The organism is Photobacterium obscurum, from assembly GCF_026191635.1.
Classification (GTDB): domain Bacteria; phylum Pseudomonadota; class Gammaproteobacteria; order Enterobacterales; family Vibrionaceae; genus Photobacterium; species Photobacterium obscurum.
In genome coordinates this window covers 230,687-288,357 of sequence record NZ_JAKRRW010000003.1, presented here as the reverse complement: position 1 = coordinate 288,357, position 57,671 = coordinate 230,687, and the positions used below count along the sequence as shown (strand labels likewise).

At 44.5% G+C, this 57,671-nt stretch carries 50 protein-coding genes (2 of these 50 running past the window's edge); 8 read left to right on the top strand and 42 right to left on the bottom strand.

Annotated features, from left to right (window positions below):
- The 4 genes from MD588_RS05485 to galE all read right to left on the bottom strand — a co-directional run.
- Positions 1-788, bottom strand: partial view of a nitroreductase family protein gene (locus MD588_RS05485; RefSeq protein ID WP_265695935.1) — the 5' portion only. It extends 256 nt beyond the left edge of the window; the window shows 788 of its 1,044 coding nt (coding positions 1-788); its start codon is at positions 786-788; its stop codon lies beyond the left edge, outside the window.
- Positions 764-1,987, bottom strand: a complete 1,224-nt coding sequence (locus tag MD588_RS05480) for a lipopolysaccharide biosynthesis protein (RefSeq protein ID WP_265695934.1) — start codon at positions 1,985-1,987, stop codon at positions 764-766. Before MD588_RS05480 ends, MD588_RS05485 begins: the two co-directional genes overlap by 25 nt.
- The gene (locus MD588_RS05475) at positions 1,987-3,078 is read right to left on the bottom strand and encodes a polysaccharide pyruvyl transferase family protein (protein ID WP_265695933.1); all 1,092 of its coding nucleotides are present in this window, start codon (positions 3,076-3,078) and stop codon (positions 1,987-1,989) included. Before MD588_RS05475 ends, MD588_RS05480 begins: the two co-directional genes overlap by 1 nt.
- Positions 3,079-3,978: 900 nt before the next feature.
- Positions 3,979-4,995 (bottom strand): UDP-glucose 4-epimerase GalE, encoded by a 1,017-nt coding sequence (gene galE / locus MD588_RS05470; RefSeq protein ID WP_265695932.1) that lies wholly within the window; start codon positions 4,993-4,995, stop codon positions 3,979-3,981.
- Positions 4,996-5,350: 355 nt separating this feature from the next.
- Between galE and MD588_RS05465 the strand changes: the two genes are divergently transcribed.
- Positions 5,351-6,508 (top strand): Arm DNA-binding domain-containing protein, encoded by a 1,158-nt coding sequence (locus MD588_RS05465; RefSeq protein WP_265695931.1) that lies wholly within the window; start codon positions 5,351-5,353, stop codon positions 6,506-6,508.
- Positions 6,505-7,140 (top strand): RING finger protein, encoded by a 636-nt coding sequence (locus MD588_RS05460; protein WP_265695930.1) that lies wholly within the window; start codon positions 6,505-6,507, stop codon positions 7,138-7,140. Before MD588_RS05465 ends, MD588_RS05460 begins: the two co-directional genes overlap by 4 nt.
- Before the next feature lie 235 nt (positions 7,141-7,375).
- Here MD588_RS05460 and MD588_RS05455 read toward each other — a convergent pair whose 3' ends face one another.
- The 24 genes from MD588_RS05455 to MD588_RS05340 form a co-directional block, all read right to left on the bottom strand.
- Positions 7,376-8,530, bottom strand: coding sequence for a hypothetical protein (locus MD588_RS05455; protein WP_265695929.1), 1,155 nt, complete (start codon positions 8,528-8,530; stop codon positions 7,376-7,378).
- A 77-nt stretch (positions 8,531-8,607) separates the two neighbouring features.
- Positions 8,608-11,478 carry a tyrosine-type recombinase/integrase gene (locus tag MD588_RS05450; protein ID WP_265695928.1) on the bottom strand — a complete coding sequence of 957 codons (2,871 nt, stop codon included), beginning with the start codon at positions 11,476-11,478 and terminating at the stop codon, positions 8,608-8,610.
- Between the two features lie 110 nt (positions 11,479-11,588).
- Positions 11,589-13,952, bottom strand: a complete 2,364-nt coding sequence (locus tag MD588_RS05445; protein ID WP_265695927.1) for a hypothetical protein — start codon at positions 13,950-13,952, stop codon at positions 11,589-11,591.
- 8 nt (positions 13,953-13,960) lie between these two features.
- Entirely contained in the window at positions 13,961-14,524 is a 564-nt protein-coding gene (locus MD588_RS05440; RefSeq protein WP_265695926.1) for a hypothetical protein, read from the bottom strand.
- A gap of 205 nt (positions 14,525-14,729) precedes the next feature.
- Positions 14,730-16,076 (bottom strand): phosphoglucosamine mutase, encoded by a 1,347-nt coding sequence (gene glmM / locus MD588_RS05435; RefSeq protein WP_407676544.1) that lies wholly within the window; start codon positions 16,074-16,076, stop codon positions 14,730-14,732.
- A gap of 134 nt (positions 16,077-16,210) precedes the next feature.
- Entirely contained in the window at positions 16,211-17,587 is a 1,377-nt protein-coding gene (glmU, locus tag MD588_RS05430) for a bifunctional UDP-N-acetylglucosamine diphosphorylase/glucosamine-1-phosphate N-acetyltransferase GlmU (protein ID WP_265695925.1), read from the bottom strand.
- Positions 17,588-17,707: 120 nt separating this feature from the next.
- Positions 17,708-19,651, bottom strand: coding sequence for a polysaccharide biosynthesis protein (locus tag MD588_RS05425; RefSeq protein ID WP_265695923.1), 1,944 nt, complete (start codon positions 19,649-19,651; stop codon positions 17,708-17,710).
- 68 nt (positions 19,652-19,719) lie between these two features.
- Positions 19,720-20,637 carry a UTP--glucose-1-phosphate uridylyltransferase GalU gene (gene galU / locus MD588_RS05420; protein ID WP_265695922.1) on the bottom strand — a complete coding sequence of 306 codons (918 nt, stop codon included), beginning with the start codon at positions 20,635-20,637 and terminating at the stop codon, positions 19,720-19,722.
- 285 nt (positions 20,638-20,922) lie between these two features.
- Positions 20,923-22,089 (bottom strand): nucleotide sugar dehydrogenase, encoded by a 1,167-nt coding sequence (locus MD588_RS05415; RefSeq protein ID WP_265695920.1) that lies wholly within the window; start codon positions 22,087-22,089, stop codon positions 20,923-20,925.
- A gap of 58 nt (positions 22,090-22,147) precedes the next feature.
- Positions 22,148-23,323: a DegT/DnrJ/EryC1/StrS family aminotransferase gene (locus MD588_RS05410; protein WP_265695918.1), complete on the bottom strand. Its 1,176-nt coding sequence runs from the start codon at positions 23,321-23,323 to the stop codon at positions 22,148-22,150.
- Positions 23,310-23,990, bottom strand: coding sequence for a sugar transferase (locus MD588_RS05405; protein WP_265695917.1), 681 nt, complete (start codon positions 23,988-23,990; stop codon positions 23,310-23,312). Before MD588_RS05405 ends, MD588_RS05410 begins: the two co-directional genes overlap by 14 nt.
- A 9-nt stretch (positions 23,991-23,999) precedes the next feature.
- The gene (locus MD588_RS05400; protein WP_265695916.1) at positions 24,000-24,755 is read right to left on the bottom strand and encodes a glycosyltransferase family 2 protein; all 756 of its coding nucleotides are present in this window, start codon (positions 24,753-24,755) and stop codon (positions 24,000-24,002) included.
- Between the two features lie 716 nt (positions 24,756-25,471).
- Positions 25,472-26,671, bottom strand: coding sequence for a hypothetical protein (locus MD588_RS05395; RefSeq protein WP_265695915.1), 1,200 nt, complete (start codon positions 26,669-26,671; stop codon positions 25,472-25,474).
- Between the two features lie 319 nt (positions 26,672-26,990).
- Positions 26,991-28,223 carry a hypothetical protein gene (locus MD588_RS05390; protein WP_265695914.1) on the bottom strand — a complete coding sequence of 411 codons (1,233 nt, stop codon included), beginning with the start codon at positions 28,221-28,223 and terminating at the stop codon, positions 26,991-26,993.
- A 24-nt stretch (positions 28,224-28,247) separates the two neighbouring features.
- Positions 28,248-29,348, bottom strand: a complete 1,101-nt coding sequence (locus tag MD588_RS05385) for a polysaccharide pyruvyl transferase family protein (RefSeq protein ID WP_265695913.1) — start codon at positions 29,346-29,348, stop codon at positions 28,248-28,250.
- Positions 29,349-29,382: 34 nt separating this feature from the next.
- Entirely contained in the window at positions 29,383-30,660 is a 1,278-nt protein-coding gene (locus tag MD588_RS05380) for a lipopolysaccharide biosynthesis protein (RefSeq protein ID WP_265695912.1), read from the bottom strand.
- A gap of 169 nt (positions 30,661-30,829) precedes the next feature.
- Positions 30,830-31,888, bottom strand: a complete 1,059-nt coding sequence (pseI, locus tag MD588_RS05375) for a pseudaminic acid synthase (protein ID WP_265695911.1) — start codon at positions 31,886-31,888, stop codon at positions 30,830-30,832.
- Between the two features lie 17 nt (positions 31,889-31,905).
- The gene (gene pseG / locus MD588_RS05370) at positions 31,906-33,453 is read right to left on the bottom strand and encodes a UDP-2,4-diacetamido-2,4,6-trideoxy-beta-L-altropyranose hydrolase (protein WP_265695910.1); all 1,548 of its coding nucleotides are present in this window, start codon (positions 33,451-33,453) and stop codon (positions 31,906-31,908) included.
- Positions 33,450-34,148 carry a pseudaminic acid cytidylyltransferase gene (pseF, locus tag MD588_RS05365; protein WP_265695909.1) on the bottom strand — a complete coding sequence of 233 codons (699 nt, stop codon included), beginning with the start codon at positions 34,146-34,148 and terminating at the stop codon, positions 33,450-33,452. The genes pseG and pseF overlap by 4 nt, the downstream gene beginning before the upstream one ends.
- Positions 34,148-35,311, bottom strand: a complete 1,164-nt coding sequence (pseC, locus tag MD588_RS05360) for a UDP-4-amino-4,6-dideoxy-N-acetyl-beta-L-altrosamine transaminase (RefSeq protein WP_265695908.1) — start codon at positions 35,309-35,311, stop codon at positions 34,148-34,150. The genes pseF and pseC overlap by 1 nt, the downstream gene beginning before the upstream one ends.
- A 9-nt stretch (positions 35,312-35,320) precedes the next feature.
- Entirely contained in the window at positions 35,321-36,334 is a 1,014-nt protein-coding gene (gene pseB, locus MD588_RS05355; protein WP_265695907.1) for a UDP-N-acetylglucosamine 4,6-dehydratase (inverting), read from the bottom strand.
- A 219-nt stretch (positions 36,335-36,553) separates the two neighbouring features.
- Positions 36,554-38,713: a polysaccharide biosynthesis tyrosine autokinase gene (locus tag MD588_RS05350; RefSeq protein ID WP_265695906.1), complete on the bottom strand. Its 2,160-nt coding sequence runs from the start codon at positions 38,711-38,713 to the stop codon at positions 36,554-36,556.
- Between the two features lie 86 nt (positions 38,714-38,799).
- Positions 38,800-39,228: an arsenate reductase/protein-tyrosine-phosphatase family protein gene (locus MD588_RS05345; protein ID WP_265695905.1), complete on the bottom strand. Its 429-nt coding sequence runs from the start codon at positions 39,226-39,228 to the stop codon at positions 38,800-38,802.
- A gap of 2 nt (positions 39,229-39,230) precedes the next feature.
- Entirely contained in the window at positions 39,231-40,367 is a 1,137-nt protein-coding gene (locus MD588_RS05340; RefSeq protein WP_265695904.1) for a polysaccharide export protein, read from the bottom strand.
- A 776-nt stretch (positions 40,368-41,143) separates the two neighbouring features.
- On the opposite strand from MD588_RS05340, the gene MD588_RS05335 reads away from it, so the two are divergent.
- The 4 genes from MD588_RS05335 to MD588_RS05320 all read left to right on the top strand — a co-directional run bounded on the left by MD588_RS05335 (position 41,144) and on the right by MD588_RS05320 (position 45,373).
- The gene (locus tag MD588_RS05335) at positions 41,144-41,455 is read left to right on the top strand and encodes a hypothetical protein (protein ID WP_265695903.1); all 312 of its coding nucleotides are present in this window, start codon (positions 41,144-41,146) and stop codon (positions 41,453-41,455) included.
- Between the two features lie 148 nt (positions 41,456-41,603).
- Positions 41,604-42,326 carry a YjbF family lipoprotein gene (locus MD588_RS05330; protein ID WP_265695902.1) on the top strand — a complete coding sequence of 241 codons (723 nt, stop codon included), beginning with the start codon at positions 41,604-41,606 and terminating at the stop codon, positions 42,324-42,326.
- A 186-nt stretch (positions 42,327-42,512) separates the two neighbouring features.
- Complete coding sequence (locus MD588_RS05325) at positions 42,513-43,196, top strand: capsule biosynthesis GfcC family protein (RefSeq protein WP_265695901.1); 684 nt, start codon at positions 42,513-42,515, stop codon at positions 43,194-43,196.
- Positions 43,196-45,373, top strand: a complete 2,178-nt coding sequence (locus MD588_RS05320) for a YjbH domain-containing protein (RefSeq protein ID WP_265696103.1) — start codon at positions 43,196-43,198, stop codon at positions 45,371-45,373. Before MD588_RS05325 ends, MD588_RS05320 begins: the two co-directional genes overlap by 1 nt.
- A 1,011-nt stretch (positions 45,374-46,384) precedes the next feature.
- Here the strand turns inward: MD588_RS05320 and MD588_RS05315 are convergent.
- The 12 genes from MD588_RS05315 to ccmA all read right to left on the bottom strand — a co-directional run bounded on the left by MD588_RS05315 (position 46,385) and on the right by ccmA (position 55,781).
- Positions 46,385-46,651 (bottom strand): YfcL family protein, encoded by a 267-nt coding sequence (locus tag MD588_RS05315; RefSeq protein ID WP_265695900.1) that lies wholly within the window; start codon positions 46,649-46,651, stop codon positions 46,385-46,387.
- A 73-nt stretch (positions 46,652-46,724) separates the two neighbouring features.
- Entirely contained in the window at positions 46,725-47,276 is a 552-nt protein-coding gene (locus tag MD588_RS05310) for an elongation factor P hydroxylase (RefSeq protein WP_265695899.1), read from the bottom strand.
- 92 nt (positions 47,277-47,368) lie between these two features.
- Positions 47,369-48,205 carry an MlaA family lipoprotein gene (locus tag MD588_RS05305; RefSeq protein ID WP_265695897.1) on the bottom strand — a complete coding sequence of 279 codons (837 nt, stop codon included), beginning with the start codon at positions 48,203-48,205 and terminating at the stop codon, positions 47,369-47,371.
- A 348-nt stretch (positions 48,206-48,553) separates the two neighbouring features.
- On the bottom strand, positions 48,554-49,780 hold the full coding sequence (gene ccmI, locus MD588_RS05300; RefSeq protein ID WP_265695896.1) for a c-type cytochrome biogenesis protein CcmI: 1,227 nt from the start codon (positions 49,778-49,780) through the stop codon (positions 48,554-48,556).
- Entirely contained in the window at positions 49,780-50,286 is a 507-nt protein-coding gene (locus tag MD588_RS05295) for a cytochrome c-type biogenesis protein (protein WP_407676543.1), read from the bottom strand. The genes ccmI and MD588_RS05295 overlap by 1 nt, the downstream gene beginning before the upstream one ends.
- Positions 50,283-50,837 (bottom strand): DsbE family thiol:disulfide interchange protein, encoded by a 555-nt coding sequence (locus MD588_RS05290; protein ID WP_265695895.1) that lies wholly within the window; start codon positions 50,835-50,837, stop codon positions 50,283-50,285. The genes MD588_RS05295 and MD588_RS05290 overlap by 4 nt, the downstream gene beginning before the upstream one ends.
- Positions 50,837-52,822, bottom strand: coding sequence for a heme lyase CcmF/NrfE family subunit (locus tag MD588_RS05285; protein WP_265695894.1), 1,986 nt, complete (start codon positions 52,820-52,822; stop codon positions 50,837-50,839). The genes MD588_RS05290 and MD588_RS05285 overlap by 1 nt, the downstream gene beginning before the upstream one ends.
- Positions 52,819-53,304, bottom strand: coding sequence for a cytochrome c maturation protein CcmE (gene ccmE, locus MD588_RS05280; RefSeq protein WP_265695893.1), 486 nt, complete (start codon positions 53,302-53,304; stop codon positions 52,819-52,821). The genes MD588_RS05285 and ccmE overlap by 4 nt, the downstream gene beginning before the upstream one ends.
- Complete coding sequence (gene ccmD / locus MD588_RS05275; protein WP_265695892.1) at positions 53,301-53,507, bottom strand: heme exporter protein CcmD; 207 nt, start codon at positions 53,505-53,507, stop codon at positions 53,301-53,303. The genes ccmE and ccmD overlap by 4 nt, the downstream gene beginning before the upstream one ends.
- A gap of 7 nt (positions 53,508-53,514) precedes the next feature.
- Positions 53,515-54,246 carry a heme ABC transporter permease gene (locus MD588_RS05270; RefSeq protein WP_265695891.1) on the bottom strand — a complete coding sequence of 244 codons (732 nt, stop codon included), beginning with the start codon at positions 54,244-54,246 and terminating at the stop codon, positions 53,515-53,517.
- Between the two features lie 209 nt (positions 54,247-54,455).
- Positions 54,456-55,124, bottom strand: coding sequence for a heme exporter protein CcmB (gene ccmB / locus MD588_RS05265; protein WP_265695890.1), 669 nt, complete (start codon positions 55,122-55,124; stop codon positions 54,456-54,458).
- Positions 55,125-55,130: 6 nt separating this feature from the next.
- The gene (ccmA, locus tag MD588_RS05260) at positions 55,131-55,781 is read right to left on the bottom strand and encodes a cytochrome c biogenesis heme-transporting ATPase CcmA (protein WP_265695889.1); all 651 of its coding nucleotides are present in this window, start codon (positions 55,779-55,781) and stop codon (positions 55,131-55,133) included.
- A 285-nt stretch (positions 55,782-56,066) separates the two neighbouring features.
- On the opposite strand from ccmA, the gene MD588_RS05255 reads away from it, so the two are divergent.
- Both MD588_RS05255 and MD588_RS05250 read left to right on the top strand, forming a co-directional pair.
- Positions 56,067-56,780 (top strand): hypothetical protein, encoded by a 714-nt coding sequence (locus MD588_RS05255; protein WP_265695888.1) that lies wholly within the window; start codon positions 56,067-56,069, stop codon positions 56,778-56,780.
- Between the two features lie 74 nt (positions 56,781-56,854).
- Positions 56,855-57,148 (top strand): EscU/YscU/HrcU family type III secretion system export apparatus switch protein, encoded by a 294-nt coding sequence (locus MD588_RS05250; protein WP_265695887.1) that lies wholly within the window; start codon positions 56,855-56,857, stop codon positions 57,146-57,148.
- A 9-nt stretch (positions 57,149-57,157) separates the two neighbouring features.
- Here the strand turns inward: MD588_RS05250 and MD588_RS05245 are convergent, their stop codons facing one another.
- On the bottom strand, positions 57,158-57,592 hold the full coding sequence (locus MD588_RS05245; RefSeq protein WP_265695886.1) for a DUF2802 domain-containing protein: 435 nt from the start codon (positions 57,590-57,592) through the stop codon (positions 57,158-57,160).
- Positions 57,592-57,671 carry the 3' end of a chemotaxis protein CheW gene (locus MD588_RS05240; protein WP_265695884.1) on the bottom strand. 415 nt of this gene lie beyond the right edge of the window, so only the last 80 of its 495 coding nucleotides appear in the window; the start codon falls outside the window, past its right edge; its stop codon occupies positions 57,592-57,594. Before MD588_RS05240 ends, MD588_RS05245 begins: the two co-directional genes overlap by 1 nt.

Below are 57,671 nucleotides of genomic sequence, written 5' to 3'. Positions count from 1 at the left end.
TCCGTGTAGACTAAATGACGATCACGAGTGAACCTAAATGAGCTCGCATGACCCACTACAACAGCAAGTGCTGGAATATTCTCTAGAAAGCCCTTAGTGCCAGGAGCTAAACCACCGATAAAATCAATGTCTTCTCTCGTGTCTAGAAAATGAAGACTAAAAGGCTGTCGGTTACATGCGGTTGGAGCAAGCTTTGCAATATCAACAGCTGCCTGAACTTCAGATAAATCAACTTTCTGTTCAGTAAAGTATCGTACACTACTCCTCGCATGGTACAGTTCTGATAATACAGAAAACTTCGGATTCTGTTTTTCAATTTCTAGGCGAGATTTATCAATATCAAACTCATTCGTTTTCAAATCAGTCAGGATATCAATACATTCTTGTACTTTATTCTGATCATAAGAAAACGATTTATACTCAGTTAAAGTATTAATCGACCAATCAACTTCGTTTTTATCAACAAAAGGAAACTTGTCGAGTGATTTCACTTCGCGATATAATTCAGTCAGCAAATCTTTTCCGAATTGATCTTTTCTATATTTATGGAAAAGTCCTTTCTCAATACGGTGAACACAGCGTCTCAAATTCGCATTCGAGTAGTCATTTTGATATCTAGAGGTCAGTGCCTCGTAGCGCCCCTTTAACGTATATTCGTACTCACGATCGAAGCTTGGTTCAAACAAGAAGAACAATCGGCTCAAAAATCGATTTTTCGAACATAGCAATACCATTTGTAGCCTAACAAATCGTATTGCATTCATTAATTTAATCTTAAATTTAGACACTTTCTATACTCTTTAAATGTATTCCAACCACAAATGACTGGTGAGAAAAATGATGTAAGCACATAGATTAGATAACAAACCAATGCCCCAATAATTCCTTCAGGCGAAATTAGAACATAGGCTAAATATGCAAATAAAAATGCACTTAAATAGCTAATTAGCGACCAATGCAGTTTTCCGTTTAGCACAATCTCACGACTCAATGAAATTCTTAGCATAAAGAAAAATGATGACAGCATAGATATTAAGTAAAGAGTATAATCAGTACTTAATTTAAGATATATGCCTACATATGCCCATGTAAGAATCAAGACTGCGAAAGATATTAATGATGAAATTTTCACCATATCGTTAATATATTGCTTCTTCAAACGTTCAACTTTGGACTTTTCACAGGCAAGAACTTTAGAAAAGTACCGCATTGATATAGCATTAGGTACAAATGAAAAGGCTTCAATAACTCTAATAAAAATAAAGTAAGTATTAGCACTTGCTAACCCAATCTGTGAGCTAAGGATAATAAAGCTTCCCCTAGTCCACGATAATTGGATAATACCTGATAACCATACCCAGGAGCTTGTAGTCAAAAATGACCACAACACCTTAACATCTTCATAATTACACAGCCACTTACCTTTCCAATGTAATGAAGATTGTGGATTAAAGAGCATTACCAGGAATACGACTAGCCACTCTATATACAAAGAGTAATAAAAATAATGGCTATCAATAGATAGTAAATACCACTTGATTACAAATGCTGGAATATAAACGGAAATCTTTAGGATTGAAATAAATCTTACAGTTTTGTATCCATCAGACTCAGAAATATAATCAACGAAATTCAAAGATGCGCATAGTGAGATAAACATTAACTGTTCAAAATCGAGTTCAGTAAAAATGTTTAATCGATAACCTATAAAACAGATTATATTAATAAGAACGACTTTCTTAATCAGTAAAAAAACCGCAAATCTCAATGACCGGTCACCATTATGATCCCGAAGGAACTTTGATAATGCGGCATTTGCTCCAAATGATATCATGGCTACGATAATTGCCGACCAAGAAAGCAACTGATAGATATAGTTAGTTTCTTCTTTAGGCAAGTAAAATTGAACAAGCATCACAATTAAGAACTGTGATGCTGCTGTTACAATCTTACTAAATACGACAGAATTTAGTAATGATCTGATCATTAATTTTTATCGCTTGCTAATTCAAAGACCTCTTTCCACATAGCATTGACATCTTCTTGTACCATTTTAAGTTTATTTGCATATGCTTCTGATGAGAAAATACTCGTGTAGTCTTCTGAAGTAACAAAATCAAAAATATCATCAGCTTTATCAAACTTACTCGGAGCATTCAAATCAAATAAAGCCATTGCTTCATCATATTTAAATGACCAGCCAACCGCAATACATGGAACCTGTGATGAAAGTGAACTTATCAAACCATGGTAACGAGAAGTTACAACAAATTTAGCATTCGCGATAATAGATTTCGCATCAAGGCCAGTCTGAGGCTCGATATACTCAACATTAATATTGTTAGCTTCTAATGCACGAATAATTTTTTCAGATATCTTTTTATCTTTGATACCTTCATGATTCAAAATTGTAATGCTACGACCTGCCAAATGCAGTTTCTCACATAATTTGGTGAGCACATCAACATAGCTATCCCCTTCCCTTTTCTCTACCTGGAAGTTAGGAATAATAATTACATCTCTTTCTTCTTCGATTTTTGGCGCTTTTAGACAGAAAGTAATATCAGGCACTACCTTTATTTTTTTGCCTGTTGCTTCTTCAAAATACTTAGCACCAGTTTTCTCACGGGCGTAAATTAATTCACATTTTTTTGCGATCTCTTTAGCAACCCACTGTGCTTCACTCGTCGTGAACGGGCCAAGGCTTTGAGGTAAGATAACTTTACTACAAGCTGATGAGTCTTGTAGAAGGCGGTTCTTTGCTAGAGAAACCGTCCATGGATCACCATATGCGTAACCTGAAGCATCCAAGATCAAATTCACTTCACTAGGTTTGATAAAGCCAAGTCGGGAACGAACATAATTTGGAAGTAAGTTAAACGGTGCTAAGCAGTTAAAGCCGCGGTAGCCAATCCTCATTTTTGAATAGAGCGGATATGCAACTTTGTAGTCATAGGAACTATATGGTTCCGTACATACTTTGTAATTTTTATCACGCAACCGGGCCATTGATGCATTAAGCAACAACTCTGCACCTTTATTAGGAAACCCGATACCTTTAACTTCAGCAACTAACATATATAATCCAATTTAATCCCAGTCCGGTGGATAAGCAAAAAAACCGACCACAAACCTACTTCAAAACTGTGGCGACTACATCCGCCAATTTATAGCTATTGAAACAATCAACACCCAGTTCAACTTTTCATCAAACTACACTATTGGTGCAATAAATGAACAATTTCAGCATTGCATTAAAGCACGCTACCGCCCTGAGGTTAACCGCCCCCTCAAAGCGTACATCATTTAAGTGGTTGAATTTCATCTATTTTCATTAAGACTCCGCTCAACAAAAATTATATTAGCGAATTTTAACACTTTTATCTGGCTTTGTTGACTAAATCACTTTGAACTTTTCTGATAGCACCACCTTTAATGCATAAGTACACATATCAATTTAGTAGCATTATTTCTTGTATAAATAACAGCTTTGAAAAGTCCGACGATTAATGGAGAGTTACGCTTTATGAAGGGCCAATATCGTTGATGTCATAACTGTTCCCCCCCCCCTTTTGCATCCTCCTTTTTTCATTTTTCCTATCATTTTAGTTCAACCGCCTAAGCTGATTCTTACAGAAATAAACCAACAGCCTGGGCTATTAACCACTGGCAAGACCCACCGTAAGCAATTGAAAGACAAGAGGTAATGAGGAACAACAATTCCAATGAGCCAATTTCACTGCTCATTGAGACAAAGCGGGTTTTAAGGTAGGACAAAACTAAGCTGAGTTTTGATGTTGCATTTTGTCAACATTACTGCCCAATAAAATTGGCAACTTGACAGAATTTGAAGGCTTCACAGCGCGTCAATTTGAGCGACACAAGAATGACTATAGATGCTTTTTCAGAAGCGACGGTTGGCTCATGCAACGTTTCTTTGCTATGCCCAACAACATCGCTTCTGTTTTCATCGCCAGTTTATTTCGACGGGTAGCCAGTTGGATTTTGTGACTGCCAGCGCCAGGTATCTGTCGTCATATCGGCAAGGGTATGTGTTGCTTCCCACTGCAGCTCAGACTTTGCCTTGGCCGGATCGGCCCAGCACTCTGCAATATCCCCAGCACGGCGTGGGGCAATTTTGTACTCAACATTAACGCCCGATGACTTGGAAAACGCTTCTACCATCTGTAAGACGCTATAGCCATTCCCCGTTCCCAGGTTATAGATATGCAGACCCGCGGTTTTGCCTTTATGATTCAGCGCCGCAAGGTGGCCATCCGCCAAGTCAACCACATGAATATAATCACGAACACCTGTCCCATCCACGGTCGGATAGTCATTACCAAATACCGACAGGAACTCACGACGACCCACCGCCACCTGAGAAATGAACGGCATCAGGTTATTGGGGATCCCTTGCGGATCTTCGCCCAGCTCACCGGATTTGTGCGAGCCAACCGGATTAAAGTAACGCAGGATCGTAATACTCATCTCAGGGTGAGCTTTCTGAATGTCCGTCAGACACTCTTCCACCATCAGCTTGCTACGCCCATACGGGTTCGTTGCACTGGTTGGAAAATCTTCACGAATAGGCACAGACGCCGGATCGCCGTAGACGGTTGCCGACGAGCTGAAAATAAGGCTGTTTACCTCGGCCGCACGCATCGCTTCCACCAAGACTAACGTACCATGAACGTTGTTATCGTAATACTTCAGCGGTTGCTCGACCGATTCGCCGACCGCTTTCAGCCCGGCAAAGTGGATCACCGAATCAATGCTCTGCTCTGCAAACACCTGATCGAGGAATGCACGGTCTCGAATATCACCTTTGTAGAAGACAGGCCGCACATCCGTCAGCTTTTCAATGCGATCGAGCACAGTTTCCTTACTGTTATACAGGTTATCAATAATAATCGGTGTCATACCGGCTTCAATCATTTGAACGCAGGTATGGCTACCGATATAACCCATTCCGCCAGTGACAAGTACCTTCATGTTTCTCCCCAAAGATTACAAACTAAGACTAACTCTTGGCAGGTCGTTTTACCTGCCCGCATCCGCTACCCACTCTACGGCCATGGCTGAAACTCGTGCTTAACGCAGAATAGTTAAGCACCGAACAAGACAAGCACGCCAAAAACACCACCACAAAAAAACTGGATAAATACACAGCACTTTACTATGGTAAATAGGCCAAGCAATAGAAAGCTTGATGCATAATACAGCTGGGCCAGGGTGGCGGCAACCACCCTGGCCCGTATCGGCTGTCCTCGCCCTTAGAAGCAACTCCCAGCCGACGGGAACAGTATACGTGAGCCTGTCGGTAAAACCTATTCTATGGAGATATCCGATGGCGAAATTGCGTATCCGCCCCAACGGGGTGATCCAGTATGACGTGTGTGTCTATGGCGTCCGGTTCCGCGAAACCTCCGGCCTGCCCGCAACCCCGACCAACCTCAAGAAAACCAAGGCCGTCCTCAAGCGCCTTAATGCCGAGCTGGCGCTGGGCACCTTTGACTACAAAGAGTTCTTTCCCGACAGCAAGAAGGTCGAGAAGTTCGAGCTGCTGAAACGGGCCAAGAATCCCGCCCTCACCACCCCGTACTTTGATACGTTCAGCAAAGACTGGCTGGCCCGCCAGTCCCACCAATGGAAAAACAGCTATCGCATCAATGTGGTCAGTATCATGAACAACTACCTGTTACCGGCCTTCGGCAACAAAATCATCGATACAATCACCCTCAAGGACGTCCAGACCCTGCGCAGTGACCTGTGCAACCTGACAAAAGACAGTGGCAAGCGCAAACTGAGCAATAAACGGGTTAACATCATTCTGGTGCCGCTGATCAGCATCTTACATATGGCGGCCGACGAATATGATTTCCCCTACCCGCTGGCGCGTCTCAAGCCGCTACGCGAAGAGCCCAGCGATCCCAACCCGATGACCCAAGAAGAGGTGGCCCGCTTTCTTGCCACGGTCGAACCGCAATGGCGCGACTATTATTTGGTCCGCTTCCATACCGGCATGCGCAGCTGCGAAGTCCATGGTCTGATGAAGGACTGTGTCGATTTTACCCATGGCCTCATCCGTGTCCGTCGCAACTGGGTGAACGGTGACCTGACCGATGTCAAAACCCCCAAATCCAACCGTGAAATCGTCATGACGCCCACCGTTGAAGCGGCACTGCGCCGTGCGGTCGAGAATTCGCGCAGTGAGTTTGTCTTTACCCATCCCAAAGGCTGTCCGCTCGATACCCGTTACGTGAACAAGCACCTGTGGTATCCGACGCTCAAAAATGCAAAGCTAGCCAAGCGACGTCCCTATGAGACCCGCCATACCGCTGCCGTGCTCCATCTCGCGGCGCATGAAAATCCGCTCTATGTCTCACGCCTGCTCGGTCACAGCAGTACCCGGATGCTGTATGAAGTGTACGCACCGTACGTCATCAACGCCGCCCGCCAGGACGGCAGTGCCTTTGAAGCGATGATGAGGGAGGGGAACGCATGACGGATTTTATTAGCCTGCGCGCCTTGAGCCATCACCTGCAGGCTGACAACGGGGATCCCGCTTCATTGGTGCACCTTGTCGCACTCGGTGCCCAGTCTGGTGAACTGCTCCACCGCCTCAAAGCCAGTGGGGAGCCTCTCGGTTCCCTCCCCTCTCCCCGGTTGCAATGCGAACTGAGTCTCTATGCCCAGCAGCGATTTTCAGTGCTGTCGCAGTCGACACACCGCTATCCACTACTCAACGCTGTCCGCCAGTGGCGCTTTACCCGTCCCTGTTGGGAGCCGATTTTAGGGACATCGCTTCTTTCTACCTGCCCCGAGCTGCCCTTGCTGGTGTACTACCTGGATGTATCGGATCATCTTCTCAACCACTCGCCCACCTCCATTGAGGAGCGATGGCAACAACACCTCAATCGCACGGTCTCATTTATGGCCGTGCAGGTACTGATTGAATCGGGGATGTGGGACGAGATCTATATCAGCCGTGATGGCGTGATGGCGCTTGACCACCAAGCGAAAGGACGGTTATTGCTCAGCGAAACACAGCAAGACATCAATCAACGGGAATACGCCCAGGAGTGGCGGCAGTTGAGTCCTCACTTTATCCTGCAGACAATGGTCGATAGTCTGTAAAACTTCACGCCCCGTATAGGCAGGCACCTCAAAGGGGCCTGCCTAGCGTTCAAAAAAGGGCACACGGTGTTTGGTTCACGATAATCAGACAAAAACAAACAACAAAACTCATCATCACCGAAAACAAACTATCCGGACATTGAGCCACGATAGCGAGGATGACTGAGCCACTATACCCCAGGGATTGGCAGAGTCCCCCTGTCATATGCAATCACATCGAGGTCAATACGTTACGTCAAAAATTGACCCTCGGCGGCCGACATGCCATCACAAAACGTATCGTTTTCGCTTCATCACAAAATAACAAAGCTTGCTGGGGAGAGAGAAATATCCAGCGTGACTTCATCGGCAAGGTGTTCAGTACAAGCTGCAGACTTCCAAGATTGCAGCAAATATCCAGTTCTGGGGCTAGGGGATGAATCGTTTGAATGGTCAGGGCCGCCCCGACATGATCCTGATTCATTTTGAGCATAAACTCATCGTGCAGATTGGGATGTGTCTTATTATGCGTCATCAGATGCAGCTCCTCTTTTTCCACATGATCAGCAATGGCTATTCGCGGTAGCCGGTTGAGCAATATGGATGTCTGCAGTTCACATCCGGTATCAACAAAGCCTGCTTCAAGCTGCTTTTCGAGGGTTTGACCGTCCCTCGTCACTGTCGCCAACTTAATCCATAGTGCCCAGCCAGGACGTTCAATCAATAAGCCATTGCCCAACAGCGTCACAGCGACCTCACCCGCACAGCGCGTCAATAGCGACACCACTTTAACGGCGAGCTTACAAGCCAATGCTATTGTCGACGAGATAAACGGTTCCGGCTGCGATCGGACCGAACACCAGGGTTGGGTGATGGCCACGAAATCCGCCAACACCTGTCCCTGAATCGACACTTGTCCGGGGGTAAAATACAACTGAAGGGTTAGATCTTGTTTATAATTCTGCGGACTGAGATCGATATACTTCTCGACGATTTTCAAATGACGTCCCAGATCCGCCGCCACGAGTTTGACCGAGAGGGCTTTATTGATACAGAGCATCTCAAAATTCCGACTATACTCATCAGCAACAACCTCTAACCAGTATTTCGCACCGTCCTTCCCCGCTGAATAATCACCCAACAAATCAGCAAACTCGGTTGACTGAAGATAGATTTTCCCACCCGAAATCGTCATCGCGACTGGCCGTTCATGCTGCAACTGCTTGAGGATCTTGGTTAGTCCCAAGGCTTTGATTTTATAACGCATGACCTGGGTGGCGGGGTTGTCCAGTAACGGCCAGTAATAACATAACTGAAGCCCGGTTTCAGCCCCCATGCTACTAGTCACCGACAACTTCATACTGCCTGGTTCCACCGTCAGCATAACAAACGGATGAGTAGGTTCCGTCACCGTTTGGCTCAGAAAATGCAGTAAACCCTCATCCCACTCTGGGGCTAACGTCAGTGTGATTGCCATTATTTCTTCCCCTAATCATGCTCATTTTGCCCACTCGGCAACAACAGCCCCGGTTTTAATGACGGGGAAATCTGAGGCAATGAGCGACAGTAGTCCTCATACGCCATCACCAGATCCAAAATCGCCGGCATCGCGCTCCACAACGGCCAGGCAAAACGATACGGTTTCACGGCAGCACTGACACGTTTTCTCTCGCTCGATATCCACTCTACCTGGTAACCGTGGCGTTCAATCACCCGCCGCCACGTACGCGCCGTTGCACTCTGCCTATCGTGACCGCTGATGGCCATGGTCAGCCCCTGCAACCCCAACAGCCGATAGCCATACAACACGCGGTTCAGGTTCCGAATCGCCGTAATGGGCTCTCCTCGACGGTAACAATGGTACAACGTCGATAATCCGCGCAATGCCAAGCGAGTCCTAAAGGGCCAGGCGCCTTCAAGGGATTGGCACAACCGCAGCCAAGCCGGCTGATGACGGGCCGTTACCGTCAACAAGGGCAACGCTTTCTCATACTGTTGCAACCAAGCCAGAAAACACGGCAACAAATCACGATCGGCCGAGCCTTGGCAGGCATTGCGAACTTCAAGAGCAAATAGACTAAAGGACAAGACGGTATTCTTCGCGACCGGAACAGGCGGCTTATCGATAACGGTAAATCGTCGGCATCCCACCAGCCGTTTCACCGCGATACTCAGCAAGGCGTCCGGAACAATCTCCCCGACTTTGTTATCACTTTGTGGGAGAGCCCTACGATTATCCTCGATATAATGAGGCTCAGTGAAACGGGGCTCGGAGCCCGCGGTTCGACACGCATCAACCTCACGGGTTGGCAGGTTTACAAAGACTTGTTTTTGCAGCTCAAATGAATAATTGGAACTCGCTATCCATTGTCGCACATCGCGTTTGACCAGTCGGCATGGCGTGGCACTCAACTGCAGCACCAGCCAGTCGAGCAAGTGCAGGTAAATCGTCAGGGTCGTCGCCGGCCCGGCATGCCCTAACCGCTCGCTGACCCACTCCAGGACCGGGAAATACAACGAAACCGGCGAGCCCAGTGCCGCCAACATCGCCCGTATCCCGCCTAGCTGGGCGGATTCAAACAGGGCATGCCGGAGAAAATACGGCCGGGATACCGGGTGATAATCAAAGGCCAGCATACTCAGCATTACGGTCCAGTTGTTGGCGCAGCTGTGACGCAGGCTATGGGTCACCAGTGTCGTATCATTCATCGCCTCGCGGAGAAAGTTGATAAACTGCGTTTCAAGGCTGGCATAGTGCCAGTCATCAAACAACGGGGCCGGTTTGGCGGCATGCCGGATCCATTGCGCATCGCACTGGGCGCTCAACGCTTTGACCACTGAGGGCGGCAACAGCGCCAGCGGAATCTTACGCACCGCATGCGGTGTCTTGCGGCGCTTGTCGGGTGTAATATAGAGTATTCCGGTATCAAAACTGATCGCCTGACACTGCAGCGACAGTGCTTCATCTTCACGCAGGCCCGCGTAATAACACAGCTGCATAAACAGGACAATCTGTTGCTCGAAGCGGCCTTTTCCCCGCGCAAAGCGCAGGCACACCTCGTCAAAATCGGCCGGTGCCAGATAATTGGCCCGCACCCTCCCCTGCGCACTCAACACCGTCAACTCTTCCAAATCCAGCGTGGGCATACCCGGATGGCGCTGGCAAAACTGCAAAAAGCGCAGCACGGTATACTGCGATTCGGCCTGTTCAAACGAGGCTAGCCCTGACTGGCAGCAGGCCGTAAAGGCCTCAGCCGGTAGCGCAAAGACCGCCTCCTCTGGCCAGGCCGTTTTAATAAAGCGGGTCAGGCTCGAATGGTAAGTCAGCAAGGTACTGGCGGCCAGTTTCGCTTTCCATGCTGAACCGTGGGTAAACAACGCAACAAGCCAGCGGACGGCCAGCAGGCTGGCTCGTGACATGGGCTGTTGGGCCAAAGCCATAAGCTGTTGCTGGGCCTGTCGATAACTCCGTCGCTGGCGGCGATCTTGCGGATTGACCCGCTGGTACTCTGACAAGCATGCCCGCAGTTGGCGATGCAGCTCCGCATCCTGAAGGAATGTCGCCCTCCCCTCGGTGGCAGGCAAGGGCATGATTGGCAGACCATGGCTTTTCGGGGCGGACACCGGTAAACAATGTCCGGTAAAGCTGCGGATCATCACCGGATCCGGTAACGGTGTGTAACTGGCCCAGATCCCACGCAAACCGATACTGCGTGCGAGCAAGCCGATATCCCTGACCAGCTCGCTGATCCGAATGCCAGCTAACTGTTTCCCCTCCCAGGGGACCACGTAGCATTGGGTTACCTGCTCCAGCCAAGCGGTGATACATGCCTCGGGGTGGCGCTTGAGCGTCGCCCAGATAGGCTGGGGAGACAAATAGCTCAGCAGGGCACTACCAACCGGCCCCAGCCAAATACGGGTCGCTTCATCGGGTAAATACAAGCTTAATGCGGCTGGAGACTGAAATCCCACCCACTCTGAGACCGGTACCTGGCACATCGCCTTGAGGATCGCCAGCGACTCCACCCCGCTTTCCCACGCTACCACTAACAACCACCGCCCGCACGTCGCCGCATCCGCTTGCTGCGCGTCATGGCCCACAAATCCATTACTCACGGGCGGGCGCAATAAATCCGCGGTTAATCGCTCCACCCACCCCACGGGCAGGTGATATTGTGCCACGGTCGGCGTATCCGGCGGCAAAGGTCGCCATACCTCAGGCTGACGCAATGATGGACTGTTCAGCACCTGTTGCTCCCACAGCAATAGCAGCACCTGATGGTAAGCGGTCAGAGCATCCCGGGTCGTAGCCGTGCGGTACAACTTACCCGCCACTCGGGCCAGGGCACTGTCGGGCAAGGGCGCCGCGCCCAGGGTTTTCGGGGCGTGTTGCGTCAACCATGCCAGGGCGTCAGGGATCGCTTCACGCACCCTCCGAGGCTCGAGCGCCAAACGCGATTCAAAATAGGCTAACCAGTCACGCATCGGCCCTCCTCCCCCCGCCTATCCCCTGTCACCGAGGTTCCCAACAACCAAGCCAGCGCCGTTTCGGCCTGGCGATCATAGGCGGCAAACTTTGCCACCATGGGCGCCAATTGCTGTTGCTGATGAGCGGCAGCCTGGGTGAGCGAAAGCAGCGAGTACTGCCCAATCGGACTTTGCCCGCGCAGAAAATGGTTCATCAACAGGTTAAGGTCAGTTTGTGCAAAATGACCTTCGGGTCGGGACTGGTTGGCCTCGAGCCACAAGGAGGCACTGAGGTGGCGAAAACCGCCGGGCACCATATCCCCGACATACGTTTCAAGCAGTCGTTGCACCGTACTGCGTTCGAGCGGCTGCCATTGCTGGCCATCAAACACACTCAGTCCAACCGGTTCCTGGAGCCGCTCAAGCGGCAACGCGCGCTGCTGCCAGCTATGGTACAGCCCGAGCAACCGCGTCAACACCGGATCGGCCACCAATACCCGGCGCTCATCATGGTGGTGGCTCCGCTTGTCCTGCACGGTCAGCAGCCCGGCCTTGAACGCAATATGATCCAACGTCGGATAGGGCTGATTCACAGGTCTGAGCGCCAGGGTCATGGCAGCACGCAGATGAAGATAGAGCGCCACACGTTCACTCCACACCTGCCGCTGTCGAGAGTCGATTAACGCATGAGGTGAAGGACGTTGCTGCAGCGGTTGCAAGATGGCAGAGAAGATCGGGGCTAAGAGCTCCTGGCGCAACGTCAACGCCGATCCCACCTGATCATGGTAACTCGGCATCCCCCACGTCACGCTGACGTGCGTTTCACTGCTCGAATTCAGTGCCTCCGTCGCGCCCAGCTCAGCCAAAAAGGCCTGCCAACAGCGCCGCACCTGATGGCTGGCAGCGGCGGCTTCTTGATTGACGTAATGTGACTGAACACAGGCTTTGCCGGTCAGTAGGGCCAGCGCCGTATCCGGCACCTGCTCGCGCGCAAAGTGGAGAAACGTCTGATGCAAACCGGTAGGACTAAGGTGGAAAGGTACCTGCGGCTGTACGGCCTTGATGTGAGCCTTAAGCCACTGACGGTATTGCGTTGGTGAAATCGACAACGCCTCGGCCAAGGGAAGACCATGACGCTGGGAGCTAGGCAGATCGCGTAATACGAGGTTAAACACACTTTGCAGTGGCCAGGGCAGCGAGAGAGACCAGCTCGGCCTCTGGGTATAATACCGCTTATCGCCAGCAGCAGGCCGCGTGCCCTTAACGAGATCCGCGGGCAACTGCAAGACCACATTGCACCCTTCGCGTGTATCAAATTCATAATGGAGCGACAGTGTCGGCGGCTCACTCTGCGATTTGCTGCGACGGTTATGCAGCGGGATTTCACGACAGGGGTGACCCAACAGGGCAAGCCAGAACAACAGCCAATACTTGCGCTCCGTTTTGGCGATGGCTAACCACTCCCCATCCAATAGTGGTGGGCACGCCAAGGTAAGAAAGACCCGACACTCGCCAGGAGTCAAGACGGCCTGACTGGCGGGCAGCGCTTTATTCGCCCGGCCGATCGCCCGCGCCATGCCGCTACTTTGCTGGGCAAACTGTCGTTTGGCAGCCTGATCACTCAGCGGCTGATTGGCGCTCAGCGTCAACCAGCTTTCGCCCGCATTACCGTCCTGATCACTGGTGGTCTTGACCGTCGCCGTCAGCACGGCATTCTCCACCCGCGTGGTGGTATGGACATTGGCCGCCTGGTACAGGGGACGTCGTCGGGCATGTGAATGGCGGCGTTTTACATACGGTGCTAACGGCGCAAGATAGGGATGCTCAGTGAGCGCTTGGGCCAAGGCATGCTGGCTACCTTGCGTCAGCATCCCCAGCTCAATAAAAGGAACATCCGCTGGGTACGCGGCGCGCAGCCGGTCAAACGCCAGATAGGCCTCGTACACATCAGGCCCCATCGCATGGTACACCCGCACCAGTAACCACAACCAACCGTTCTGCTTCTTTTGCTCTTCATTCCCCATAAGCAGCAGGCTACAAAATAGCGGGTAATGTGTCAGGTAGGCATGAAGCTGGCGACGGTGTTGGGGAAGCGGCGAAGACGTGGCGGTTTCAAGGGGGAGCAGCGTCTCAAGCTGCAAAGCCAACCGCTCACGCTGGCATCGGTAATAGGTATTGGCCTCGGGTTCAAAGGCACAGCAGCAATGATGAAACTGCTGATAGAGTACGATCGCGTGCGAGGCATACGGACAGTCCGGGGGAAGTCGAAACAGCGACCACAGCAAGGCACTCTCAGGGGTATCGGTATAGATACCGTCAAGGGGAAGGTCGCGACACTCGGTAGCATCATGGAGGCTAGGATACATACGCCACCTTATTCGTCGGGAATATGGGCAATCAAAGCCGTCAAATCAACTGGTGACGGTGAAGCCACCAGCTCCTCTTCGCCAGCGTGCCAGCGTGATTTAACCTTCTGGTGATGTTTATACAACGTCGTACGCTCACATCCCAGTAAACGACACAGGTCCTTCTGGGCAAAAATCGGTGGGTAGCCGAAAGCCTGTTGCCATTCCACCTCAAGTCCCCCTAAATCCAGGCAATGATGGCTATGAAGCAAGTCAATCCATTGGGCCGACGCACTTTGCTGCTGGATTTGTGCCAAGCTCTTTGCCCTTCCCTTCACCACGATTGGCAGTCTTTGCTCAGGGTAATACAGGGCCAGGACGGCTAACTCCGCGAGGTGTCGGACGGGATAATAATGACGGTGAAATGTCAGCACAGGGACGGGCGTGATAGCCTCAAGCAGACGTGACAGGAACACATCGGGCGCGGAGCGGAAAGCAAACATCAGACGGGCAACCTGCACCTCATCACGCAATGGTGACGGCGATAATACCAGTTTGCGAACAGGCAGTGTTTTGATCACCCATTTGTCCATCGCTGCCCCTTAATCCCAATATCGTGATTAAGAGATACGCCAATACTCAATCGGTAGCAATGCGAATGCGGAAATCTGTGACTTTTCGCGCAAAAGCTTGCCTGTCACTCAAAGAAATCGAAATGAATAATATGAAAATTTGCCCCTGAAAACGAAAAAAGCGGTGCCTTCGAGAGAAGACACCGCTTTTTGATTTTAACTTGTTTTAAGCCGCTTTCACCGCTTCAGCAATATGGTTTGCCCACTCGACCGCCAGATCGGCAGATTCGGCTTCCGCCATCACCCGGATAAGAGGCTCGGTGCCTGATTTACGCAGCAAGATACGCCCTCTTGGCGTTTCGGTGCCCACTTCCATCGCCTTTTCGGCATTGGCAACCGCACGCTTAACCAAATCAGATTCAAGTGGTTTAGAATCGCCACTAAAGCGAACATTGACCAGGATCTGTGGCATCATTGGCATGTCACCCACCAGCTCATCCAGCGTTTGACCGCTACGCTGGACAACGGCTAAGACTTGCAGGGCTGCCACAATGGCATCACCGGTTGTCACCAGTTTGCGACAAATCACATGACCGGAGTTTTCACCGCCCAACAGCCAATCGCGTTCTAACAATTGCTCCATTACGTAACGGTCACCCACATTAGCACGGACAAAAGGGATTCCCAGTTTGCCCAAGGCAACTTCCAGTCCCATGTTAGACATCAAGGTGCCGACAACACCGCCTTTTAGCTGGCCGTCAATCAACGCTTGCTTAGCCAGCACATAAAGGAGCTGATCGCCATCGGCAACATTACCCTGACTGTCCACCATCATGATTCGGTCACTATCACCATCCAGTGCAATGCCCAAATCGGCTTTTTCTTCAACAACGGTCTGTTGCAGCAGCGCCATCGAGGTCGCGCCGCACTTGTCATTGATATTCACGCCATTGGGCTGATTACCAATCGCGACAACCTCGGCACCGAGTTCACTAAAGACCGCGGGCGCAATATGGTAGGCCGCACCATTTGCACTATCAACCACCAGCTTCAAGCCGGCCAGCGACAACGATGATGGGAATGTTCCTTTACAGAACTCGATGTAGCGACCAGCCGCATCATCCATCCGTGAGGCTTTACCAAGCAAATGTGACTCAACACATTCAATGTCTTTATCCAGCTCTGCCTCAATGGCCAACTCAACCTCATCAGGGAGTTTTTCGCCGGATGCCGAGAAGAACTTGATACCGTTATCGTAGTACGGGTTGTGAGACGCACTGATCACAATCCCCGCTTCTGCGCGGAATGTTTTGGTCAGGTAAGCCACCGCCGGTGTCGGGATAGGTCCGGTTAAGACCGCATTGATCCCCGCCGCGGATAGACCGGCTTCCAATGCCGATTCCAGCATGTAGCCTGAAATACGGGTATCTTTACCGATAATCACTTTTTTTGTTCCAAGGCGAGACAATACACGTCCCGCCGCCCAGCCAAGCTTTAGGGCAAAATCTGGTGTAATTGGGTAGTCACCTACCTTTCCACGTACACCATCAGTGCCAAAGTATTTTCTAGTCATAGTTATTATCTATATTGAATGTGGAATGTTGAATTCTGTTACTAAAAGAGAGTCAGGAGTCACAGGTGAGAAGAGCCTACATAGCCGTTTTATACTCGGTGAAAGTCAAACGTTCTCACTCTTTGCATTACAAATTAGGCTAACTTCTTTTTTAATTGTTTTTGTGGCCTTTGCCAATTGGTAATTGCGCGAGGTTTGACGCGAGTAATGACCAGCTCATTTTCACCCACATCTTTATTAATAGTTGCACCGGCACCAATGGTCGCCCCTTGAGCAATATTTACAGGCGCAATCAACTGGGTGTCTGAGCCAACAAACACATCATCACCAATCGTAGTCTTAAACTTATTGGCACCATCGTAATTACAAGTGATAGTACCTGCACCGATGTTTGTGCGATTACCGATTTCTGAATCACCAAGATAAGTGAGATGATTCGCTTTAGATCCACTGCCTAAGCGGGTGTTTTTCGTTTCAACAAAGTTGCCAACATGGGCATTATCTAATAGCTCGGTTCCCGGGCGCAAACGACTAAACGGCCCGACGGTACAGTCAGCACCAACAATCGCATTATCAATCACGCTGTAAGGGCGGATCAGCGAATTATCAGCCACCACACAGTCCTTTAGCACCGAACCAGCGCCGACTATGACATTATTACCCAGTGTTACCTTGCCTTCGATAATGACATTGATGTCGATTTCAACATCTTGACCACACTGCAATTCACCACGCAAATCAAAACGGCTAGGGTCACGCAGCATGATGCCTTTTTCCAACAACTTTTCAGCTTTCATTTGCTGATAGGCACGTTCCAGCCTGGCCAGTTGAACACGGTTGTTAACCCCTTCAACTTCAATGGTATTCATTGGATGGACAGCTTCAATAGCACGGCCTTCATTGTGGGCTATTGCAATAATATCCGTTAAATAATACTCCCCTTGAGCATTATCATTACTAAGCAGGGAGAGCCAACGCTTCAGGTCACCACCATTGGCCACTAGCACCCCAGTATTAACCTCATTGATCAACTTTTGTTCTTCAGAAGCATCCTTCTGCTCGACAATCGCAACAACCGGGCCATTTTTGCGGATAATACGCCCATACCCTATTGGGTCTTCGAGCAATACCGTTAAAAGGGCAATACCACCTGTTGGCTGCGCTTCAAGCAGGTTCTCAATGGTCTTCTGACTGATCAGTGGTACATCACCATAAGTGACCAACACTTTTTCGTCATCGGCAAGATGTGCTGCGGCCTGGTCAACAGCATGACCCGTCCCTAACTGTTCGGCCTGTAGCACCCAATTTACGGACTCACTGGCAAGTGCTTGTTGCATTTGTTCGCCACCGTGGCCATACACTAAATGAATATGGTTAGAGCTTAGTGATAGACATGTATCAATGACATGTTTCACCATCGGCTTACCCGCCATGGTGTGTAGCACTTTGGGTAGATTCGAGTACATACGCGTACCCTTTCCGGCCGCAAGAATGACCGTACTAAAATTCATGACAAAATACCTGTTTGAGATGAAATATAAAAAAGCCCATCACGTCGGTGACGTAATGGGCAAATAAAATTCAATTCGGTGGGGTTGTTACTGTTTTAGAAAGACCGAGCCTTATTCACATTAAGCAGTATGAGCTTCTTGCTTAGCTGCGATCTCTATTACATTTTCTTCGTCATGCTTGGCATGCCAAACTAAATCACTGATGCCATCGGTTGGATTAAAGCCAGTAGGTGCTTTCAGCAAACCAGCTCGAATGCGTGTATGGTCAAAGTCATGACATGCCTCATCAAGCTCGTTGATAATCACATTCAGTTCGTCCCATGTGAGGCTCACTTCTTGCGCAGTCATAATGCGTTCATGACTGGTTTCTCCAACATTGTCACCAATCAGTAGCTCTTCATACAACTTTTCGCCAGGACGCAAACCTGTGAACTCGATAGCGATGTCACCATGCGGGTTAGCTTCACTCTTCACATCCAACCCAGACAGGTTGATCAGGTTCTTAGCCAAGTCAGCAATACGGACTGATTCACCCATATCGAGCACAAAGACATCACCACCTTTGCCCATAGCACCAGCCTGAATAACCAGTTGAGCGGCTTCCGGGATGGTCATAAAGAAGCGAGTAATGTCTTTATGAGTAACAGTTACCGGGCCACCTTGAAGAATTTGCTTTTTGAACAAAGGAATCACAGAGCCTGAAGAACCCAGTACATTACCAAAACGAACCATGCAGAAACGGGTACCCGTATTCTTCTTCGCTAGTGCCTGTAGTACCAGTTCTGCCATCCGCTTGGTCGTACCCATAATATTGGTTGGACGCACAGCCTTATCAGTCGAAATAAGAACAAAGGTATCAACTTTGGCTTTAATCGCAGCTTGTGCCGTATACATAGTGCCGAAAACGTTATTACGTACGCCTTCTACCACATTATACTCTACCAATGGGACATGTTTATAAGCAGCAGCGTGATAAAGCGTTTCAACCTTAAAGGCTTCCATCACCGCCTGAAGACGATTCATACGCTGAACGGAACCTAATAAAGGTACAATTTCAACATCTAAACCATTTTCCGTCGCTAAACCAGTTAGTTCTTTATCAATGGCATACAGGCCATATTCAGATAGTTCAAACAACAGCAGTTTTGCTGGGCGCTGCATTAAAATCTGACGACAGAGCTCCGAGCCGATAGAGCCACCAGCGCCTGTTACCATCACAACTTTTCCAGCTGTATCTGCACTCATCAGCTCAGGTCGCGGGTCTACCGGATCACGACCAAGCAAATCTTCGATAGGTACATCACGCAGTTCATCAATTCTTGCATCACCATTAACGATATCTTCCATGCTTGGTACCGTCAGCACTTCAACCGTTAAATTAGCCAGCTTATCCAAAATAACCTTTCGCTCTGAACGGCTTGCCCGAGGCAAAGCCAGCAGCACTTTGTCACACTTAAGGCTATGAATTAAATAATCAACCTTGTTAGATGGAAGTACTTTTAAGCCAAGAATATAGGTACCAAACAAGCTGCGGTCATTATCAACAAAGCCAACAGGTAGATAATCCTGGCTTTGACGAAGTGCAATACAAAGTTGGCGCCCAGTAGAGCCTGCACCATAAATCAGCACACGTTTTTTAGTACTTGCTCTTTTACTAAAAACAAGCGTACGCATAATTAAGCGCGAGCCACCGGCTAACAGCGCCAAAAAGGCGCCATATATAACAGGAACTGTCCGTGGTATGGTATCATCAAGATAAAATCCAGATACGGACAGAGCCACTGCAGAAATTGCCGCACCGGTACTCACAACTAACAATGCATGAAAACTGAGATATCGTAATATGGCACGATAAAGACCCAACTTTACAAATGAAGTTATGGTGACAATGGTCAATATGGCATAAGTTTGCCAAATCTCAACACTGGCCATTGATTCAAAGTTACCATAACGAACACCGAACGCGCCCCAAAAAGCAATCGCAATAAAAAGCGTGTCAATAAACATGCTTATAATGCGCTTTTTAGGCCGAGAGAAATTCAGAAAATCTTCTGAAGATATCATTTACCTACCCACCTGTTTTAATTTTTAATTTTTAATTTTTAATTTTTATGAAGAAAACTTAGTTCTAATCAACTCACCGCTTTTAAAGGGTTAATCGTTGAACTTTCATTAAGGAAATTAGCAAAATCAACTCCAAATTCACTATGACGAAGACCGTAATCAACAAAAGCCTTCATGTACCCGAGTTTATCGCCACAATCGTGGGCTTTACCAGTCATATGAAAAGCTTCAACAGTCTCTTCCACCATCAACATATCAATCGCATCAGTCAACTGTATTTCCTCACCAGCACCTGGAGGTGTAACGGCTAGTTTATCCCAAATATTTGAAGAGAGCACGTAGCGACCAACAACAGCTAAATTTGACGGTGCATCCTCAAGCGCAGGCTTTTCGATCATTGCCGTCATCACATGAGACTCACCACCAGTAAGGGCAGCACCACCACAATCTACAATTCCATACTTAGAAACATCTTGTTCCAACACTGGTTCGACCATAATTTGGCTAGCATGAGTTTTCTCAAAACGTTGAACCATAGCAGCCAAGTTTTCAGTTCGTTGGTTAGCTGTAAACTCATCCAATATCACATCAGGCAATACGACAACAAAAGGTGAATCACCAACCAATGGTTTGGCACATAAAACCGCGTGGCCAAGGCCTTTTGCATGCCCCTGGCGAACATGCATTATTGTCACATCCGGTGGACAGATAGACTGCACTTCATCAAGCAACTGCCTTTTTACACGTTTTTCGAGGGTTGCTTCAAGTTCATAAGACGTATCAAAGTGGTTCTCGATGGCATTTTTTGAAGAGTGCGTGACCAACACTATTTCCTTAATGCCTGCTGCAACACACTCGTTAACAATATATTGAATAAGTGGTTTATCAACTATAGGCAACATCTCTTTGGGGATAGCCTTTGTCGCTGGCAACATACGCGTACCTAGCCCTGCCACAGGAATGACGGCTTTTGTTATTTTTTTCATACAAGTCCTTAATCAAAACTGCCACCTTGTCGCCGTAATTTAATAGATACGACAAAGTGATTATAAATCCTCAGCAGATAGCAGATATAACTCCAATCAGCAAGACCCGCAAGTATTACAAAAAAATATAAATACTATCTGTTGTTACGTTACCAAGACAACGACATGTCCCTAAGCTGGCTCAGGCAATACACCTACAAATGCATTAGGGTGAAAAACGGGCCAATGCAAGCCAGCTACAGTTTTCTAATAAACAAACTCTTAGCAAAACATAATTACCAAAAGTTAGTCACTACCGAATAAATCACGGGTGTACACTTTTTCTGCTACATCTTCAAGTTCAATAGCCATACGGTTAGAAACAATGACATCGGACATCGCTTTAAATTGTTTAATATCAGAGATAACGATGGAGTTGAAAAACTCTTTATCGTTTAATACAGGCTCGTAGACTACGACTTCAATGCCCTTGGCCTTAAGACGTTTCATAATGCCCTGAATAGAAGACGCACGAAAATTATCAGAGCCTGACTTCATGATAAGACGATAAATACCCACACACTTGGGTCTACGCTTCAAGATTGAATCAGCAACGAAATCTTTCCGAGTTGTATTAGCATCAACAATTGCGCTAATAAGGCAGTTGGGTACATCCTGATAGTTTGCACGAAGTTGCTTGGTATCTTTAGGTAGGCAGTACCCACCATAGCCAAATGACGGGTTGTTATAGTGAGATCCGATACGCGGATCTAAACCAACACCCTCTATAATTTGACGCGCATCTAAACCATGCGATTCAGCATAAGAATCTAACTCATTAAAATATGCAACTCGCATTGCAAGATAGGTGTTAGAAAATAATTTAACAGCTTCTGCTTCAGTAGAATTAGTAAGCAGAACTTCAATATTTTTCTTAATTGCCCCTTCAATAAGTAAATCCGCGAAAACTTTAGCACGAACGCTATTTTCACCAACAATAATCCGAGACGGGTGAAGGTTGTCATATAAAGCTCTCCCTTCACGGAGAAACTCAGGTGAAAATATTACATTTTCACATCCAAGCTCTTCTTTAATCCGTTGTGTATAACCAACCGGCACTGTTGACTTGATAACCATAACCGCATCAGGATTAATGTTCATGACATCCTTGATTACAGCTTCAACTGACGAAGTATTAAAGTTATTAGTTTCTACGTCATAATCAGTAGGCGTTGCAATAACAACAAACTCAGCATTTGTATAAGCTGATTCCTTATCAAGTGTTGCAATCAAGTTTAACGATTTATTTTTAAGATAATCTTCAATTTCAGCATCAACGATAGGTGAAATACGATCGTTCAACATATTAACTTTATCTTCAATAATATCAACTGCAACCACTTCGTTATGTTGAGCTAATAGTACTGCGTTTGACAGGCCAACATAGCCTGTACCAGCAATGGCAATTTTCATAGTTTGCATTCACTTTATTGTCTAAGCCTCAAAAAAGCTGATGGCTTTGTATCAATTATTATTTTGATGCTAAAGAAAAGACAGCTTCAGCCACTTTACATGTTTTAGCTATCTCTTCATCCGTCAAAGTAGGGTGAACTAAAAACATCAAACTTGTTTCACCCAATTCAACTGCATTTTGGAGTCTTTTGGCAGGACGCCAAGGCGTATTATCAAATGCCTTTTCTAAATAAACCTCGGAACAACTACCCTGAAAACAAGGAACTCCATGATCAACAATAGCTTCAACAATCCTATCTCTAGACCAACCTTCCTTTAGCTGTTCAGGCCGGATAAATACATAGTGCTTATATGCGGCATGCTCAACATCAGCTGGTACATCTGAGGTACGAATAAGGCAACAATCCGATACTGCTTTATCAATAAGTTTCGCATTAGCCTGACGTTTCGCTGTCCACTCAGGCATCCGCTTTAGTTGAATACGGCCAATAGCTGCCTGCATCTCAGTCATACGCCAATTGGTACCAAAGCTTTCGTGTAACCACCTAAATCCCGGCGGATGCTGACGTTCATAAATCGCTTCATAGCTTTTACCGTGATCTTTGTAACTCCACATCTTAGACCAGAGTGCTTTATCATTGGTTGTCACCATGCCACCTTCTCCGCCTGTGGTCATAATCTTATCTTGACAGAATGACCAAGCACCGATATGACCGATTGTACCAACACTACGCCCCTTGTACTTAGCACCATGTGCCTGAGCACAATCTTCAATAACATAGAAACCATACTTCTCAGACAAAGCCATTATATCATCCATGTTTGCAGGCCTACCCGCTAGATGAACAACAATTACAGCCTTAGTTTTCGGAGTTAAAACCGCTTCTATCGATTCAGCAGTAATATTCTGGGTGTTTAAGTCTACATCCGCGAAAACCGGATTCGCACCAGCAGTAACGATTGAAGAAGCAGAAGCCAAAAATGTACGAGGCGTTGTAATCACATCATCATCATCACTAATACCCAATGCCTTTAAAGCAATATCAAGTGCTAGCGTACCATTACCTAATGCTATGGCGTATTCACAACCAACCCATGCAGCAAACTCTTTTTCAAATTCACGACATTCCTGTCCTGTCCAGTAATTTACTTTATTTGACATAAGTACACTACGAACAGCGTTACCTTCCTCTTCAGAAAAAGAAGGCCAAGGGGAAAACTTAGTTTTTAACATTATACTTATCCAACATATTTGCGCATTCTTCAGGTGTTTTAATCGGTTCTATAGACTTTGAAAAAATAGTTAGACCACAAGCTGTCTGTAGAATGCAATCAACGTCTTGTTTAAATGAAAATGTACTGAAATACTGCTTGTTTAAAATAACCTTCAATGGGAAAATTATTTCAGAATTAAAAGTTTCAGGATTGCTAACTTTATTTAAAATATCTTCTTCGTATCTAAAGTAAATTGTTGCTAAACCAGTAATCCCTGGACGAAGTTGTAAAACGACTCTATCATCACCCTCTAGTATGTCAGCAAAACCAGGAACATCCGGCCGAGGTCCGACAAAGCTCATTTGACCAAAAAGCACATTAATTAATTGAGGAAGTTCATCAACTTTTGTCTTTCTTAAAAAAAGACCAACTCTAGTAATTCTATTTTCATTCAATGCTGTAACTGAACTATGAGAACAATTAGAATCTTTCATTGTTTTAAGTTTGAAAACTTTAAACTTTTTACCGTACAACCCAATTCGTTCTTGAATGAAAAAACCATTAGAGCGCGTACTATAACTTGCTAAAATCCAGCCAATAATTAAAATTGGCGAAAGAACTAACAAACCTATTAGAGAAAGTGAAAAATCAAGCAATCTCTTTAATATATTTTGAGTAGCGGTCAAAACACTTCCTTAAATTCTTTTAATTGTTGCATTGATAGCGTAATTTAGAAATAGCCAAGAAGATTTAAAAAAGTTAATTTCAAGATAGTCACGATATACCTTCCAGACATCTTTTGCAGCCTTAAATTTATTTGCTGTATTAGACGTTGAAACCAAGCGATATCTTGATAAAATTTCATCTATACCATATGCAAGAACATTATTATCTTGCATAATATCAATCCATAAAGCCATATCATGACTACTTTTCAAGTTTGGCATTATAAAGTCTTTTACTTTTTCTCGATCAATAATAACAGTCAAACAACCAATTATGGTGTTCTTCATATAATCATGTGCAGAAATAGATTCAGGCACTCGAATAGTTTTATTGAGATCGTTCCCACCTTGATCAATAAGATCATAAGATGTATAAGAAAAAGCAATATCTTTCGCTTTCATAAAAGCAATTTGCTTAGCTAATTTATCAGGCATCCAGAGATCATCAGCATCTAAGAATGCGATAAACTTACCTTTCGCATGCTTTAATGCAACATTTCGAGCTTCAGCCGCACCAACATTTTCAGCTAGTCGAATCAACTTAAATCGAGCATCTGGTAAAATCGAGCTAATGAAATCCGCACTTCCATCAGGAGAGCAATCATCGACGATAAGCATTTCAAAATTATCATATGACTGTGAAGCAACACTGTCTATTGTTTCCTGTATAAATCTTTTTGATTTATAGGATGGTGTAATAATTGAAATCAAATGCTGTTTATTCATAATGTCAATACCATAATAAAATTATTCTTTATCATTAAAAATGACCATCAAATTTTAGTACACAAAAATATTATTTCGAAATAGTTCGTTCTTAATTTAAAAAATGAACTTTTAAAAGGGAAACGACCACATCATAATTAATTTGAAAAAAGTTAGAGATATAACTATATACTAAATCAATGTCACAGAAAGCTCACTCTTAAACATAGCTTATGAAACCGTAATAACATTGTAATGTTAAGGATCCACTTCGTTACGTTACACTAAATTTACACTCCTAAACGTTTATCAATCATTAATATATTCAAATATAAATGACTGAACCTTAATAATAATACTCGAGCAACCTCTATTGCTATCAACTAATTTTCACCAAAGATCTTAATATTGAACTTTCACTAAATCCATATGGATTTATCATCACTCACATACTCAATATAAGCTATATCTTTGAACATTAAATGCAATAAATTAAGAATTGTAATTTCGATACTTTTTCTATCTATATTTTTCTAACTAATAATAACTAAATTTACAATATGGAAAGCAATAGCATATTGATAGCGCTTTTTACTTAATACCTATATTAATTTACAGGCTTGAGTAGTGACTGTTACAACTTTAAAATAGTGAATAATTGCAACATAAAATTATGATGCTGAATAAAATCGCATGGAAATTGCTACAAGTGGATTTTATATTTTTAGCACCCAATATCACAACCTTTTGCTTAACTTGTTAATTATAATAGTATTCTTTGAAACCAAGTTAAAAGCATGAATGACGTGCAAATATAAAATCAAATCAGTAAATTGGCCAAAAAATGCAACCGTGTCTAAAGAATACCGAAATATAAGTAACGTGAAAAGAATAAAGTAAAACAAGTCAAAGAAAGCAAAAACCACTAGACAAAATAAAATCATTGCAATATAAAATAAAAGAATGTAGCCAAACTTCATATTGACTGATATAAATGAATTATGTGGATTTCCTTCAAAAAGCATTACAGTTGGCATATCTGAAAGTTTCACACCAAATAAAAGGGTTTTCAAATCTAACATTCCGAGAAACTCCGCGTTCATTGAGCTTCTTGGTGATTCAACCCCCTTAGAAAAGTTGGTCTCCATCAATGATAATTCTAACGAATGATAAAATACCAACACAAATAGGGATATCACAATGAATATGATAAAGCCTTTCTTTAAACTACCATGAAATAGGGCTAATAGTAACACCGCCAAAGATATTGCAATTCCACTTCTTCCAAAAAGTAAAACACAAAAAACAACAAGTGCAAAAAGCCTTATATATTTTATTTTTTGAGAATAAAGTTTACATGAAAACAAATATGCAGCCATTGAGAAAATGGCGTAAAAGCTAACAACATTTCTGCTTAAACCTGCAAATATATCATTAGCATAAATATAAAAAGGGGCGCCTGACTGAAGACTAATTATATAATGGACTGTCAAAAATAAAGTGAAAAATGACAAATTAAAATTAGAAACCTTATAAAACAAATCAGGTTTAGAATACAGATAACAGCTTAATGAAAATCCAAAAATCAATGAAGAATATTGATATATTAATACGGGCATTGTCGTTGCATTATTGCTAAATATTACAACTGGAATATACAATATAGCCGAAAAAACAGACAACATTATAATGTATTTGTTCCTACTAATTCCAAATAATAAACATGAAAAAAGTACATAAATAGCCGTAAGTAATGCAAATTTCAATTCAGCTGATTCCAACTGATTCGAAATAACAAATAGTGTTAGTAGTAGGGATATACCCAAAAACTCAACAATTAACTTTCTGTTAACAATGGCAGACAAATTTACACCCAAAAAAACAAATTCATTTAACCGGCATGATGTACCATCATTTGAAGATTCATCATAAAGCACCAATGATACCCGATATGTAGAAACTTACAAACTGAATTCCCTCTAGTGAGAAGAAGTAAGTGAACATAGTTCCTATATCAATAAAAAGTAATTAAATGTACACCGGGAGTACGTTGACAATCCCTAGCAATCATACAATAGGATGGCCACGTTGTATCAAGCATTTAATGAACTTAGTGTATTATGCTAAATACTAAGTCAGAGTAAATGATTAAATAGCCTCCCGGCATATAATTATAGGAGTTAAACAGTATAAGATATTTTATCTTTATTAAGTTCTCATTCTTATTTACGAGAAGATAAACACACTAGATTAACGCTATAGCTTCAAAACCTTCATTATTCTCTCTGATGGGTATTGACAACAGATTAGTTCAGGATCGACTGAATTATATATTGAAGAAACTTCGATAGAGCTATCATCAATTTGACCTAAATAAGAAAGTAGTAAATTAAGGTCACAAAAAACATTTACTATTCCATTTTTCTTAAATGAATAATAATCCTCAGTCCCAAACCAACCTTCGTAAGAAATGCTCTTACAACCAGCTATAGATGCATCTAGGAATACTGATGAATTCCCAGCAAAACAAAATTTATACTTGGAGAGACTCGAAATTGAAGACCCTTTTGTTTCATTTTTAAGGCCCATACTTTCCAATTTTTTTGCTAAGTGAACCCGACGGTCTGCAGGGTGCAATCTAAAGCCGACTATTTGTAAGCCTACTTTTTCAAGTATTTTCCCACACAATGAAACTATAAACTCTTCCGAGTCTAATCTATTAAAACATAATATGGTATTCAGCTTATCTTCTGGTTTAGTAAGCGAGATTTCACCTTCAAATCTTAAGCAACCTACTTTATAAACCTTAGTATATTTCTGTCGTTCATAAACGCTTTCAGAATACTCTCCATCCAAAAATGCATAGTCAAACTCTAATTTTGGGAAAGTTTTGCTGACATTAGCATGTTGAATATACACTGTTTCAATACCATTTAGTCTACATACTGAGTTGGCGACTCTAGTCCAAACTGTATGGTCATTACTAAAAAAGACATATTTAGTACGAGAGCCTTTAAAACTAAAACCATATAAACAAAAAAGACCGTATGTATGGATATATCTATCAAACCTACATCTCATCATTTTCCTTTGATAGGATGATGATGTCTTTAAGTATCTATATATATAGATAGGCAAAAAAAACAAGGATATAAAATATGAGAAAAACTCTGCGTTAGAAAAAAACTTATAGTCAGAGTATGAACCATGATAAATAAATTTCGTTTCGTCAATTTTTTTATTAAGCTTCTCTAGCGGAATAAACTGATTTTTAGAACCTGCAAAAAAAACCACTTTATTCGTATGCTTACAACAATTAAATTGCAAAAAAACTAATGACTTCAATAAATTATAAAAGTACCTTGCAAGCCCTTCAAGCAAACCGAACTTGCCTGAGTTTAGCCTTTCGACTTGCTTTATTTCTTCAGATGAAAGGTCGAAATTGTAATCAACAATATTCAACTTAAATAATGTATAAAAGAAATTCATACTTCCTCATGAATACAATAGTTACTAAGGCAATTGCTTAATAGATTCAGTTAATTTTGTTGAGAAACCGCATATTTGTTCCTCTAATTTATTAAACTTAATAAAACCATAATTACTATCATTCTTTATCAATGCAATCATCTCCTCAACTTCCACCGTAGATGCTTTGCAAGTGTTAAAGCCAAAAAATTTCAACATCACCCTATCAGCAAGGTTTAATAATTTAAATCTAGAACTTGGCAAATAGTTTGGTACTGATATCTTTTTTTCTAACGTCAATCCATAATCACACCCTCTTCCATCTTGCTCTAATAGATAGGAATAAACTCTGCGCTTTAGAGCTGAAACGTGTGCATGAACTCTATAACCTACATGTAAATCTGCATTATCATAGATCCGCAGACCTTCATATCTATTTTCGTATATTTTACTTACTTTAAGTCCTTCTCTTATAGCATAAGCTTCAATGGTAGGCTCATTACCATGTAGAGCTACTGTTATTTCCGCTGTTGGATAGAGCTCTCTCATACCTTTTACTAGACTATCAAATGAATTAAGATACATTTTTGCTCTATGGGGGTCTGATATAACGATCTTCTTAATGATTTTATTTGGCTCAAATTTCTTAGCCCCATAAGTTTCATCGAAAAACGCCACATCACCAGAAAAGTGTGTATTATTCATATTAATGCGTTCACAAAATGCTTGTGTTAAGTAACCTCGCGTTGTGAAAAATAGGCACTTTTTATCTAGCTTTTCTAGTAGTAACAACGTTTCCTTTGAGAAGTCTTCATAAGCCGATTCTTTTGACTTAGTTACATCTAAAGATGTACCAGCAGCAATTACTGCAACAGGCGTATTTAATTCTATGATTTTATCTAGATAAGGGTACTCTTTACAATGCATTGATTTTCTTATAGCTAAGCAAGCAAAAATTATTGCATCTGCATTGTTAAGTTCTTCTTTTATTTCGTCCCAATCCTGTTCCCGCCAGACAGTTGAAATACTGATTTCATCTCCTTTGACAAATTTCAGTAAATTAACTAAAGCTGTTGTAATAAGCTGATCACCAATGTTTTTTGAACCAGTTTCTGGGTATGTACTAACAATAACGTATTTTTTCACAAATCTTCCTAACTTATTAACAGTCGTATCGATATTATTTTACAGTTGAAAAGGAAAGCCATGGCATTGAATAGCTTTTACTAGCAAACCACCATGTCGTTATAAATCTAAATAACATTGAAATTACAAATGATAAAGCAACCCCTTGAAAACCATAAGAGTCAATTAAGTGTATTGATAGTAATACATTAATTAATCCAGAACTTATCGTAATAGAGGATAAAACACCTGTATTCTTTTTATAGAGTATATAATTAGTCATCATTAGATACATACCGTTGAATGCTTGTCCAACACAGAGTATTCCAACGACTTGTGCAGCAGCTAAATATTCATCCCCTGCAACAATACCTATAAAGTGTGGTGCGACATAATATCCAACAATACATAAAAAGCTCAATACACACATATATATATATGTAAACTTAACGATTTGAGCTAGTTCGTTTACCAGATTTCTTTTTAAACGCTCAAATAGCCAAGGTACAAATGCTTTATTTATTGCATCAAAACATATTGTAAATACCCCACATAATTGAACAGCCACCATATAAATACCAGCTTGTTCCATTCCTAATTTTGAATTGATAACAATTCTGTCGACTGAACTTAAAAGAAATATTCCAGACACATGAGGTATAAGATAGACGCCATAATTAATTGCTTCTTTGATGTATCTCTTATTCCACGTAAAAAATATAATTAACTTTTCACGCTTTAAAAAATACAATGAAAGTAGAGCAAATATTATTGATGAAATGGCAATTCCAGCAATCCTTCCCTCCGCTCCATAGTAAAGAGAAAACACTAAAAAAAGCGATATTAATAAATTTGTCAAACTATATGAAACCTGGAAAGCACCATATCGTTTTGCTTTTTTTCTAACTTGCCACTGCATAAGTCTCATCTGCAATAAGAATAATGCAGCAGATGATATTACCGCTAGAATTATCCAATCAAGACTAAGACCTATCCACCTTACTAAATATTCTGAAAATAATACAACAATAGACAATATTACGCATAAGCTGAATAATAAAATTTGAAAACAAGCGCCAAGATATTTTTTGTATTCAGCTTCTTGCATTTCCTTGCTATAAAACTTTCTTACAGCAGAACCATTAACACTGAACCCAACAAAAGCAGATAGCGCACTTATTGTCACCTGAAAAATAGCAACTTGGCCATACTCTGCTGGTGTTAGACTTCTTGTTAAAATAGGCAAAAGAATAAATGGAATTGCAGCATTAAGTATATTCGACACAAAATAAACTAATGTATTAGAGATAAACTCTTTATTCTCTTTTTTCATTTTATAGACATAATATATGTTTAATAATTAAGTTATTCACATGCTAGCTGATAATTTGGATAATATAATCATAATATTTACAAGAAAAAGATTCATTATGTAACATTTAAAACAGCACATAACAAAAAAATTTCATTAGATATATTACGGTAGGTTTCATTAAAAAACACTAAACATCTTGCTTCTTAATCAGATTATCTTTTAAGGCAGTACCGCGTGAAATATTACAGTTCGATTTCTTACCAAGAACATTCCAATATTCCTTGGGTGCCAATCCCAAACCTGGTCGTATACTTCGCACATTTTCCTTTGTAAACTCTTCGCCTTCTACCATATCTTTTACAATATAAAGCGAACGACGGAACTTTACATTCCCTTTTTCAGCTTCAGTACGCTCATAATTAACGTTACCTAATGACTTCCACGCCGTTTTACTATCCATGCAAAGTTGAGCAAGTTCTTTTGGCTCCAGTGAAAAGCTATCATCAGCCCCTCCTCCATTCCTATCTAATGTAACATGTTTCTCTATCAAGCACGCCCCTAATGCTACAGAAGCAACCGCTGTCGCATTATCAATGGTGTGATCGGATAACCCAGAGAGTACATTAAAGCGAGAAGCCATATCCGTGATAGTACGGAGATTATATTGTTCTGCCGGTGCCGGATACCCACTTACACAGTGAAGAACAACCAATTCTTCACAACCGTTGTCCTTTGCCGTTTTAATGGCCTCAGCAATCTCATCTTCATTTGCCATCCCTGTTGACATGATCATTGGTTTGCCAGTTTGAGCAACCCGAGCAATCAAAGGTAAGTCAACTAATTCAAATGATGCTATTTTGTAAGCAGGAGCGTCGAGTTCTTCCAATAAGTCCACGGCAGTAAAATCAAATGGAGAACTAAAGATAGTAATACCTAACTTTTTGGCTTTCTCAAATAGTGGCTTATGCCATTCCCATGGCATATGAGCTCCTTTATAAAGCTCATAAAGCGTTTGTCCATCCCATAATCCACCGTGGATCTGAAAGTCTTCACTATCACAATTTATAGTGATTGTTTCATGAGTGTAGGTCTGAAGCTTTATCGCATCAGCTCCTGCCTTTTGAGCTTCTTCCATGATTTGAAATGCTCGGTTAATATCGCCATTATGGTTAGCTGACAGTTCAGCAATAATATACGGGGGATGTTCGGGGCCTATCTTTCGGCCATCAATGGTAATAAACGACATTATTTAATTCCTGATGATTAATTGATGGGTAAACGTTGAAACTGCTCATCTGATAACTGCATATAACCTGCGCGAGCAAATAAGCACTGTGAGGCCGTATTTGCTTTAAGTACCGTCGCATTAAGTGTGATATCCGGATGAATAGTATCAAGGTATTCAAGTGCCTTAAGCCCAAGTCCTTGTCCATGACAAGTAGGGTCAATAAATATAGACACTATATACTGGCCGTGACATTGCCTATTAAGACGAACAACACCAACAGGACATATTCCAACATTTTGTTTTTCATGTTCTAGAATGTAAAAAAAATGGCTTGGATCAGAAAGCTGTTTTCTCATCCAATCTAGGTGCTCTTCCCAAGTAGGTATCGATGGTATCAATGCATATTTCCTAGTTTCTGGCATTTGTTGCCAATCAAAAACTAGCTTTATATCACATTCAGTTGCAAGCCTCCCTGTGACTTTCCCGTTTCGTTCGCCGTTATCTGAATTCACTACCAACGACTGGATCTCACTAACAACACGACGAAGACCTAAGCCATCGCATAACATAAGGTTGCGAATTAGATAGTCTTCATAGTTGTTACACAGAATATCCAAGGCTACAGGCAACCTACTAACTATTTTGTCAAGTTCAACAGCAATAGATGCACCAGCATCAGTCAAATTCTGACAAATAGTTTGTTGATTGTCGGCTAATGGGACAATGATATTTGGTAATCCCATACAGGCCCGCTCCCAAGAGGTCGTTCCAGGGGCACCGATAGCAATAGTATGATCCAACATCAGCTGAGCCATATTATCGACAAAATCACACTGTTTAATCCAATTGCTATGCTGAGTCACAAAATCAAGCACCTCACCATAGTGTGGCGCTTGGGGGTTTATTATGACAGTTACAGACTCAATTAGTTTTTTTCGGGCAGATAACGCATGGAGCACCGCAAGTGTTGCATTGGGACTATCTACCCCTCCCATAGAAACCATAACTCGGTGCGCTTGAACTGGTAACTCAGTCCTCTCAATGGCTCTTTCACGTGATTGTGCAAAAAAAGGGTTTAACAGCGCATATTCGCAACCCAATAGCAATCTTGCAGACGAGACGAATAAATGCTGATACGATCCACCAGTCCGACCATAAGTTTGATCTAGTAAAAGATCACAATCATGATCTCTAGCCAAATCATCTATCGCCATTATTCGACAGCTATAATGGTTTCGAACTTGCGATTCCCAGAGCTTGTTCAACCCATAGTGATCTACGACAACAATATCAACAGCCTCAACCTGCTCTATAAAGCTAAGAGAATCATCCAGTTCCGATACTTGAAGCCAAGCCTTATAATCTGCAGTATGGGCTGGTTCTTGCCATTGTTCAGGTTGGATCAACTCACAGACGCTAAATCCTTGCCTACGCACAAACTCAATCATGTCTCCCTTCTGCGCGCGAGAGGCAAATTGTACACTATGCCCCTCTTTACGAAGAGCATTTGCCAACACCAAGCAACGCATCACGTGTCCACTGCCTATATGAAACGATGCATCAACTCTTATTGCTATTTTCATCGACCATCCCTAGACAGAAAAGCTGTGTACAAGGCTTCTGCATTCGTCCAATCTTCCAGCGTATCGATATCCTGAACTTCATTACGAGGTAGAAGAACGGCAAATGACCGATTGGAAAAAATAGGAAGGCCAGCTAAATAAGCATCTGCCGTCCCCCAGTAAAACTGTCCTGCATCGTGGTACGCTTCTTCCAGATCTTGCGAACGAGTATTGATATGTTCTGGCATAAACATCTCAACTGTTCCCTCGTTAGTCAGCTTGAGGCCGCGCTGAATAGGGAATGGAAAAGATGTTGCGCTAAATGCATAATCGTACCTCCCCCTTTTCAATGCCTCGAGACCAGAAACTAACGCTTCAGGCTTAACAAATGGCGCTGTTGCATAAATACAACACGCATACTCAATAAGGTCACCCTGCTGCTTGTACCAATTCAATGCATGGTTAATAACATCCATTGTAGTTGCATAATCATCTGCAATTTCAGAAGGACGAAGAAAGGGGACATCCGCCCCCCATTGTCTAGCAATGTCAGCGATCTCTTGATCATCCGTCGAGACAATCACCTGATCAAAACAACCTGATTTAAGCGCAGCTTCTATGGAATAAGCAATCATTGGCTTCCCATGAAAAAGCTTAATATTCTTTTTTGGGATCCGTTTACTTCCACCTCGAGCAGGAATAATCGCAACTCGCATTATTCGACCTCCAATACATGACGAAGAACTCGAACGACCTCATCTTGCTGCTGCTCAGTCATTAAATGGAACATTGGTAGAGAAATCGCTTCACGATAATAGTGCTCTGCGTGAGGATAATCACCAAGCTTGAAGCCCATTTCCTGGTAGTATGGCTGAGTATGCACTGGAATATAGTGAAGGTTCACTCCGATACCATTCTGTCTTAGTGAATCAAATACTTCGCGATGCGTTTTCGTTATTTTATCAAGGTCTAAACGGATTACGTACAAGTGCAAGCCTGAATAGGTTCCAGGTAGCTGATAAGGGAGCGTAACAGGAAGCTCAGCCAACAGTTGATTATAGCGTTTAGCCAAGCGATGTCTGGCTTCAACAAAATCATCCAAACGTGTCATTTGGCTGACACCTAAGGCAGCTTGAAGTTCAGTCATCCGATAATTGTAACCAAGCTCGACTTGTTGATAATACCAACCTCCATGAGACTCTATCGTCATCAAAGATTCATCGCGCGTGACCCCATGACTGCGCAGCAAATCCATTTTTTGAGCGAGCTCTGCACTATTAGTTAATGCCGCACCACCCTCTGCGGTAGTGACAATTTTTACTGGATGAAAACTGAATACCGTAATATCTGAGTACTTACAGTTACCTACAGGGTCACCCTCATATCTGCCCCCAATGGCATGGGATGCATCTTCAATAATCGCAAAACCATACTGTTCTGCTAAGCCTCGAATCGCTTTCATGTCACACGGTTGACCGCATAAGTGAACAGGAACAACAACTTTAGGTAAACAATTATTCTGCTGCGCTAGCTTCAATTTAGCCTCGAGAGCAACAGCGCACATATTGTATGTTTTTGGATCAATATCAACAAAATCAACCCGTGCACCACAGTAAAGCCCACAATTAGCAGAAGCGACAAACGTAATAGGCGTAGTCCATAGCCAATCCCCTTCACTTAACCCTAGAGCAAGACAGGCAATATGCAGTGCTGAAGTTGCACTATTAACGGCTATCGCATGTTCAGCACCAGTATGGTCCGTTAGTGATTTTTCAAATGCAGGAACTTGAGGGCCTTGCGTAAGAAAATCAGATTGTAGAACACTAATGACAGAATCTACATCTTGCTGGATAATTTCTTGTTTGCCATATGGGATCATGGTTGCTACTCACACTTCAAAGTTTGGATCAACGTGAGTTATGATTAGATCCCTGAGGGAGTCAACCGTTTCCCACTCTGTATTCGTTCCAGAATTGTACTTAAACCCAAACGGTACCTTTTCTGCTTTATGGTGATCCATGTACTCTTGTTCTGTATAAGTGAAAGATACTGAAGGCAAAATCGCATAGTGAGGACCTAAATCAATCGTGTTCAACGAGTCCGTGTCAGTAATCATTTCTTCGTGTAGCTTTTCCCCCGGACGAATACCCACAACTCGTTTATCACACTCAGGACCAACGGCTTCTGCAACATCTAAGATTTTATAAGACGGGATTTTTGGAATAAAAATCTCACCGCCAAGATGATTCTCGAGCGCAAACATCACAAGATTTACACCATCTTGTAATGAAATATTAAAACGGGTCATTTCTTCATGTGTGATAGGCAACACACCATCAGCCTTCTTGCTAATAAAGAAAGGAATAACGGATCCACGCGAACCCATAACATTTCCGTAGCGAACAACACTAAAACGGATATCTTTTGAGCCACGAATATTATTAGCAGCTGCAAACAATTTGTCAGATGCCAGCTTAGTTGCGCCATACAGATTAATCGGAGCACAGGCTTTATCCGTAGAAAGAGCTACGACATCTTTTACGCCACATGCAAGTGCAGCATGGATAACATTTTCCGCACCATCTACATTGGTTCGAATACATTCTGTTGGGTTATACTCAGCTGTATCAACCTGCTTAATTGCAGCAGCATGAATTATAACATCAACACCTTCGCATGCTTGCTTTAATCGTTCTCTATCACGTACATCTCCAATAAAAAAGCGAAGCTGAGGATAATCATATGCTGGGTATTGTTGCTTAATAACTGATTGTTTTAACTCATCACGAGAATAAATGATGATTTTCTTAACATCTGAATATCTTTCTAAAATAGTTTTTATAAACTGCTTACCAAAAGAACCTGTACCACCTGTAATTAATACCGTTTTATTATTTAGCATATATATATCCAACTTTTTACGTTTATTATTAGTGACTAATGGAGGGTTACATCAACATTAAGGCACCAAATCATCAAATCATGTATAATAAAGAATAAGTAAACTAACCTAAATCGCTCATACATTTTTAGACAAAATATAACTTTACTATATTCAGCTATTAAAAAGGCGCAATAATTTGCGCCTTTAATCATTAAATTGTTCTATTAATCAAAAAAGTTATTCTGACTTATAATTATAGTTGTAGTACCCATAATTTCCAGCATAATAACTACTTGCCTTTCGTACTACCGCATTCAATATAAAGCCTTTCGCTTCAATGCCGTTCTGTTCAAAACGCTGCTTGGTAACTTCAATTTCTTTCAGCGCATTTTGACCAAAACGACCGACTAACAATGTAGTTCCCGCGTGAACACCAACGATAGCTGGATCTGTAACAGCTAAAATAGGAGGAGTGTCAACGATTACAATATCGTAGGTTTCTGACGCCCAATCCATCAACTGTTTGAAGCGAGGGTGCATTAAAAGTTCAGACGGATTTGGTGGGGCTTCACCTCGACCGATAAAGTCCATACCTTCAACGCCCGGCTTTTTAATTAAACTTTCAATACATGTTTGACCACTCAGGAAATCAGACAAACCAGGCTTAGGGTTAATTGCCATCTGTTTTTCCATCCGACCTTTACGCATATCAGCATCAATAACCAATACCTTCTGACCAGATTTTGCGATAACAGCAGCCATGTTAGCTGATACAAATGATTTACCAATACCAGGGCTTGGTCCAGAAATCATTATGATATTGTTTTTTGCTTCCATCATAGCAAAATGTAAGCTAGTGCGAAGGCTACGAAGAGCTTCAATCGATAAATCTGCAGGGTTGGAAACCGCCAGTAAAGTTTCTTCTACCGTTAACTGTTTCTTACCTTTTTGTTTCTTTTCCAACTCAATTTGCCAATCAGACATAGGAATACTTGCATAAACAGGTAACCCAATGGCTTCTATTTCATCCGGGTTTTCCACACCACGGTGGAATATCGAACGAACCAGTGCCATAGCAACACCCAACATACCGCCCAAAAGCGTTGACAATACAACAATCAACGGTTTCTTAGGCTTTACTGCTTTTGTGTAGGATTGAGCGGCATCCAAAATACGCACATTGCCAACGGTGCTGGCTTTCACGATGTTCAGCTCTTGTACTTTATTGAGCAACTGCACATATATTTGCTGATTAACTTCAACATCACGAGTAAGACGCAAAATCTCACGCTGTGTTTTTGGTAATTTCTGAATTTGATTATTCAGACGCTCACGTTCATTCAGCAAAGTTTTACGCTTATCTAATAACGATATGTATGCAGGGTGTTCTTTTGTAAATCGTTGTGATACTTCACTCTCTTTAAAAGTCAACTCATTTAGCTGTGCTTCAATAGTTACCATAACATCTAGCGTTGATTTAGCCTCTAAGCCTAAATCAATCGACTCATTATCTTGACGATATCGATTTAGTTGATCTTCAGATGCTGTTAATTGGGTTTGTATATCAGGTAAGTGAGAACGAAGAAATTCCAAGCTGTTTTCAGCTTCTGCAGAATTACGCTCGACATTTTGTAGGAAGTAATTTTTGCTAATGTCATCCAATATATCTTCGATATCGTTACGATTTTCACCAGTAAGAGAGAGCTGTAAAATACCCGTTTGCTTGCCACGTTCACTAACTAATAAGTTATCTTGTACCCACTGGATAGCCTCGAGACGAGAACGTTTTTCAATAGTGAATGAGTCTCCAGACTCTGCCCTCAAGTGAGTTACAAACAGTTTAAAATCACCCTTTTGTCCTAATTCACCCACTTTGCCCCGCAACACTTGGTTGTCATTACTATCAACAACTTCATATGTACCGGTTTCTGAATCCAATACCGTTAAAGTATACGCCGGCTTTACAATATGACCCGGCACTTCAAAACGTGATATATCCAAGTCAATTTTATTGCCCTGAATACGTGCCAATCCCTTACCTATAATAGGTATATACTGTGGTGTTACAACGGTAGTCAAATTCAGTTTTTCAACAGTTTTTCCCAAAACCATCCTTGATTTGATAATTTCAACTTCTGTTGTGGCTGATGATTCACTGGAAAACAGCTCCCCCATGTCACCAAAAGCAGGCATTCCTGAACTTTTTGTTTCAACTTGTATAAGCGCATCAGCTTTGTATATTGGTGTAGCCAACAAGGCATAAGCTATACCAATAAAGGCAAAGATGAAAGTAATTGCGATAATATTCCAACGATTATCAAGTAGTATTCCAAACATCTTCCCCAGATCAATTTGATCTGAGTCCTGTTTGGTTTGAAGGTTTTGGGACACACTCATAAATTTTCTACTAAAATAGAGGGTTAAGGAAATTCCTAGTTCCTAATTCCTAGTTCCTAGAAAAGCTTAAATCTTTTAAACTGTCGTTATAGCTTCTTTGCCCATGCTTTAGCGGCATCTGCAATGAGACAGTATGCATGGTCAAAGGCCTCACGGCTTTGCCGATATGGATCTGGGATATCTTTCTGGCCGATCCACTGACCGAACAACATAGTTTTGCCACGAGCTTCAGGGGCAATATTGGTTACCGCTTCGATATGACCTTTTTCCATAACCAAAATCAGATCATAGTCACGACACAAACTGCTATCTAATTGTTGAGCAACATGTCCTTCAAGGCTAACACCATTATTAAGCGCCACTTCTGCCGCCATTTTGTCAGCCGGTTTTCCAACCAATGCGCCTACACCCGCGGACGCTATATGTTTATTTGGCAACAATCCTTTTAGTAAATACTCCCCAGACGGAGAGCGACAAATGTTGCCAACACAAACGACAAGAATTCGATTAAACATACTTACCAATTCCTCAATCGTAACGCGCCTTCAGTCAGGTCATTGAAACCTGAAATTGTCGGTAATAGCTGACGAACAACACGATTCCAGCGTGCGATTGGAGCTGCTGTCACATAAACAATATCATAAGGTTGTAACTCAAACTCAGTACCAATAACCAAGGCAGAGGCATCTTTGATGTTCAACTGATAAACATCAGCCAATGCACTTGAATTTATACCTGACTCGATGTTATTGCTACGAATAACAAATACGCCCGTTGCATCAGCAGATATCTCATTAATCCCACCTACATTGCTCAGTGCTTCAGTCAAACTCATGCCTGCACGGTCAATTTTTAGTAGCTTAGGATCATTAACTTCTCCCATCACAAAAACCTTTTGTGCATCATTACGTGGAACATGAACGATATCACCAGGGCGTAACAGACGATTTTGTGTTAAATCACCACGTTGCATTAACGCATAGAGTGACAATTTTTCTTCTATGCCGTTACGCGTCAATGTGATATTTCGCCAGTCAGCATCTGCACCAAGACCACCTGCACGGTTAATGGCATCAAGCAATGTTAGCGGCACATTAGTAATCGGTTGTTGACCAGGCTTATTCACTTCGCCTGTTATATATGACTTTTGTGAACGGAATGACGCAACATTAACATCAACCTGCGGGCTTTCGATATATTCTTTCAGTCGCTTTGCCATTTCATCACGGATTTCCGTAACAGTTTTACCCTCAACCTTAACAAGCCCTATATAAGGATAAAAGATCGTACCATCTGCATGAACCCAGTTACCTGATTCGCTTGAGCTGCGATAAGAACCTGCAGGAATGGTTAATTCTGGATGATCCCAAATGGTCACGTTAAGTATATCACCAGGACCGACACGGTACTGATAGCGGGCAACTTCAGCATCTAAACTAGGATTAGTTTTTGAAAAGGCTTGAGGCGATTTGAACTGATTTACGACACTCGCAGTGAGTGGATACACGTTAATTTGTTCAGAAATATCACTCTCTTCGCTTTGAATGTTGACAACGTTCTTGTCATCAACATAAAAATGAGAGCCGGGCACTGTGCAGCCTACCAGCATGGCAGAGGCCATTGCAGTGATTAAAAACTTCTTTGTGAAATCCATATTTATAAAGATTCAAATTAAAAGGTTTGATGGACTGCAGATGCAGCGAAGGGAGGAAGCAGGATCCTAGATCATAGTTCCTAAGTATTAGTATTGTGTTTTGAGAATTCATTCTATTCTCTAGGTGCTCGTTACCTGTTAGGTACTGGAATTTTTTTTAAGTAAAATGCTTCAGTAAACACCTTTATAAGATAAGCACTTTTTGATGGAATATTGGAATTTTCACACGCTACCGCCCTTAGGTTATAGCTCCCAATGTGCTTAATTTTCCATTTTTAGATTAGCGAGTCACGTCACTATGGCTCGAACTTACTGAGTATCATTTATGTTGATGCCCTTTCATAACTTGCTAAAAGCAGTTTCCGAAAAGATACCATCGTAAGCGACTAAATTTGGATGAAAATATTATTCGCCAACACAAAAACAGCGGCTATTTTACACAAAAATCTTCTTGATAGGAACTCAATTTTTAATGTGATTTTCACAACAAAAAACATCGCCTGATTGTAATTCATTGATCTTTATCATTTATAAATTGAATTAGACGTTTTTATGCAAGAACTGTCGGTATTGGTCTGAAACTTAACATTCAATATTAATCATCATGTTTTTATGAAATTTCACAGCATTACGAATGTTCATTTTTTGAACTAAGCGCAATTACTTCTATGACTCTTTGTACTGATCCATTGCTATCAACCTCGCTTGGCCATATCATTATAGCTAAGAGTGTTATTCACTCTTTTTATGTTTTTTTATAAAAAAAAGGGAATAGGATGAAAAAGACCGCAATTGCTCTGCTAGCTGCAATGTCAATGGCTAGCTCTGCGTTTGCTGCTACTGAAACAGCAGGTTCAGCAGGCGCTACTTCATCAGCATCTACTGCTGGTGCAACAACATCAACAGCAGCGACCGCTGGTACAACAGGTGCAGCAGCAGGTACTGCTGGTGCTACTGCTGCAGCGGCTGGCGGTATCACTGCTACCGCAGTAGCAGCAGGTGTAGCTGTTACTGTAGCTGCTGTAGCTGTTGCTGATTCAGGTAGCAGCAACAACACAACAACTTCTGTTTCTGCAGCTCAAAGCTAATACGCTTTAAGCAATAAAAACTAAGAAATAGCTGTGTATTCCATAACCGCACTTCAGTGCGGTTATTTTTACACTTAACGTGCTAAGTTAAACCACTAAAAAACCACAAATTCTCACTATTTGCCCTTGCAGGGAGTTCACCGCTAGGATGCAGTTACTACAACGCTTAATTCTTCTTGTCTCAGTGGTACTCATTTCGACAAGTCTTACCGGTTGCAGCCAAAAATTCAATGATGTCAATGACACCATGAAGCTCGCTATCCTTGGTGATGCTGATGCCGAGCTCAATGCTGATGATATTACTAGCCTTCCCTATGCCAGTATCTATGCTCGTATTGATGATGGCCCACAAGCTTTCATGGTACTTGCACTAGCAGAACCATCGCCAGCTTTTGGTAAAAAACCAACCAATCCGAAATCTATTCAGCCTACAGTTACTCAACTAAAATGGCTTTCATCTGACAGCGGTATGCTGGTCACCGAACATGGCCGCTTGGTCAAAACCCTAAACCTGCCACAAGGCAACTTGATAGAGACCGAGAGCATTCAGCCTGATCCACTTCAGCTAGGCCTTCATTTAAGTACGACCCCTTTAACCTGGCAACGACAAATTGATTGGCAACCGGGTTATCATTATGGCTATACATTGACATCAACTTTTACCCGCCAAGATGACGCAGTTGTGATGATCAACCAACACCCTGTGGAAGTGATTTACGTTACTGAAACAGTCATGGTTAATGACCTTGATATCAACTACCAGAATGAATTCTGGCTCGATCCCAAAACCGGGAAAGTACTCAAATCACGCCAGAAAATTGCGCCAGGGTTGCCTTCTATCGATATCACCCTGCTAAAACCGTATTCATGAGTTAAGGGACGCTAAATGAAATTACTATCTTTCACTGCCCTAAAGTCATCTTACCTAACTAGGCAAGTAGTTCTTGGGTTAAGTCTCGCATGTTACATCTTTACTAGTTCAGTAGTGGCTGCAAAACCTGACACTGTTACTTCCGAAGCAATAACAACTGAAGCAAAAATTAATTCGGTTACTGTGATGCTGACCAGCTCACAATCTCAGTCTCAGCAATTACAGCTGCATTATCCAACGCCAGTGCGTTTACAGCAAATTCTGGCTGATAGCCAAGCCAACCTATCGCAACTTCTTGTTAACTCTGACCAAACTGGAAGGCCTATTTATTGGACAGGTGCAGGTGTATTTACTGCTTTCCCACACCCTGATAAAGCAAATGTCCTTAATCAATTGAACACCCTCGTCCAGCAAGCAGAACGTGAGGTACTGGTAGGCTTAAAGAACACACTAGACGCCTTAGCCATCGGCCAGCGTGTTTTCACGCCTCTCGATTATGACCACGTGCGGATCAATAAAGCGGATAACCCACTTGTTAAGCAGAATCTGACTTTGGTATTACCTCCCCGCCCATCTACTGTTCTCGTGTTAGGGGCTGTTCACAAACCTCAATATTTATCGTGGCAAACGCGCAAGGGTGCTGATGATTACCTAAAGCAAGCACAACCTGCTGATATAGCAGATAACAGTGTCGCGACCGTGATCCAGCCTGACGGCAATGTGGAACAACACCCGATTGCCTATTGGAACCATAACCATAGAGATATCGCCCCAGGTGCGATTGTCTACCTGGGCTTTTCATCTTTACCGTCAGGTTATAAAGATCTCAATGATGCCATCATCAACTTACTAAGGAACCGGGCCCTGTGATGCACCCTGCTGTTAAAACCTCTTTATCGGCCATCACACTGGCCATGCTGCCTGTGCTCAACAGTCAGGCAGATGAATTTAGTTACCCACAATTCACCCCCTCCCAGTCTGATTTTGGAGGGGTGGGTTTAATCCAAATGCCATCAGGGCGAGTCGCCACTGAAGGCGAGTTCACGGCAGGTGCAACCTATAATGATGAATACCATCATTATGCCGTTTCGCTACAACTGCTGCCGTGGCTAGAAACGACTATTCGATACACGCTGGTACAGGATCTATTTTATAGTGACGATCCTGATTTTAGTGGCGATACCAAATACACCGATAAAGGTATCGATTTTAAAATCCGCCTGCTCGAAGAAAGTTACTGGCTCCCTGAAACCTCCATTGGCGTCCGTGACTTTGGGGGGACCGGTCTGTTTGACGGCGAGTACATTGCGGCGAGTAAACATGTGGGCCCATTTGATTTCACTGTCGGTGTCGGTTGGGGCTATATGGGTAATAGCGCGAATTTAACCGGTAATAAATCGACAAGTGCTGACTGTAACCGAAATACCGAATACAAGGGTAAAGGTGGCAGTGTTGATTTTGACCGCTGGTTCAGTGGCTGTAGTGCCATCTTTGGAGGGGTGGAATATCAAACTCCATGGGCACCGCTGCGCCTAAAAGCCGAATACGACGGTAATGACTATGCCAGTGACTTCCCAGTGACCCGTGGCGGCATCGATATGTCGCAAGACAGCAAGTTCAACTACGGTGCACTGTATCGTCTCGGCAACTGGGGGGATTTACGGTTGAGCTATGAGCGTGGAAATACCTGGACTTTCGGTTTTAACCTCAATACCAACTTTAATGATCTCAAAGCGATTTGGCGTGACGAACCGATGCCGGCTTATCAGAGTAAATCCGGTGATAGCGAACTGAGCAATACTGACTGGCAACAACTGGCCCAAGATCTTCATCAAATTGCCGGTTATGAAGATCCGACCATTTACGCCAATGATGACACCATCACGGTCGTGGCGCCGCAAACTAAATACCGTGACCGCAACGAGGCACATCAGCGCGCTGCCACGGTAATCGCCAACCAAGCGCCCAATACCAATGAATACCGCCTGATTGAAACCTCAAATCATCAGGCCATTACCGAAACCCGCATCGACAGCGAGCAATACGCCAAAGTGGCCCAGTATGAGTACTTTGGTGCCAAAGTCGAAGACAGCTCAAATGTCAGCACACCAGAAGCCCCACAAGGTGCTCTGATGGCCAGGTCGGATAAAGCGTGGGATGTCAGTGTCGCGCCTACCCTGCAACAATCGATTGGGGGCTCCGAGAACTTCTACATGTTTAACATCGGCATCAACGCCGGCGCGAACTACTGGTTTGGCGATAATGTGGAAGTCGGTGGCTCGGTCTACTTCAATCTGTATGACAACTATGACAAGTTCCTGTACGAAGTCCCGCCAGATGGTACCGACCTCAAGCGTGTCCGTACTTTGGTGCGCCAGTACATCAACGATAACCCGGTGCGGATGGACAACCTTCAGCTGACTTGGATGGATCACCTGGGCGACAACTGGTACAGCCAGGCCTATGGTGGCTACCTGGAGATGATGTTCGGGGGCGTCGGTGGCGAAGTGCTTTACCGCCCGCAAGGTAGCAACTGGGCTATCGGGATGGATGCCAACTACGTCATCCAACGTGATCCGGATTCACAGTTCGGCTTCTTCACTGAAGAAGTGCAGTTTGACCCGCTGACAGGTCGTAACTATCGTGTTCAGACCGGGGCGATGACAGGCCATGTGACGGCTTACTATCAACCACAGTGGGAATGGTTACCGAACACCTTGTTCAAAGTCAGTGCCGGCCAGTACCTGACTGAAGATAAAGGCTTCACGGTAGATTTCTCGAAGCAATTCGACAGCGGTGTAATTGCTGGAGCCTTTGTGGCACAAACCAACCTATCTGCGGAAGAGTTCGGCGAAGGCAGCTACAACAAAGGCTTCTACGTGTCGATTCCGTTTGACATCATGACCGTGAAACCAAGTACCAACCGTGCAACGATTTCTTGGCTACCGCTGAGTCGTGATGGCGGTCAGATGCTGAACCGCAAATACAGCCTATATAGCGTGACCGATGCCCGCTCACCGTGGTACGGTCGCAAGGCATTGAACTAACCGTTCACCGCTAAGGCTAAAGGTTTAAAGCAAAACGGCTCGAAGATGCCTGTCATCTTCGAGCCGTTTTTTATCTATCGATAATGTGTCACCAAGTTGAATAACACCCGGAGAATCACACCTCAAACCGCCCTATTCTGCATTCCTCTCACCCACGCCTCAAGCATCGTCCCAACCCTCACCTCAATCATCATTGCAACCGATTGTGCAAATAGCTGGGCCCATTAACCAAGGATAGAGCTAAGCGTAATAAGCTGAAATGTAAGGACTTAGTTATCGCCCACTTCAAGAGAGACACTCGGTGATGATTTTTACCGGTTAAAAGACAATATGTTGACCGAAAAGCTAATCGTACTGAATATGATAAGTCTCAATACAGCGAGAGCGATTCTTGTTTCCCTATACAACCATTCTCTACAATGTTCAATTAATAATCACACTCAAAGTAGTGACTTTGTGCGAAAAAAAAACAATTTTTTGCAGACATATTCTAATTTTGCTCTAAAATAACTAATAACCACTTTGTCATTAATTAATGATGACGACAAAATTATAAAAATAAGAATATTCAAACTCACAACAACTTTGTAGACGAGGTTAAAGAGCATGTTCAGGAGTTATGCTCACTTTTCAGTGAACCACCCTTTTATGCACAAGGCTAACTTACTGATAGTTCTTGGAATTTTTGCAATTAGTTGTTACCAACTACTTGCCAATGAAAATATTGAATATGCTGCTGGCTTTATATTAGTCATGCTTCCCGTTTTTATATTTGCGAAATCATCTGATTATAAACGTAAATACTTAGGCTCAGATAAGTAGACGCAAAATATTAACACCAAGTATGCAAAAACATTCACAAAAAAAAGGCGCCATAACGATGGCGCCTTTTTTATTATCTTTTTTTGATGCTTTATTTATAAGTATTTAAATAATAATGACTTATAAAGCTCATTATTATATACCCAGCCCATCCACGGCGTTCAATGAGAGCGACGGGGGATAATACGCCTATAACGCGTCCTGCTGTAGCTGAGTCCACATTTCTTTGACTATCAACTGATCAGCGGGATTAAGCTCTGATTGTGCTTGTGTCAAACTGGCATCAACAGCCTGATTCATCGCTTCTAATGAGCTGATCCCTTCCATCTCGCAGTTGGCCGCTGACAGTGAAATGTGTCCGCGTAGGTAACCACCAGCAAATAGCTCATCATCTGATGCAGTTTCAACCATCTGATCAATCAGGGTTAGCAGCTTCTCTTCATATTGCTGGATCATATTTTTACTCTTTATCAATCTTTTAGGGTTTCGATCCTAGAACCAAGCGGTTGGCACTAGAAGCTCAATATCTTTACTCGCACCACTCAACTCGTTGCGACTCACGAAAGTCTGCTGGTTGAAGGGGGGCGATTTGGTAATGCTCACGTAACGCGTCTGACAAAGTTTTTGCGCGCTCTGGCATACCCTGCGCGAGATAGAGCAATACCTGCTCTCGTACCTTATTGGTAAAGCCGATTCGGTCAGGCTCACAATTGCCGCTCAGGTTATCACAGCTCACCTGAAATCGAAAACCACAACTGGCCGACAAGATCCACTCAACAGCCTGAGGATTAATTTCGACTTTCTCAAATTCGGCCTGCACTTCTTCGGTACGGCCGTCCGGCTCATACCAGTAGCCATAATCCTCAAGCAACCTACGCTTCGGCCCAGCAATACACCAGTGAGCGATTTCATGTAACGCTGAGGCAAAGTAGCCTCGTGCAAAAATGATACGGTGATGCTGATGCTCATTATCCGCTGGCAAATAAATGGGTTCATCACCACCAAGCAGCAGCTCGGTGTTAAAGGTTGTTAAGAAGGTTTGATTGAAGACTTGGATAAGATCGTTGTAGTTATGGGGCATGACTTAAATTATGTATTTCTGAAGATGAGAGGATTATATAGGAAACTTGCCTCCAGGGGACCAGATCCCCTGGAGCCAGCTTCTAGTAAGCTTTAGTACTCATCAACCTCGTCCAAGAAGTCATCCATAAACTCTTCATCTTCCGGCTCTTCAGCGACCTGTTTACCACCGGTGGCACGGAAGTTCTTGTTCTGAATATAAGCGTCACGCGTAAAGATGTACGGATCCGGGGAGTCACGCAATATGCCTTCTTGGTTCACCAGCGCAGCGCGATCTTCCATACCTTCGAAGGCCCATTTACCTAAGCTCTGCCAGAAGGTGAGCAAGTTAAGCGGGAAATACAGACCGTCAACGGTATCGCCGACCCCTTCACGCAGGGTGATGGGACCATAGAGCGGTACCATGAAATACGGCCCGTTGCTGACACCGTAGTAGCCCATTGAGTCGCCAAAAGCACGATTGCTCGGTTTGGTGATATCTGCCGCGGTGGCGATATCGATCAAGCCGGCCAAACCAAAGGTGGTGTTGATCCAAAAGCGGTTAAAGTGGGTAACAGCTTGCTCGCCCTCCAGCATGATGATGCTGTTGACCATATTCGCCGGCTCATCAAGGTTAGCCAGGAAGTTACGAATGCCGGTTCTAACTGGTGATGGCACATAGTCAACATAGGCCAGAGAAACAGGACGAGCTAGATAAGGGTCGAGGTAATCATAGTTCAGCTCCCACATTGCCCGGTTGAAGCCTTCAAACGGGTCGTAGGTGCCGCTGACATTATACTGAGCGTCCTGCTCGGCGTATTCAGCATTCGTCTCCGTAAATTCTTGTTGGTGAGTCGCGTCTTGGCTTGAAGATGTCTCACTTTTAGGGGTCTCGGCACAGCCAGAAAGACCTAAAACAAGAAACAGAGATAAAAGGGTTATTCTTTTCAAAAGGTTATTCCATAGAAATAGAAAAGCAGACAAGATACCAAGCTATACAACTATTTGACCAATCAGCGAGAATTAAAAGGCTCAGAGACAAGGCACTTGATTGCAGCTGGATGCCGATCCAACAAAATCAAGTAACGATGTATCTGAGCACTTTAAACTCGCCCTACGGGAATCAATCAGCAAGTTAATAACAGCTTCAAATCATTTCAATGTAACTTACTATATCTTCAACAATTTGATTTGTTCTAAACTCGCTGATTGGTTCTGATTCGTCCAAATAGTTGTATAGCTTGGTATTATATTATCCAGCCTGCTGTATTTGTTCCAGTGTTGTAATCAGTTATGCAATTAGTATTGCTTATTAATCACAACATTTGTGGAGCTGCCTAACGAAATCACATCGCTCTGACCGTACCAGTCGCCCTGCTTGGTCATCACATTACCGTCGGTATCAATGCGTGCTTTAACAATCATCTTTGGTAGCGACGACATCAGACGTTCCGGGATCATGCTGTCACTGTCACTCAGCGTTAACGCCATTGGGAACTGAGATAGCGGTATACGGCGCGCAGCCACTGGCATCGGCGCACCATCTGCCGAGTGAACGGAAATAATCACGATCCCCTGAGAAGGCAAGGTAACCGATGGATCCAGCTCTACATTCACTGATACGGTAGACGCCGTATTAGCCGCCTGATTGGTTGCCTGAGAGAGCTGTGCCTGCGCTCGTTCAATACTGCGGTTCAGCATTTGCGCACGAGGATCATCTTCACCGATCATCTGCTTCATCATGGTCCAGTAAGACACGGCCTGGGCATAATCACCACGCTCAAAGGAATCAAACGCCAATAAAGACATCGCACGAATATTGGTGTGATCCTGCTTAATCACACTACGCAGCAACTGACGCGCGTAGTCGCTTTGCGCGGGATCGCCAATCATCATCAGTGTCTGAGCATAGCTTAGCTGAATTTCAGGGTTACCCGGCTCTAGCGCATAGGCACGCTTCATCGCGCCCTGTGCTGTATCGGCATCACGGTTGGCCATACCAATACGACCCAATAGCAACCAGCCTGTGGCATCTTTAGGGTTGTCATGCAAACGAGTACGCAGTGCCAGCGTCAGATCGTTCATCTCGTCATCGCTCAGCGGCTCGGCATTTTGCTCATCCATCAGGCGCTTGGATAGCTCAGGCAGGCGCTCTACCGTTTGCTGCCAGGATTCGACCTTATCAAGATTACCGACAGTGAAGTACATCCCGTAACAAACACCCACCAGCATAATCAAACCCGGGATCAACATTGCGGTGCTGACCTTGGTGCTCTGCTGTACAGATTGCTCGGGCACATCATCAAGCAAAGACTTCTGCAATTCGGAAACCAATTCGTCCTGGTTTACGACCAGACCTTCGTTGCTTTCTTCCTGTAGCTCGTCAATACGATCTTTAAAGAAGGCTTTGTTTAGCTCGTCTCGGCTTGCTACATCATCTTGTGCTTTGCCATACAACATTGGCACAACAAAAATAGCAGCAGCAATCAGAACCAATACAACGGTTATTAGCCAAAACAACGTCATTACTTCACCTTCCCGTCTTGACTTGGTTTTTGCTGTTCAATTTCTTCCAGCAGCGATTTCAGGCGTTGCTCTTCATCGGCGGCCAACTCGGCCTTATCAGATGTCTCTGCCGTTTTACGAGAGCGCATAACCAATACCGTAAAGCCAATCAGAACAAATAGCAGCGGACCTGCCCAGAGGATCACTGTCGAGACCGTCATCGGTGGATCGTAGGTGACAAAATTACCGTAACGGGCAATCATGTAATCAATCACATCCTGCTCGCTCTTTCCCTCACTCAGCAAGTCAAACGCCTTCTGGCGCATATCTTTCGCTAGCTCGGCATTCGAGTCGGCAATATTGTTGTTTTGACATTTCGGACAGCGCAACGTCGCCGTTAAATCGCGGAATGCTTTTTCCTGCTCAGCCGACTCAAACTCATAGACATCAATTGCTGCCATCACCGGAAGTGCAGCAGCAAAGATCAGCCCTACCGCGAGTAACATGGCACTAATTCGTTTCATCATCCCTTCGCTTCCTCCAGCAGAGCCTGGTACATCGGCTCGAGCGTATCAGCCCAGTTGCGCTCATTCACATCACCAACATGGCGATAGCGAACAATGCCATTGGCATCAATCATGAACGTCTCCGGTGCACCGTAAACGCCCAGATCCATACCTAGCATACCGTTACCGTCAAACAGGCTGTGAATGTACGGGTTACCCAATTCATTGAGCCAGCGAACCGCTTTCAGGCGATCATCTTTATAGTTCAGACCGATGATCTTCACACCATTGCTTGCCAATTCGTTAAGATAGGTATGCTCAGCATAACAAGTCGGGCACCAGGTTGCCCATACGTTAAGCAGCAGCGGCTCGCCTTTGAAGATATCCTGCTCATACAGCTTGCCCGCCTCGACCAAATCTTCCAGCTTGAAATTAGGTACCGGCTTACCGACAAGCACAGATTCCAGCTTAGTTGGATCATCACCGTCCGCATTGCGGGTCAGCTGAACCATAAAGACCATCGCTAAGCCCAGGAAGAGTACCAATGGTACAAACAACAATTTCTTATTCATCAGTTAACCTCAGCCTGCTTCGCAACTGCTTTGCCACTGGCAATTTTTGCTTTCTTACGGAAACGGTAGCGCTTGTCACTGATCGCTAAGGCACCGCCCAGCGCCATCAGCACAGAACCAAACCAAATCCAGTTAACAAACGGCTTGAAGTAGATACGGACCGCCCACGCGCCATCGCCTAGTTTCTCACCCATCGCCACATACAAGTCGCGGGTAACACCACTGTCGATAGCCGCTTCGGTCATCATCGAGCCGGCTGTACTATAAAAGCGTTTCTCGGCGTGCAGCGTGGTCACATATTTACCATCGCGGGTGATATTGAAGTCAGCAATATAGCCGTCATAGTTCGGACCATCGGCATCACGCAGGCCAGCAAAGTTAAAATCATAACCCTGTACCTGCATGGTTTCACCCGGTGCCAGACGAACATCACGCTCGATATCATAGTTAGAAACCAGCGTCATACCGATCACAGATACTGCCAGACCAATGTGACCCAGCACCATCGCCCAGTGACTACGACCTAGTTTACCTAAACCCGTCATCAGTGTATGGCGATGTGTCGCACGTTGATACAGCTCAAAGCCATGCATCATTACAATCCAGACCGCCATCACCAACCCCAGCACCGCCATCGGCTCAAGGGTGTCGGCAAATAACATAATTGCCAAGAATGAGAACGGCAGAGTGATCGCACCAGAGATAATCATCGGCTTGCGGATGCTCGACATATTGTCACGCTTCCAGCGAACCAGCGGACCGATGCCAAGAATGAAGGCAAACGGGATCATCAACCAGGTAAACAAGGTATTGAAGAACGGTTCGCCAATAGACACCGAGCCCAAACCAATCTGCTTATGGACCAGCGGTAGCAAGGTACCAATCAGTACGACCAGCAGGCCTGCAACCAGTAACAGGTTATTGGCCAGCAATAGGTTTTCACGTGAAAACAGGCTGTAGTTGCCGCGTGCACGGATTTGACCACCGCGAAGTGCATATAGCAGCAAAGAGCCACCAATAACAACCACAAGGAAACCAAGAATGAACATACCGCGTGCCGGATCAGAGGCAAAGGCATGAACCGATACCAACACGCCAGAACGCACCAGGAAGGTACCCAGTAAGCTCAGCGAGAAAGCAGAGATCGCCAGCAATACGGTCCAGGCCTTAAACGTGCCGCGCTTTTCGGTTACCGACAATGAGTGCATTAGTGCCGTACCGGCTAGCCAAGGCATAAAGGAGGCATTTTCGACCGGATCCCAGAACCACCAGCCGCCCCAGCCAAGCTCGTAATAGGCCCACCATGAACCCAGTGCGATACCCAGCGTCAGGAATGACCAAGCCGCAATCGTCCATGGACGAGACCAGCGTGCCCAAGCCGTATCCAGACGGCCTGTCATTAGCGAAGCAATCGCAAAAGCAAAGGCCACAGAGAAACCGACATAGCCCATGTACAGCATTGGCGGGTGAATGATCAGACCCGGGTCCTGCAGCAGTGGGTTGAGGTCGCGGCCATCAACCGGGAAAAAAGGCAAAGTACGCAGGAACGGATTAGACGTCACAATAATAAACAGCAGGAAGCCCACTGAAATCATGCCCATGACGGCCAATACACGAGACACCGACTCAAGCGGCATACCACGGCTGAACATAGCAACTGCCGCCGCCCACATTGCCTGGATCAGTACCCACAGCAACAGTGAACCTTCATGTGCACCCCAGACGGCCGTAATGCGGTAGTACCACGGCAACAGGCTGTTGGAGTTACTGGCCACGTAGGAGACCGTAAAGTCGTTGGTATAAAATGCCCAGCACAGTACAACGAACGAGGTCAGCAGCATCCCGAAGACACCATAGGTCAGCGGGCGCGCCATTCTCATCATCGACTGGTTACCGACAGAGGCTCCATACAATGGATAGATACTTGCGAGGATTGATAAACCCAGCGCAACAATCAGGCTAAAATGGCCTATTTCTGCAATCATTGAACACTACCCTGCTTCTGTTCTTCAGTGTATTGAAGAGGTTCATGGGTTTTCTGCATCGCTTCAGCCACTTCAGGTGGCATGTACTCTTCATCGTGCTTAGCCAGTACTTCGTGCGCTTCGATAGTTGTTGGGTCAACCAACACACCCTGCGCCACGATGCCCTGACCTTCACGGAACAGATCCGGCAAAATACCGTCATATTTGATGGTAACGGCTGGGCCCACATCGGCCACATCAAAGCGAACTTCCAGTGACTGAGGATCACGCTTTACCGAACCGGCAACAACCATACCGCCAATACGCAGACGCTGGCCTACTTCCGGCTTGGTACCATCAGGCTTGCCCTGTACCAGTTCAGTCGGAGTATAGAACAAGTCCATATTCTGATTTAACGCATACAGCATCAAACCAACGGTTGCGCCGAGGCCCAGAACCAACGCCAATAATAACGTCAGGCGTTTTTTACGTCTCGGGTTCATAGTGTGTTCTCCAGTTTTTTCGCTTCTTTAATACGGTGCTCACGAGCGATTTTGTTCTTGATCTCTGCCGCTAAACGGCGTTTTTTACTCAGGCTTGAAAATAAAATCCATAACAGGGCAACAAAGGAAATCCCATAGGCTCCCCATACGTAAGAGGCGTAGCCACCCATGGCTAAAAAGTCACTGAAAGATTCAAAATGCATGATGGCCTCACTTCATTAATTCGCGTACCCAAGGGCGATGGCTTTCACGGGCAATAATTTCGTTACGAAGACGCACCAGCGTCACCGCCCCAAAGAAACAGGCAAAGCCGACAATATTCAATAGCAGCGGCCACAGCATCGAGCTATCCATTGACGGTTTATCAAATTTAGTAATCGTCGCGCCCTGATGCAGGGTATTCCACCACTCAACCGAGAAATGGATAATTGGCAGGTTGATCACCCCGACAATCGCCAGAATACCCGCCGCTTTGGCCGCGGTTTTCTGATCGTCGAACGCGCTGTAGAGGGCAATGACGCCCAGGTACAGGAACAGCAGGATCAGCTCAGAGGTCAAACGGGCATCCCATACCCACCATGCACCCCACATTGGCTTGCCCCAGATAGCACCGGTTAGCAGAGCGATTACCGTGAAAACAGCACCAATCGGCGCCATTGCAGCAGCAGCCATGTCCGACAAGCGGATCTGCCAGACTAGACCAATAAAAGCCGCAATCGCCATCGACATGTAGGCACCCATCGACCAAATGGCGGCAGGAACATGCAGATAAATGATCCGGAAACTATCACCTTGCTGGTAATCCGTCGGGGCAAACATTAATCCCCAGATCGTTCCACCAATGATCCCCAATAAGGCAATAATGGAGAACCAAGGTAACAAGGTACCGCATAGACGGTAGCAATTTTCAGCTTTCGCGTAGGGATGTAACCACTTCCACATAGTTCTGCTCTACTCAGTGTAATAGTTGTAAATTCGTCTAACTTCATACCATCGTTCATTCGTTATCGAACGGTGGTAGTAAAAAGAAAATCATCATTGATTTTCAACCTCAAAAGATAAATACCCCTGTTTGGTTATTTACACTTCTGATTAACCTGTTCTTGTTTTAACTCAAGAAAAGGCTCTTTAATACTAGGCTTAACGCCTAATCATTGCACACTGATGCGTAATGATGCTGCCACGGCAAACGGCGCCAAGGTCGCCGAGCCCACCAGCATCGCCCCCATTAGTGCGAGCTGTCCGTTAAACGCCATGCCCAGGCTGGCTGCGTCTATCGCCGAGGTAGCAAAGATAAGCACAGGTATATAGAGCGGCAAAATAAGCAAACTCAACAATACCCCGCCTTTTCTTAGCCCCACAGTCAGAGCGACCCCAATCGCTCCGAGAAAGCTTAACGTTGGCGTACCAATCAACAAGGTCAGTACCACCGCTTTCCAGGTTGCCCAGTCCAGCGATAACAAAATCGCCAGCAGTGGGCTGATAATTAACAGCGGCACGCCGGTCAGTACCCAGTGCGCGACCATTTTAGCAAACGCCAGTACCGGCAACGGTGTCGGCATCAGTAGCATTTGTTCCAGCGAGCCATCAACAAAGTCATCCCGGAACAACCGCTCCAACGATAACAGCGCCGCCAGCAATGCAGCCACCCAGACAATGCCTGGTGCAATACGAGCCAGCAAATTAGGCTCCGGTCCTACCCCTAATGGAAACAGGGTGATCACAATAATAAAAAACCACAATGGGTTAAATACATCAGCCTGACGACGAAACGCAATCAGCAGTTCGCGTCGAATGACCTGAATAATAGCGCTTAGCATTCTGAACTACTGCCCCAACTTTATCTTCCGTAAATGGTTACTATCTGTAAACATGTCCTGGTGGGTGGTTAACAACACCATACCGCCCCGCTCGACATGCGACAGGAATAACCGTTCCAGCACTTTGACGCCTTGTTTATCAATCGCCGTCAAAGGTTCGTCCAAAATCCACAGCTTATGGTTGCTGATCCACAGGCGCGCCAGGGCAACGCGGCGCTGCTGGCCGGCGGACAACTGACCGGCAGGGACATCTTCACGTCCCGCCAGGCCGACATGTGCCAGTGCCTGCCATAAGCTATCGTCCCCCGTTACCTGTGGTTCTCCGGTCAAATCACTTTCTTCGGCGTCAGTATGCATAGCCTGAAAGAATGCCAGGTTCTCAAACGCTGTCAGTTCGCGCTTAACACCGGTCTGGTGACCAAGAAACAGCAACTCCTGATGATAATCTTCCCGTGCTGATTCAATATTCTCTTTTTTCCAGCACACGGTACCGCTGTCTGCTCGTCCAAGACCTGCAATAATCCTAAGCAAGGTCGTCTTTCCTGCGCCGTTATGTCCCTCGATCTGAACCAGTTCTCCAGAGGAGACGGAAAAGTTCAGCTCATCGAACAACAGCCGCTCATCGCGGACACAGCTTAAATCTTCTACAGACAACATATAAAATGATGTATCCTAGGTGACACAATTAAGCTCGCATATTACCACACTGGCTTATAATTTTGTTAGACACCCAGTTGTATAGATTCATCACTTAGGCAGGTAAATGTGACCTCCATACGTATCGACAACCCGCAACCGTCTGCTTTAACTAAGAATGGACAACTTCATCTTAATAAAGTGCCAGAGAATGAGACAAATCATAAATTATCTCAACCAGTTAGTTCCACCCCACAGTTACAGGGCCAGCAACCCCAGCTAAATCAAATATTAATGCAATTGAATGTGCTGCAACGAATTTTTACAACTTTCACAGCCCATTCATCGACTTCAACCTCTCCGGTTCCCACGGTTGTCGCCAATTTATGGTCGCAGTTGCTACTGCCGCAAAACCAATCCGTACTCATCCAGTGGTTGCAGCAAGGTGCCGGAAAGCAGGCTTTAGCTCAGCTGCTTCAGCAATCCACCCAGGCTGACGGCCCGTTGAAGCAGTGGCTGCAGGAGATGCCAGCCGATAAACGAGAAGAATTTAAGGCCCTGCTCAAGCTCGCGGCCGAACAACGGCTTGCTCTGGCCGCCAAAGAGCCAACCGTCAGAGATCCGAGTGCCAGAGAACTCAACATCAAAGACAGTGAACAGACTCTACTGCAGTTGAACCTGCTGCAGCCTAATGGCCGGGAGCTGAAACTGTCGGTTGAAAGGGATCCCTACTCCGGCGCAAAGAATAAAGCTGGAAACCGTCCGCAGTGGACCATCAAATTAGCCCTGCCTGTTGGCCAACACGATGTCGTGCATGCAGCGGCAATCTGGGATCAGCATAAACTGGTGCTTGGCTTTGAAACTGAGAATGCCCACCTACTAAAGCGCACCGAATCTCTCTCCCCCTTGCTATACGATCGATTAGCGGTACTAGGGATCCGCTGTGAACCGGCGACTTTTAAAGTCCGCCAACCCAACGCAATAGAGCAAAAAGTTGAAGGGCTATCAATTTTGGTATGAAGCTGGCGGAGAGAAGCAATCGGCCACGATAAGCGAAAATACCAATTGGGATGAGTAATGAGAGCCAATAAAGAATGAACAACAAACGCGCTATCGCCCTGCATTACGACGGGCAGGGAGCTCCCAATGTGGCAGCCAAAGGCTATAACCACCTTGCCGAGCACATTATTGAGCAGGTCAAAAAACAAGGTGGCTTGATCCACCAGGACGAGGCCTTGAGCGAGTACCTCAACAACTTAGAAGTGGGTGACGAGATCCCAGAGAACCTCTATCGGATCATTGCCGAATTAATTGCATTTTCTTGGCTGCTAAACGGAAAAACCCCTCCCGGATGGGAAGGGCTTACGGGTATTGACGAGCAAGTGTAAGAGAAGAAGTTAACGTCGTCTCGGCGGAGCCATCTTTTGCTGCAAACGCAACAGGAGCTCGGCTTCTGCTTTCGGTAAGTCGCACTCTTCCATTAGCTCGTTCACATCGGCACCCAGCTCGACCATCTTACTGGCTCGGCTGTAGAGTTTGCCATCGGGATCATGCATTGCCATTTCCCCCTGGCGATCAGCGATCTGCTCAAGGTGATTGGCCATATCTGCCAATTTCTGGCTCATGCCCATGGTGCCGGCGCGGAGCTCATTAAACTGCTTCAATAAGCTTTCATGCTGGTGCCGTGCATTTTTCAATACCAGCTCGGTCGCCGCAAATTTCGCTTCCAGTGCCTGGCGCGCCTTACGTTCGCGACGCACCATCAGCCACGCGATAATTACAGCGAGTATCGCGACAGCAACCGGCAACCATTGCAACAGCAGGCTAAGCATTACAAGTACGCCATCTCATCCCATTCTTCATCAGATAGCAGCTTGTTCAGGTCAACCAAGATCAGCAGCTCGCCATCAC

Bases quoted from the DNA above. Each gene is read 5' to 3' on its own strand.
- MD588_RS05480 (WP_265695934.1), bottom strand. From the start codon at position 1,987: ATGATCAGATCATTACTAAATTCTGTCGTATTTAGTAAGATTGTAACA.
- MD588_RS05475 (WP_265695933.1), bottom strand. From the start codon at position 3,078: ATGTTAGTTGCTGAAGTTAAAGGTATCGGGTTTCCTAATAAAGGTGCA.
- galE (WP_265695932.1), bottom strand. From the start codon at position 4,995: ATGAAGGTACTTGTCACTGGCGGAATGGGTTATATCGGTAGCCATACC.
- MD588_RS05465 (WP_265695931.1), top strand. From the start codon at position 5,351: ATGGCGAAATTGCGTATCCGCCCCAACGGGGTGATCCAGTATGACGTG.
- MD588_RS05460 (WP_265695930.1), top strand. From the start codon at position 6,505: ATGACGGATTTTATTAGCCTGCGCGCCTTGAGCCATCACCTGCAGGCT.
- MD588_RS05445 (WP_265695927.1), bottom strand. From the start codon at position 13,952: ATGTATCCTAGCCTCCATGATGCTACCGAGTGTCGCGACCTTCCCCTT.
- MD588_RS05440 (WP_265695926.1), bottom strand. From the start codon at position 14,524: ATGGACAAATGGGTGATCAAAACACTGCCTGTTCGCAAACTGGTATTA.
- glmM (WP_407676544.1), bottom strand. From the start codon at position 16,076: ATGACTAGAAAATACTTTGGCACTGATGGTGTACGTGGAAAGGTAGGT.
- glmU (WP_265695925.1), bottom strand. From the start codon at position 17,587: ATGAATTTTAGTACGGTCATTCTTGCGGCCGGAAAGGGTACGCGTATG.
- MD588_RS05425 (WP_265695923.1), bottom strand. From the start codon at position 19,651: ATGATATCTTCAGAAGATTTTCTGAATTTCTCTCGGCCTAAAAAGCGC.
- galU (WP_265695922.1), bottom strand. From the start codon at position 20,637: ATGAAAAAAATAACAAAAGCCGTCATTCCTGTGGCAGGGCTAGGTACG.
- MD588_RS05415 (WP_265695920.1), bottom strand. From the start codon at position 22,089: ATGAAAATTGCCATTGCTGGTACAGGCTATGTTGGCCTGTCAAACGCA.
- MD588_RS05410 (WP_265695918.1), bottom strand. From the start codon at position 23,323: ATGTTAAAAACTAAGTTTTCCCCTTGGCCTTCTTTTTCTGAAGAGGAA.
- MD588_RS05400 (WP_265695916.1), bottom strand. From the start codon at position 24,755: ATGAATAAACAGCATTTGATTTCAATTATTACACCATCCTATAAATCA.
- MD588_RS05390 (WP_265695914.1), bottom strand. From the start codon at position 28,223: ATGAATTTCTTTTATACATTATTTAAGTTGAATATTGTTGATTACAAT.
- MD588_RS05380 (WP_265695912.1), bottom strand. From the start codon at position 30,660: ATGAAAAAAGAGAATAAAGAGTTTATCTCTAATACATTAGTTTATTTT.
- pseI (WP_265695911.1), bottom strand. From the start codon at position 31,888: ATGTCGTTTATTACCATTGATGGCCGAAAGATAGGCCCCGAACATCCC.
- pseG (WP_265695910.1), bottom strand. From the start codon at position 33,453: ATGAAAATAGCAATAAGAGTTGATGCATCGTTTCATATAGGCAGTGGA.
- pseF (WP_265695909.1), bottom strand. From the start codon at position 34,148: ATGCGAGTTGCGATTATTCCTGCTCGAGGTGGAAGTAAACGGATCCCA.
- pseC (WP_265695908.1), bottom strand. From the start codon at position 35,311: ATGATCCCATATGGCAAACAAGAAATTATCCAGCAAGATGTAGATTCT.
- pseB (WP_265695907.1), bottom strand. From the start codon at position 36,334: ATGCTAAATAATAAAACGGTATTAATTACAGGTGGTACAGGTTCTTTT.
- MD588_RS05350 (WP_265695906.1), bottom strand. From the start codon at position 38,713: ATGAGTGTGTCCCAAAACCTTCAAACCAAACAGGACTCAGATCAAATT.
- MD588_RS05345 (WP_265695905.1), bottom strand. From the start codon at position 39,228: ATGTTTAATCGAATTCTTGTCGTTTGTGTTGGCAACATTTGTCGCTCT.
- MD588_RS05340 (WP_265695904.1), bottom strand. From the start codon at position 40,367: ATGGATTTCACAAAGAAGTTTTTAATCACTGCAATGGCCTCTGCCATG.
- MD588_RS05335 (WP_265695903.1), top strand. From the start codon at position 41,144: ATGAAAAAGACCGCAATTGCTCTGCTAGCTGCAATGTCAATGGCTAGC.
- MD588_RS05330 (WP_265695902.1), top strand. From the start codon at position 41,604: ATGCAGTTACTACAACGCTTAATTCTTCTTGTCTCAGTGGTACTCATT.
- MD588_RS05325 (WP_265695901.1), top strand. From the start codon at position 42,513: ATGCTGACCAGCTCACAATCTCAGTCTCAGCAATTACAGCTGCATTAT.
- MD588_RS05320 (WP_265696103.1), top strand. From the start codon at position 43,196: ATGCACCCTGCTGTTAAAACCTCTTTATCGGCCATCACACTGGCCATG.
- MD588_RS05315 (WP_265695900.1), bottom strand. From the start codon at position 46,651: ATGATCCAGCAATATGAAGAGAAGCTGCTAACCCTGATTGATCAGATG.
- MD588_RS05310 (WP_265695899.1), bottom strand. From the start codon at position 47,276: ATGCCCCATAACTACAACGATCTTATCCAAGTCTTCAATCAAACCTTC.
- ccmI (WP_265695896.1), bottom strand. From the start codon at position 49,780: ATGACGTTGTTTTGGCTAATAACCGTTGTATTGGTTCTGATTGCTGCT.
- MD588_RS05295 (WP_407676543.1), bottom strand. From the start codon at position 50,286: ATGATGAAACGAATTAGTGCCATGTTACTCGCGGTAGGGCTGATCTTT.
- MD588_RS05290 (WP_265695895.1), bottom strand. From the start codon at position 50,837: ATGAATAAGAAATTGTTGTTTGTACCATTGGTACTCTTCCTGGGCTTA.
- MD588_RS05285 (WP_265695894.1), bottom strand. From the start codon at position 52,822: ATGATTGCAGAAATAGGCCATTTTAGCCTGATTGTTGCGCTGGGTTTA.
- ccmE (WP_265695893.1), bottom strand. From the start codon at position 53,304: ATGAACCCGAGACGTAAAAAACGCCTGACGTTATTATTGGCGTTGGTT.
- ccmD (WP_265695892.1), bottom strand. From the start codon at position 53,507: ATGCATTTTGAATCTTTCAGTGACTTTTTAGCCATGGGTGGCTACGCC.
- MD588_RS05270 (WP_265695891.1), bottom strand. From the start codon at position 54,246: ATGTGGAAGTGGTTACATCCCTACGCGAAAGCTGAAAATTGCTACCGT.
- ccmB (WP_265695890.1), bottom strand. From the start codon at position 55,124: ATGCTAAGCGCTATTATTCAGGTCATTCGACGCGAACTGCTGATTGCG.
- ccmA (WP_265695889.1), bottom strand. From the start codon at position 55,781: ATGTTGTCTGTAGAAGATTTAAGCTGTGTCCGCGATGAGCGGCTGTTG.
- MD588_RS05250 (WP_265695887.1), top strand. From the start codon at position 56,855: ATGAACAACAAACGCGCTATCGCCCTGCATTACGACGGGCAGGGAGCT.
- MD588_RS05245 (WP_265695886.1), bottom strand. From the start codon at position 57,592: ATGCTTAGCCTGCTGTTGCAATGGTTGCCGGTTGCTGTCGCGATACTC.